This window comes from Riemerella anatipestifer (assembly GCF_009932355.1).
Classification (GTDB): Bacteria; Bacteroidota; Bacteroidia; order Flavobacteriales; family Weeksellaceae; genus Riemerella; species Riemerella anatipestifer_E.
On record NZ_LEKU01000008.1, the window covers coordinates 57672 to 100755 of the forward strand.

Annotated in this window: 35 protein-coding genes, 1 tRNA gene and 1 pseudogene (1 of these 37 running past the window's edge); 21 read left to right on the forward strand and 16 right to left on the reverse strand. The window is 34.5% G+C overall.

The features are described 5' to 3' along the window. The 8 genes from clpX to GXW81_RS03450 form a co-directional block, all read left to right on the forward strand. Positions 1–533, forward strand: the final stretch of a protein-coding gene (gene clpX / locus GXW81_RS03415) for an ATP-dependent Clp protease ATP-binding subunit ClpX (RefSeq protein WP_161531192.1). It extends 634 nt beyond the left edge of the window; the window shows 533 of its 1167 coding nt (coding positions 635–1167); its start codon lies off the left edge, out of view; its stop codon occupies positions 531–533. A gap of 68 nt (positions 534–601) precedes the next feature. Further along, a complete protein-coding gene (locus GXW81_RS03420; RefSeq protein WP_161531193.1) occupies positions 602–2539 on the forward strand; it encodes a T9SS type A sorting domain-containing protein in 1938 nt (645 codons plus the stop codon). A 6-nt stretch (positions 2540–2545) separates the two neighbouring features. Beyond that, a complete protein-coding gene (locus GXW81_RS03425) occupies positions 2546–2803 on the forward strand; it encodes a hypothetical protein (protein ID WP_161531194.1) in 258 nt (85 codons plus the stop codon). Between the two features lie 50 nt (positions 2804–2853). Then, positions 2854–4131 carry a peroxiredoxin gene (locus GXW81_RS03430; RefSeq protein WP_161531195.1) on the forward strand — a complete coding sequence of 426 codons (1278 nt, stop codon included), beginning with the start codon at positions 2854–2856 and terminating at the stop codon, positions 4129–4131. 44 nt (positions 4132–4175) lie between these two features. Beyond that, positions 4176–4249: transfer RNA gene (locus GXW81_RS03435), tRNA-Met, on the forward strand. Positions 4250–4341: 92 nt separating this feature from the next. Then, positions 4342–6489, forward strand: a complete 2148-nt coding sequence (locus GXW81_RS03440; protein ID WP_161531196.1) for an endonuclease MutS2 — start codon at positions 4342–4344, stop codon at positions 6487–6489. A gap of 65 nt (positions 6490–6554) precedes the next feature. Then, positions 6555–8681: a Tex family protein gene (locus GXW81_RS03445; protein ID WP_161531197.1), complete on the forward strand. Its 2127-nt coding sequence runs from the start codon at positions 6555–6557 to the stop codon at positions 8679–8681. Positions 8682–8748: 67 nt separating this feature from the next. Next, positions 8749–9732, forward strand: a complete 984-nt coding sequence (locus GXW81_RS03450) for a pyruvate dehydrogenase complex E1 component subunit beta (RefSeq protein ID WP_013446847.1) — start codon at positions 8749–8751, stop codon at positions 9730–9732. Positions 9733–9807: 75 nt separating this feature from the next. On the opposite strand, the gene GXW81_RS03455 is transcribed toward GXW81_RS03450, so the two are convergent. The 5 genes from GXW81_RS03455 to GXW81_RS03475 all read right to left on the reverse strand — a co-directional run bounded on the left by GXW81_RS03455 (position 9808) and on the right by GXW81_RS03475 (position 14297). Next, entirely contained in the window at positions 9808–10146 is a 339-nt protein-coding gene (locus GXW81_RS03455; protein WP_064971209.1) for a zinc ribbon domain-containing protein YjdM, read from the reverse strand. A gap of 128 nt (positions 10147–10274) precedes the next feature. Further along, positions 10275–11546, reverse strand: a complete 1272-nt coding sequence (locus GXW81_RS03460; protein ID WP_161531198.1) for an aminotransferase class I/II-fold pyridoxal phosphate-dependent enzyme — start codon at positions 11544–11546, stop codon at positions 10275–10277. A gap of 244 nt (positions 11547–11790) precedes the next feature. Further along, on the reverse strand, positions 11791–12282 hold the full coding sequence (locus tag GXW81_RS03465; RefSeq protein WP_161531199.1) for a hypothetical protein: 492 nt from the start codon (positions 12280–12282) through the stop codon (positions 11791–11793). 115 nt (positions 12283–12397) lie between these two features. After that, complete coding sequence (locus tag GXW81_RS03470; RefSeq protein ID WP_161531200.1) at positions 12398–13375, reverse strand: polyprenyl synthetase family protein; 978 nt, start codon at positions 13373–13375, stop codon at positions 12398–12400. 40 nt (positions 13376–13415) lie between these two features. Beyond that, on the reverse strand, positions 13416–14297 hold the full coding sequence (locus GXW81_RS03475; protein WP_161531201.1) for a hypothetical protein: 882 nt from the start codon (positions 14295–14297) through the stop codon (positions 13416–13418). Between the two features lie 49 nt (positions 14298–14346). On the opposite strand from GXW81_RS03475, the gene GXW81_RS03480 reads away from it, so the two are divergent. Continuing rightward, a complete protein-coding gene (locus tag GXW81_RS03480) occupies positions 14347–14766 on the forward strand; it encodes an NUDIX hydrolase (RefSeq protein WP_161531202.1) in 420 nt (139 codons plus the stop codon). Between the two features lie 5 nt (positions 14767–14771). On the opposite strand, the gene GXW81_RS03485 is transcribed toward GXW81_RS03480, so the two are convergent. Beyond that, complete coding sequence (locus tag GXW81_RS03485; RefSeq protein ID WP_161531203.1) at positions 14772–16415, reverse strand: peptide MFS transporter; 1644 nt, start codon at positions 16413–16415, stop codon at positions 14772–14774. A 138-nt stretch (positions 16416–16553) separates the two neighbouring features. Beyond that, positions 16554–17114 (reverse strand): hypothetical protein, encoded by a 561-nt coding sequence (locus GXW81_RS03490; protein ID WP_161531204.1) that lies wholly within the window; start codon positions 17112–17114, stop codon positions 16554–16556. Positions 17115–17399: 285 nt separating this feature from the next. Here GXW81_RS03490 and GXW81_RS03495 point away from each other — a divergent pair, with 285 nt between their 5' ends. Both GXW81_RS03495 and lipA read left to right on the forward strand, forming a co-directional pair. Beyond that, positions 17400–17957, forward strand: coding sequence for an RNA polymerase sigma factor (locus GXW81_RS03495; RefSeq protein WP_161531205.1), 558 nt, complete (start codon positions 17400–17402; stop codon positions 17955–17957). Beyond that, positions 17947–18819: a lipoyl synthase gene (lipA, locus tag GXW81_RS03500; RefSeq protein ID WP_154138066.1), complete on the forward strand. Its 873-nt coding sequence runs from the start codon at positions 17947–17949 to the stop codon at positions 18817–18819. The genes GXW81_RS03495 and lipA overlap by 11 nt, the downstream gene beginning before the upstream one ends. 67 nt (positions 18820–18886) lie before the next feature. Here the strand turns inward: lipA and gap are convergent, their stop codons facing one another. After that, positions 18887–19891: a type I glyceraldehyde-3-phosphate dehydrogenase gene (gene gap, locus GXW81_RS03505; protein WP_004916927.1), complete on the reverse strand. Its 1005-nt coding sequence runs from the start codon at positions 19889–19891 to the stop codon at positions 18887–18889. A 91-nt stretch (positions 19892–19982) separates the two neighbouring features. Further along, on the reverse strand, positions 19983–20969 hold the full coding sequence (pfkA, locus tag GXW81_RS03510) for a 6-phosphofructokinase (protein ID WP_153929335.1): 987 nt from the start codon (positions 20967–20969) through the stop codon (positions 19983–19985). A gap of 142 nt (positions 20970–21111) precedes the next feature. Between pfkA and GXW81_RS03515 the strand changes: the two genes are divergently transcribed. The 5 genes from GXW81_RS03515 to GXW81_RS03535 all read left to right on the forward strand — a co-directional run bounded on the left by GXW81_RS03515 (position 21112) and on the right by GXW81_RS03535 (position 26733). Further along, entirely contained in the window at positions 21112–21453 is a 342-nt protein-coding gene (locus GXW81_RS03515) for a hypothetical protein (RefSeq protein ID WP_161531206.1), read from the forward strand. A gap of 99 nt (positions 21454–21552) precedes the next feature. Then, entirely contained in the window at positions 21553–23904 is a 2352-nt protein-coding gene (locus GXW81_RS03520; protein WP_161531218.1) for a TonB-dependent receptor, read from the forward strand. A 37-nt stretch (positions 23905–23941) separates the two neighbouring features. Further along, complete coding sequence (locus GXW81_RS03525) at positions 23942–24508, forward strand: hypothetical protein (RefSeq protein WP_161531207.1); 567 nt, start codon at positions 23942–23944, stop codon at positions 24506–24508. A 204-nt stretch (positions 24509–24712) separates the two neighbouring features. Further along, positions 24713–26047: a trigger factor gene (locus GXW81_RS03530; RefSeq protein WP_161531208.1), complete on the forward strand. Its 1335-nt coding sequence runs from the start codon at positions 24713–24715 to the stop codon at positions 26045–26047. A gap of 305 nt (positions 26048–26352) precedes the next feature. Next, positions 26353–26733 carry a septal ring lytic transglycosylase RlpA family protein gene (locus GXW81_RS03535; protein ID WP_154138060.1) on the forward strand — a complete coding sequence of 127 codons (381 nt, stop codon included), beginning with the start codon at positions 26353–26355 and terminating at the stop codon, positions 26731–26733. 117 nt (positions 26734–26850) lie between these two features. Here GXW81_RS03535 and GXW81_RS03540 read toward each other — a convergent pair whose 3' ends face one another. The 6 genes from GXW81_RS03540 to GXW81_RS03565 all read right to left on the reverse strand — a co-directional run bounded on the left by GXW81_RS03540 (position 26851) and on the right by GXW81_RS03565 (position 33975). Beyond that, on the reverse strand, positions 26851–27603 hold the full coding sequence (locus tag GXW81_RS03540; protein ID WP_161531209.1) for a hypothetical protein: 753 nt from the start codon (positions 27601–27603) through the stop codon (positions 26851–26853). 23 nt (positions 27604–27626) lie between these two features. After that, positions 27627–28358, reverse strand: a complete 732-nt coding sequence (locus GXW81_RS03545) for an MIP/aquaporin family protein (RefSeq protein WP_161531210.1) — start codon at positions 28356–28358, stop codon at positions 27627–27629. Positions 28359–28377: 19 nt separating this feature from the next. Continuing rightward, the gene (gene glpK, locus GXW81_RS03550; protein WP_154138057.1) at positions 28378–29874 is read right to left on the reverse strand and encodes a glycerol kinase GlpK; all 1497 of its coding nucleotides are present in this window, start codon (positions 29872–29874) and stop codon (positions 28378–28380) included. 55 nt (positions 29875–29929) lie between these two features. Beyond that, a complete protein-coding gene (locus GXW81_RS03555; RefSeq protein WP_161531211.1) occupies positions 29930–31519 on the reverse strand; it encodes a glycerol-3-phosphate dehydrogenase/oxidase in 1590 nt (529 codons plus the stop codon). Between the two features lie 260 nt (positions 31520–31779). Next, positions 31780–32901: a 3,4-dihydroxy-2-butanone-4-phosphate synthase gene (gene ribB, locus GXW81_RS03560; RefSeq protein WP_161531212.1), complete on the reverse strand. Its 1122-nt coding sequence runs from the start codon at positions 32899–32901 to the stop codon at positions 31780–31782. 246 nt (positions 32902–33147) lie between these two features. Further along, a complete protein-coding gene (locus GXW81_RS03565; RefSeq protein WP_154138054.1) occupies positions 33148–33975 on the reverse strand; it encodes a TerC family protein in 828 nt (275 codons plus the stop codon). 236 nt (positions 33976–34211) lie between these two features. On the opposite strand from GXW81_RS03565, the gene GXW81_RS03570 reads away from it, so the two are divergent. The 5 genes from GXW81_RS03570 to GXW81_RS03590 all read left to right on the forward strand — a co-directional run bounded on the left by GXW81_RS03570 (position 34212) and on the right by GXW81_RS03590 (position 42894). Next, positions 34212–36671, forward strand: coding sequence for a DUF748 domain-containing protein (locus GXW81_RS03570; protein WP_161531213.1), 2460 nt, complete (start codon positions 34212–34214; stop codon positions 36669–36671). A 54-nt stretch (positions 36672–36725) separates the two neighbouring features. Next, positions 36726–39860 (forward strand): exodeoxyribonuclease V subunit beta, encoded by a 3135-nt coding sequence (locus GXW81_RS03575; RefSeq protein ID WP_161531214.1) that lies wholly within the window; start codon positions 36726–36728, stop codon positions 39858–39860. A 108-nt stretch (positions 39861–39968) separates the two neighbouring features. After that, positions 39969–41003, forward strand: coding sequence for a PASTA domain-containing protein (locus GXW81_RS03580; protein ID WP_161531215.1), 1035 nt, complete (start codon positions 39969–39971; stop codon positions 41001–41003). 61 nt (positions 41004–41064) lie between these two features. Next, positions 41065–42123, forward strand: coding sequence for an RluA family pseudouridine synthase (locus GXW81_RS03585; protein WP_161531219.1), 1059 nt, complete (start codon positions 41065–41067; stop codon positions 42121–42123). Positions 42124–42162: 39 nt separating this feature from the next. Further along, on the forward strand, positions 42163–42894 hold the full coding sequence (locus tag GXW81_RS03590) for an energy transducer TonB (protein ID WP_161531216.1): 732 nt from the start codon (positions 42163–42165) through the stop codon (positions 42892–42894). A gap of 55 nt (positions 42895–42949) precedes the next feature. Here GXW81_RS03590 and GXW81_RS10475 read toward each other — a convergent pair. Next, a pseudogene (locus GXW81_RS10475) lies at positions 42950–43084 on the reverse strand (IS256 family transposase); the annotation flags it as partial.

A 43084-nucleotide genomic window follows, 5' to 3' on the forward strand; every position in this document is an offset into this window, starting at 1 on the left:
GAAGCATTGTAAATGTACCGCCTCAAGGAGGAAGAAAACACCCTGACCAAAAATATATACAGGTAAACACTCAGAATATATTATTCATTGCTGGAGGGGCTTTTGATGGTATAAAAGAGATTATAGAAAGGAGACTAAACAAGCAAGCCATAGGATTTAGCAAAGAAAAGTTAGACTCCGAAAAAGATTTGGCACAAATATTGCCACAAGTAAACTCAACGGATTTGAGAAAGTTCGGATTAATTCCAGAACTTTTAGGTAGATTCCCTGTAATTACTTATTTAGACCAACTAACCAAAGAGACCATGGTAAGAATAATGAAAGAGCCAAAAAACTCTATTGTTAATCAGTTCAAAGCTCTTTTCAAAATGGATGGTATAGATTTAGAATTCACAGACGAAACCTTAGAGAAAATTGTAGACGAAACTTTTGAAAAAGGATTAGGTGCAAGAGGACTTAGAGGCACTACAGAAAAGGTTTTAGAGAATTATATGTTTGACATAGATACTATTAACAATAATATTTTATTGTAAAAAATATTGGTTTATACTATATTTTTGTATCTTTGCTTAATTATTTATAGATAACAAAAAACTCATATATGAAAAAAAGTGTATTCTCTGCAGGGTTGTTAGCTCTAGGATTAATGTCCATCAAAGCTCAATCCTTGACTTATGTAGCAGCAACGGCGAATTTATATGTAAAACCCGGAACATTAATGTACAATGGGGGTACTGTAGAGGTTAAAAATACAGGATTAATAGAAAATCAAGGTAATATACAAATAGATAAAGGAGGTCTTCTTACTGATGATAGTACGGGTAGTAGCTTTGTAATAAAGCAAAATACACCTACTGTTACTGGTGACCCTTATGGCAACTACGGACAGCTATGGATAAACAATGACAGCCAAAGTAATATAACGGGTGTTGTTAAGAAAGAATTCCAAACAACAGATAATGGGCACTATCAACAGTTAGCTCTTCCTTTTGAGAATAAAGTTTTTAACGATTTATCTTCAGGATTAGGAAAAAACTTTTCTACTTCAAGATGGAGTAAGAATGAAATTTTAGTATATAATAATACTTTAGTAAGGTCTGAGCATGTTACGGATTTATCAAGTCAGAATAGTGGCATGAATGCAACCTCTGGAAATTATAGATCCGCTTATTATATGCTAGGTGCTGATGGTACTAGTTTTACTTCCGTAAGAACAGTAACAGGCACACCTTTCGCTTCTGCTACGAGTATGCACACTGTTTCATTACAAAATGCAGGTAATGGCATTAACTTCGGAGCAGGAGGGAATGGTTTAAATATTTATAGAGAAAAATATAATACCTATATGTATGATTCTTTCTATAGCTATCCTACTGCATGGGAAGGAACCTATGGTAGAAATATTTATCAATTTGGAAACCCTTTCTTAACCAATTTAGACTTAACAAAGATACCTACTGATTTACAAAGCAAAATTCAAGCTATTAGAGTTGAGGTTAAATCTGTGGCTTATAATAGTACTTCAGGTACAAGTTATTCTGGATATAAGTATATTTCTTTTACAGGAGGAGGAGTAATTGTAGGAGATATTGATTTAGCTATTGTAAGACCTATGGGAACTTTCGTTATCAAAATGAAAGACGGAGAAACAGGAAGTCTTGATTTGGCAACACTTAGAACTTTTGACAACAGAGCGTCTGTTCTTAACACTGAACAAGGAGAGGGGACTATGTCATCAGCTACAAATGCAGGTAATTTAAGGGTACAAAATAATGGCTTCAAAAGTTTAACAGCTAGTACTTCTAACTCTGTAAAACAGTTAGGTGTTATAGCTTTAGATAATGAAGGTAATGAGATAGGAAGAACTTATTATGCTGTTTACCCTAATGCTCGTACTGGAACAGGAGTTACTTCATCTACTCAAGTTACAGCAACTTCTTCTGATGTCATAGGAACATTTGAGGAAAGCCCTGCAGGTGGATATGACCAAGAAGCAGCAAATGCTTATTGGTTATATATTAATGAAGCTAACGAAACTGATTACAAAGGAAAAGATATTTTACTAGGACTCTATAGTGATAAAATAAAGAAAGTTAAATTTGAGATTAGAGAGAATACTGAGTTTCTTCCAAAAAACACAGAAACTCTTTCTAATGGAGAAAGTTTCTACATCAGTTCTGGTGAAGGCAATTTAGTTGCTTTGCAACAAGGAACAGAATATCCTGTATCTCAGCAATACTATAATCTGTACTACGGAAAACCTGAAAATAAAACTCTAGCTGTAGCTGATGTTCAGAAACCTTCTGACTGTATGGTGGTTTATGACAAAAATATTAAAGCTCATAGATTAATATTTGACTCTAAATGGGTAGAAGCTGATGTAAAAGTTTATGATGTAAGTGGTAGATTGATAATTTCGGAATCTACTGTGAAAACAGATTCTGATTTTGTGATTAATCTCCCTGAAACGCAAGCTACTTATATAGTTACAGCTGTGTCTAAGGATGGACAAAAATTCTCTCAAAAAATAGTAAAGTAATAGATTATGTACAACAATATCAAACTAAGATTATTATTTCTAATCATAGCTTTTCTTAATACAGATTTAGTTTTTGGTGCTGGTGTTGCTGGCCCTGGTGCTCCTCCTGCTGGTGGAGCACCAGGCGGTGGAGGTGTCGCTGGTCCTGGTGCTCCACCACAAACTCCAATAGATTTATACTCTATAGAGCTTGCTTTATTAGCAATAGGTTTTATATTGGTTACTTCTTATTATTTAAGAAAAAAACAATTAAAAAGTTTATAATATCCAAAAACTCATAGAAAATTCTATGAGTTTTTTTTATTTTTGTTCTTATGAAAAAAATAATTTTATTAGGAGGTATATTTCTATATGGGATAACCTCTGCTCAATTTAAAGTAAATATAGAAGCACCTGATACTTTCAGCAATCAAGAAATTGTTTTGTACACCCTAAACGGTTCAAAAGATTATATAGCAGGAAAGACTAAGAAATCTAATGGTAAATGGAGTTATACTATTCCTAATAGTTATATAGGTATGATGCGTGCCTATTTTCCTGAGAATGGTAAATCATTCAGTTTTATTTCTGAAAACAAGGACGTAAGTGTAAAACTAGACACCGATAACAGCACCATCAACAAAATCAATTTCTTAGATGAAGCCAATAGTACCATGCAATATCTCATCAAAGAAAAACAAAAAAAAGAGAAAGTATTACCTGTATTGGTACAGATTAGAGATATTTACAATGATAACTCACCATTTAATGAAGCTCTAAAGTTAGAAATAAAAAAGCTAGAGCAAAGTGATCTTAAGAACTACTCTAAACACCCTTTTATAAGCTACTACTGGGATAATGTAAAATATACCAATCGTGAAATACCTAAAACCACAGATGATTATATCAATTTTTTAGCTAATACGGGAGAGTTGTTAGAAACCTCCTCTTTACTCAAATCTACACTAATTAACTTTATTTCTTCCGTTCCTAGGAATCAAGTTGTTTCTCAGACAGACGCTCTGTTAGATAAGGTAAATATAGAATCGCCTAGAGGACAAACTATTTTATCTGAACTGTTAAATATATTTGATGCCTATGGTCTAGACGCTGAAAAGGATAAATATTACCAACAAGCCTCTAATTTAAAATGTTCTATAAACAAAAATTTAGAGGGCAGACTAGAGGCAATGAAAAGCACTATGGTGGGGAGTAGCTTTAAAGATTATATCTTCTCCAAAAGTGTAATAAATACTAAATCAAAGAAACTAAGCGATATTAAATCAAACAAAAAACTCATCTTGTTTTGGTCTTCAGAGTGTCCTCACTGCGTTGCAGAATTGCCTCTAATTTTAGAAAATTACAACAAATTGAAAAGCAATAATATAGAAATTATAGGTTTATCATTGGATACCAACGCAGAGTCTTATCAGGAGACTGTAAAAAATCTCCCATGGATTAACGATTCTGAACTAAAAGGTTGGAACTCTAGCTATACAGATACTTACAATATCAATGCAACACCGTCTTATTTCCTATTAGATAGCAATAATAAAATATTGAGTAAACCGAATAGTTTTGGTGCATTTTTGCACGAAAATAATTTAAAATAATTTTGTAGTTATTGTAATTATTTCTATATTTGCACCACTCTAATGGCGAGGTAGCTCAGATGGTTAGAGCGCAGGATTCATAACCCTGAGGTCACGGGTTCAATTCCCGTCTTCGCTACTAAAAACACTCCTTTTTTAAGGAGTGTTTTTTATTTTCTATTCAAAAATTACTCTATCTATTGAAAGCCTAATTTTTCTTATTTTTGTGCCGTGCATATTACTAAAGACAGTTTACAAGAATTAGAGTTTCCGCAACTATTAGCGGAAATTGCTCCATACGCCTATTCCTCAAAAATAGCTCAAAAAATTTCGGATTTAAAACCTCTTAAAAAAGAGGAAGCCTTAATTTCATTAAAAAAAACTTCTGAATTTTTAAGCAGTTTTGAAAGTGAAAATATTATTCCTTTCAATGAATATGAAGATGTGGAAACAGAGCTAAAACTAATGCTTATTGAAAATTTCCGATTAGAAAATAGGGCTTTTATAAAGATTAAAAATATCACTTCCCAAATCGGAAAACTCCAAAAGTTCTTTACACAGTATTCGGAGATTTTTCCTGAATTATTGAAAGGTATAGAAACTCTTGATTTCAAAAAAGAAATTATTGAGAAAATAGACCACGTCTTTAACCGATTTGAAGAGGTTAAAAGTGATGCCTCCCCTACTTTAAAAGAACTCCGAGATGAAATCCAAAAAGCTAAAAAAGCCATAGATGAAAATTTTAATAGAGCTTTAGGGCTCTATTCTCAAAGTGATTTTTTAGACGAAATCAGAGAAACAATTATAGAAGACCAAAGGGTATTAGCTGTAAAATCAGGCTTCAAAAAAAGGGTGCAAGGTAGAGTTTTAGGCGTTTCAAAGACAGGTTCCATTACCTACATTCAACCAGAAACCGTAGTAAAACATTATTTTAAACTAAAAGAAAATTTAGAAGAAGAAAAAAAGGAAATAGACCGTATTTTAAGAAAGCTAACTGCTGAAATAGCTGTATTTCAACCTGAAATAGCGTCTTATCAAAACTATATTTTTGACCTAGACCTCACGAGAGCTAAGGCTAAGTTTGCGGAAAAAGTAAATGCGGTGCTTCCTAAAATTAATGACCACCAAACACTAAAACTAAGAGATGCCTATCATCCTCTATTATGGTTACAAAACAAGGCGGAGAACAAAGAAATTTTCCCACAAACCCTTGCCCTTACCGAACATAATAGAATCATTTGTATTTCTGGTCCAAATGCTGGTGGTAAATCAATTACATTAAAAACCGTAGGGCTATTACAACTTATGCTCCAATCAGGAATTTTAGTTCCTGTACACCCAAAATCCGAAATGTTTTTCTTTGATAAAGTAATGACGGACATTGGTGATAATCAATCTATTGAAAACCATCTTTCTACCTATTCGTCTAGACTTAAGAAAATGTCGCACATTATCAGAAAAGCGGATAAAAATACATTACTACTCATAGACGAATTTGGAACTGGCTCCGACCCCGAACTTGGTGGTGCGTTGGCGGAAAGTTTTTTGGAGTTTTTCTACGAAAAAAAATCCTTTGCTATTATTACTACTCACTACACCAACATTAAGCTAGTAGTAGAACAACTCCCTAATACCCAAAATGCAGCGATGCTTTTTGATGAAAACAGCCTAGAACCCCTCTATAAATTAGAAATAGGACAGGCAGGAAGTTCGTTTACTTTTGAAGTGGCAGAAAAAAATAAAATTCCACCTTTCATCATTCGCTCGGCGAAAAGAAAAGTAGAGAAAGATGTGGTTAATTTAGATAAAACCATCGTAAAACTTCAACAAGAAAAATTTGAGGTAGAAAAACTAAAAACAGATTTATCTCAGAAAAAAGAATCGGTAGAAGATAAACGAGACAATCTGCAAAAGCTTAACGAGCAACTACAGCAGAAACTTTTTAACTTCCAAAAACTTTATGAAGAAGAACACCGAAAATTGCAGTTCGGGAACAAAGTAGAAAATTTTATTAAAGACTACATCAATGGGCGTTCTAGAAAGGAATTAGTCAAAGACTTTGTAAAAATATTAGAACAGGAGAAATACCGAAAGTTAGGCTCTGATAAAGATGAGTCTAAAAAATTACAAGTAATCAAACGCAAAATCAATCAACAGCTTAAAAGAAAAGATGTCAAAGAGAAAATAGAAGAAACCACCCAAAAATTGGAAGAAAAAAAACAAAAAGAAAGAGCGGTTTGGTTAAAAGTAGGACAACGAGTAAGAATTATAGGAAGCACTAGCGTAGGAACCATTGAAACTATTTCTAAAAATAAAGTAACCGTAAATTATGGGTTATTTAAAACTCAAATCAATCCTAACGAACTAGAACGCGTATAAAATTCTATCTTTATTTCAACCCAAAAATTGATTCGATTTAGCATCAATTCAAAAAATTAAAAACAATGACTTTAGTACAATACATACAGTCTTTATCGCAACTGCAACCCAAATCTATAGAAAATACACTAGCTCTTCTTGCTGAAGGTGGCACTATTCCCTTTATTTCTCGCTACCGAAAAGATGCAACAGGCAATTTAGACGAGGTTGCCATAGAACAAATTCAGAAACTTCAAAAGCAATACGAGGAAATCGTCAAGAGAAAAGAAAGTATTTTAAAATCAATAGAAGAACAGAATAGCCTTACACCTGAACTTCAACAAAAAATTGAACAATCATTTAGCCTACAAGAATTAGAAGATTTATATCTACCTTACAAAAAGCGAAGAAAAACTAAAGCGGATACCGCTAGAGAAAACGGATTAGAGCCTTTGGCTAAAATCATTATGGCTCAAAATACTAATCACTTAGAGCACTCTGCACAGAAGTATACTTCTGATAAAATACCTACAGTCCAAGAAGCCTTAGATGGTGCTTGCGATATCATCGCAGAATGGATTAACGAAAATCTATTCATAAGAAAACGCCTAAGACAACTGTTTCAACGACAGGCTAAAATCATCAGTAAAATCACAAAAAAAGCCAAAGAAAACGAGGACGGAGCTCAGAAATATCAACAATATTTTGATTGGAGCGAAGTTTTACTCAAAGCTCCTTCCCATAGATTGTTAGCTCTATTAAGAGCAGAAAACGAAGGCTTCATAAAACTTAAAATTGAAATAGATAATGATGAAGCAATTGGTTTTATAGAAAAAAGCATCATTAAAAATAATAACGAAACGGCTCATTATATCAGCATCGCTATAAAAGATGCTTATAAGCGTCTTTTAGAATCTTCTATCGCTAACGAAATTTTACAAGAAGCCAAAAGCAAAGCAGATGATAAGGCCATTAGTATATTTTCGGAAAACCTTAAGCAACTGCTACTTGCCGCTCCACTTGGTGAGAAAAGAATTTTAGCCATAGACCCTGGTTACCGTACAGGTTGTAAAGTGGTGTGTTTAGATGAAAAGGGTGATTTGCTTTACAACGAAACTATTTACCCTCACGCTCCTCAAAATGAGACAGGAGTTGCAATGAAAAAAATCCGCAGTATGGTTAATGCCTACCAAGTAGAAGCCATTGCCATAGGAAACGGAACTGCGAGTAGAGAAACAGAAGCATTCATCAAAAAAATAGCCTTTGATAAAGATTTACAGGTGTTTGTAGTGTCAGAAGCGGGTGCTTCAGTCTATTCGGCAAGCAAAATCGCTAGAGATGAGTTTCCTAACTATGATGTTACCGTTCGTGGAGCTGTATCTATCGGAAGACGACTTTCTGACCCATTAGCAGAACTTGTAAAAATAGACCCAAAAAGTATCGGGGTTGGGCAGTATCAGCACGATGTAGATAGCACCAAACTTAAAGAGGAGCTAGACAGCACAGTAATACATTGTGTAAATGCCGTAGGTGTTAATCTAAATACCGCCAGCCAATCTCTATTAAGCTATGTGTCTGGCATTGGAGAAAAAATGGCTGAGAATATCGTAAAATATCGTTCGGAAAACGGAGCTTTTAGGACAAGAGCAGAACTGAAAAAAGTTCCTCGTTTGGGAGAAAAAGTATTTCAACAAGCGGCGGCTTTTGTACGCATTAAAGACTCGGAAAACCCATTAGACAATTCGGCTGTACACCCAGAATCTTACGCTACCGTAGAAAAAATGGCTAAAGATTTAGGACTAAAAACCAAAGAGCTCATTGCCAACAAAGAACAAATCCAAAAAATAGTTCCAGAGAAATACACCACTCCAGAGGTGGGAATTCTAGGAATTAAAGACATTTTAAAAGAATTAGAAAAACCAGGGTTAGACCCTCGCCAACAAGCTAAAGTATTTGAGTTTAATCCTAACATTAAAACAATTACAGATATAAAAGTAGGCATGTGTTTACCTGGGATTGTAAACAATATTACGGCGTTTGGCTGCTTTGTAGACATTGGTATTAAGGAAAGTGGACTTATACATATCTCCCAACTTACCGATGGTTTTGTATCCGATGTTAATGAGGTGGTAAAACTTCACCAAATTGTAGAAGTACAAGTTTTAGAAGTAGACGAAGCTCGAAAAAGGATTGGGCTAAAACTTATTAAGTAGATAATGTTTACAAAAATTTCCTTATCAAATAAAAATAACTATTTTTGCATATCAATACTTAAAGACAATGAAAGAATATACATTTAGAGAAGTCATCGCACAAGCTATGAGCGAGGAGATGCGTAAAGATGAATCTATCTACCTTATAGGAGAAGAAGTAGCAGAATACAATGGAGCTTATAAAGCATCTAAAGGAATGCTAGATGAGTTTGGTCCTAAAAGGGTAATAGATGCACCTATTGCAGAAGGTGGTTTTGCGGGGATTTCTGTGGGTGCAGCGATGAATGGTAACCGCCCTATTGTAGAATTTATGACTTTCAATTTCTCTTTGGTAGCTATAGACCAAATCATTAGTAACGCCGCTAAAATGTATCAAATGAGCGGTGGACAGTGGAATATACCAATCGTGTTTAGAGGTCCTACAGGTTCTGCAGGACAGCTAGGAGCTACACACTCACAAGCGTTTGAAAGCTGGTATGCTAACTGCCCTGGTCTAAAGGTAGTAGTACCATCTAACCCTTATGATGCTAAAGGATTACTTAAAACTGCTATACAAGATAACGACCCTGTAATTTTTATGGAGTCTGAACAAATGTATGGTGATAAAATGGAGATTCCAGAGGAAGAATACTATATCCCAATAGGTAAAGCTGATATCAAAAAAGAAGGTAAAGATGTTACTTTAGTTTCTTTTGGTAAAATCATGAAATTGGCTTTACAAGCAGCTGAAGAACTAGAAAAAGAAGGCATTTCTGTAGAAGTGATAGACCTAAGAACTGTTCGTCCTTTGGATTATGATACTGTTTTAGCATCTGTTAAAAAGACCAATCGTTTGGTAGTATTAGAAGAGGCTTGGCCATTTGGTTCAGTAGCTTCAGAAATCACTTATATGGTTCAACAAAAAGCGTTTGACTACCTAGATGCTCCTATCAAGAGAATTACAACTCCTGATGCTCCTGCACCATATTCGGCAGCGTTATTCGCAGAGTGGTTCCCTAAATTAGAAAAAGTAAAAGAGGAAATTAAAAAGGCTCTTTACATTAAGAACTAATATATAATTTAGATATAAAAAGAGAGGTAATTTTTTTAAACTACCTCTCTTTTTTTTATTACTAAAAAGTAAAAATTAAGCCTTTCTCACAAACTCTGACTTTAAGCCCATAGCTCCAAATCCGTCTATTTTACAGCTGATATTATGGTCGCTATCATAATTTAGTCTGATATTCTTTACTTTAGTTCCTGCTTTTACTGGCTTTGGTGCACCCTTTACTGGTAAATCTTTTATTACTACCACAGTATCACCATCTTGCAACTCATTACCATTAGAGTCTAATATTTTCTCTCCATCAGAAGCTGAAACCTCCGCTGGATTCCACTCGTGAAAACATTGTGAACACACCATCAAATCATCTTGTGGATAAGTAAACTCTGAACCACATTTAGGACATAAAACTACTTCACTCATAACTCTTTATTTATTTTACTGCAAAGATAATCATTTTTATCCGTTAGAAAATTTAATTCCATTTACAAAAAAACAAAGAGAGACTTTTAACTAAGTCTCTCTTATTAAATATTTATTGTCAACAAGTTTTATATCGGCTTAAATGAAAACCCTTTTTCTTCCAAAAGTTGTTTTTCTTGCTCCTTATAATAACCTTTTACCAACTTATCGTGTATCGCTTCAAATGCTGCAATAGTTTCATTAATTTCAGCATCTGTATGAGAAGCCGTAGGGATAAGTCTTAATAAAATCATTCCTTTAGGAATCACAGGATACACCACCACAGAAGTAAATATACCATAATTTTCTCTTAAATCTTTTACCAATAGGGTAGCTTCCACAGGGCTTCCCTCTATAAATACAGGCGTTACGCAAGTATTGGTATCTCCTAGATTGAAGCCTCTTTCTTTAAGACCGTTTTGTAATTTGTTTACATTCTCCCAAAGTTTAGCTTTAATTTCTGGATGACTTCTAAGTAGCTCTAATCTCTTCAAACCTCCTATAACCATAGGCATAGTAAGAGATTTCGCAAAAATTTGAGAACGCATATTGTACTTTAAATAGCGGATAATCTCCTTATCTCCTGCTACAAACGCTCCAAAACCTGCCATAGATTTCGCAAAAGTAGAGAAATAAACATCTATCTCATCTTGGCACCCTTGCTCCTCTCCTGCTCCTGCTCCTGTTTTACCTAATGTACCAAAACCATGAGCATCGTCCACCAACATTCTAAATTTGTATTTCTTTTTAAGAGCAGCGATTTCTTTAAGTTTACCTTGCTGCCCTCTCATACCGAAAACACCTTCTGTAATCAACAAAATACCGCCCCCTGTTTCTTCTGCTACTTTTGTAGCTCTTTGTAAGTTTTTCTCTACACTTTCTATATCATTATGGCGATAAGTAAATCTCTTACCCATATGAAGACGAACTCCGTCTATAATACAAGCGTGAGAATCTACATCGTAAACAATAACATCATTTTTTGACACCAAAGCGTCTATAATGGACACCATACCTTGATAGCCAAAGTTTAGCAAATAAGAAGCTTCTTTACCTACAAACTCTGCTAACTCTTGCTCTAACTGCTGGTGATAAGGCGTTTCACCAGACATAGCTCTTGCTCCCATAGGATAAAACATACCATACTCTTCCGCTGCTTTAGCATCAGCTTCTTTTACTTCTGGGTGATTACAAAGCCCTAAATAGTCGTTGGCACTCCAGAAAATAACTTCTTTACCCTGAAATTTCATTCTAGGACCTATGGGACCTTCTAATTTTGGGAACACAAAATAACCTTCTCCGTAATCAGCAAACTGACCAAGTGGACCAGGATTTTGTTTTATTCTATCAAAAATATCCATTGATTTATTTTTATAAAAATTTTAAGGTACAAATTTAGCTAAAAAATAAAAAACCTCCATAGTATATAGAAGGTTTTTATTCGTATTTTAACACTTAAATATTCCATTATCTTGTAATCGAAAAAAACTAGATTTTTTTAATTCGTTTTTCATATAAACTAATTTTTCATATAAAAAAGTAGAGTATAAAAGCTATACAAATAAACTCAAGGATATTACAAATAGAAGTTTGTCCCATAGGGTACTATGAGTAAGAATTTTCTAATTCTTTTATCAATTCATAATTATACTTAAATTTCCGTTTCTTTTCAGAATTAAGTAATTGATATTTATACTTATCAACCAAATAGTCTTCAATTTCTAATCGACCGAAGTTAACTTCCATAAACGATACATATAAGTCATTATCAAAATAGTTATCTAATAAAGCTTCTACATTATCATCAAATTTCCCGCCTAATATAGTACCACTAAATCTTTTTTTACCTAGTTGTTTTCTAAATGTATGATTAAAAGTCCTGGTAATATCACTCATCCTCTTAATCAGATTTCCTGTCTCTCCAATGTAAATTAAATCATCCTTTTCAAATAAAGCATAAATTCCAGCAGAATCTATTAAATAATTTTTTCGCCAAGCAATGTCTCTTTCAAATTTAATTTTAGGTAAAGAAAAAAGTGTTTGCTCAGCATCAATTAAAATTCTATAAAGTTCTACTTCAGACAAATTAAACTTCATATTTACACTCCTAAATATATTCCGCTTTAATTATTTTATTAAAACATTCTTCAATAGCTAAAAATACCTTTTATTTGCCTTCCAACACGCATAGATGTATAAACTGCTTTTTATATTAAAACTTCCGTTCTATAACATAGTCTAGCATCAGATTAAGCGAAATTTTGGCTTCAGAATCTGGAAATTCCTCTAGTATATCTTTTGCCTTTTGCTGAAAGTCTTTCATAACCCCTATGGCATAATCTAACCCTCCCGACTGTTTCACAAAATCAATCAGTTCTTTAACTCTCTTTGGATTATGATTGTAGCGTTTTATGGTATCAAAGTAGTATTTACGGTCTTTTTCGTTGGCATTTTTCAAAGTATAGATAAGTGGGAGCGTCATTTTCTGTTCCTTTATATCTATCCCCACAGGTTTTCCTATGATATTTTTAGACAAATAATCAAACAAATCATCTTTAATCTGAAATGCCATTCCTGTATAAGTTCCGAAGTCTCGCATCTTTTTAGCCATAGTTTCATCTACGCCATTGGATAAAACTCCTATCTCGCAACAAGCCGCTATCAGAGTAGCTGTTTTCTGTCTGATGATTTCATAATAAATCTCCTCCGTAATATCTAGTTTTCTAGCTTTTTCTAGCTGAAGTAACTCTCCTTCGGACATTTCTCTAATAGTAGTGGATATTACGGATAGTAAATCAAAATCTTTATTATCAGTAGATAACAACACCGATTTGGACAAAAGGTAATCTCCCACCAAAACGGCTATTTTATTCTTCCACAAAGCATTGATTGAAAAGAAGTTTCGCCTTTTAAAACTTTCGTCCACCACATCATCGTGCACCAGCGTTGCGGTATGGATAAGCTCTATCATAGAAGCTCCTCGGTAAGTTTTCTCATTAACATCGCCCACGAGCTTGGCACACAGAAACACAAACATCGGACGCATCTGCTTACCTTTAGTAGTTACAATAAAGCGAGTTACCTTATCCAATAAAGGTACTTTACTCTGCATAGATTCATAAAACTTCTGTTCAAAAAGTTTCATTTCCGCACCAATCGGTCGCTTTATTTCCTCTACAATATTTGCCACAGATTACTTAGATATTATTAAATTATGCTACAAATATAAGCTATTTCAGTTTATTGTAAGGCACAAAATACAGCGGTTGTTTTACATCTTTTATTTTAGTTTTAAAACGCTCTCCAGAAATGTAAAGACCTTCTTCTGTAGCGGTAATCCCTTCTATTTGACCTAATTTGAAACTCATACCCAAATAATATTTCTGTGGCTTTGCTTCAAAAAATCTGTTTGGAGCTGTTTCTTGAAATACCGCAAGATAAACTTCCGCCTTTTTAGTATAACCTATAATGTAGAGTTTGCCATCTTTGTAAGTAGCATCAGTCGCCAAATAGCCCAATGGATACTCCTCTAAAAGAACCGCAGGTTGTCTTTCTTCCGTATCGGTTTTTATTTCGTAATGCCTTGTATTATAGCTAGCCCACTCTTTAGAAAAGATTTGGATATTGCCTTGATGATAAATCATAGATTCAGCATCAAAGTTATTCTTCCTATTAAGTGGAACAAATTCTTCTTGGTTAGGATAATAGAACCTCATTTTTTTCTCGTACTTAAGAGATGGCTCCCCATCGTGAAACGGAATTTTGTAAACCATTAGATTACTTCTAGTCCCCATATTGTTCCCAAAATCGCCAATGTAAAGGTTTTTACCATCGGTGCTAATGGCTTCCCAATCAAAGTTAGTGGCATTGGTAGCTATTTTTTTAACATCGCCATTCTGTCTGTCAATTTCGTAAATATCTGCCGAGTTCCCACTATCATTAAAGGACAATAACTTTCCTCCTATTTCTGTAAGCCCCGAAGTTTCGTTAAGTTGTTTGTCTAGAGTAGCTACTTTGTATTTTTTAAGTTTTAGAAATTTAAGGTCTTGTGCATTGGCATTATAACCCCAAAAAAATACTAGAATAATAAGAATAACTTGTTTTTTGAACATCGGTAAATAATTTAACTTTGTGGCACAAAATTAAGAAAAAAGCTTCCTAATGAAAATAGACAAAATAAATATTCGAGTTTATGGCATCTGTCTGAATGACGAATCTGAAATTTTAGCTTTAGAGGAGAAATATGCTGGAGAAGACCTTACCAAACTCCCTGGCGGTGGACTAGAATACGGAGAAGGACTGCTAGATTGCCTTCGAAGAGAGTTTTGGGAAGAGCTAAATTTAACTATAAAATCTGTCCAACATTTCTACACACAGGAAGATTTTCTAGTTTCTAAGTTCAGAGATAACGAACAATTACTTACAGTCTATTATTTAGTAGAAATAGAAGATTTAACATCGCTAAAAATAAAAGAGCCTAGTATAGAAAATATCAAATGGGTAGCTCTAAAGAACCAATGCCCTTTTAGACTACCCATTGATAAAAGAGTTTTTGAAAAACTAAAAATTATCTATCTTTAAACATTTTACTCTTTCATTGCTTTATTTAGTTTTTTAAGTATTGATAAACCAAGTAGAGTTGCTAATAAAAGTAATACAAAATTCACCAAAAAGAAGTTGGCTTTGTTATCATAGCTATACCACATACTAGATAATACTCCTGAAAGTTTATTACCTATGGCTGTGGATAAGAAAAACCCGCCCATCATCAGAGCTGTAATTCTAGGAGGTGATAGCTTAGATACCAAAGATAACCCCATAGGAGATAAACATAACTCACCAACCGTAATTACACCGTAAGCTGCCACAAGCCACATAGCAGAAACTTTCACTAAACCATTATCTCCCGCATACACTGCACCTACCATAACTAAACAACTAAGGGCAGAGATGAATAGACCTAAAACTATTTTAGCTGGAGTGGTAGGTTCTTTTCCTTTCTTTCTAAGCATTACAAAAAATCCGACTACTACTGGTGTAAGCAAAATTACCCAAAATGGATTGATGGACTGAAATAACTCTGTATTATAAAGATAAACCTTATCATTAGGATTAGCCTCTAATTTTTGTTTTTGTACCTCATCTATATTTCTAAAATAAATATCCTTCCCTTGTTCTTTAATAGGGTTACCTTCTGCATCTTTTACTGCCTGATATTGCTCGTCATACACAGGTACTTCTTGGGTTTTGTAGTCTTTAGTATCTACTAAATAGATGTCAGCCAAAGGTTTTTCTACAACAGAAGGCACACTTCTATCAGTGTAATATTTTGCCCATCGTGTAAGTGCAGTTCCGTTTTGCTTAAACACAGCCCAAAACATTAGACTTACCGCAAATATCGCTAAAAGCGCACCAATAGGAGCTTTATCCTCCTTATTAGCTTTCACATAAAGAGAAACATAGAAGATAATTACAGGAATACACGCAAAAATAAACGCATCGGTACTATCCGCTCCAAAAATATTACCAGGAATAAACCATCCCAATACTCCTACTAAAATAGCAGGTAGAAATACTTTTGTGAGTATGGCACTAATCTTAGTATCTCCCTCCTGAACAGGTTTAAGAATATTAGCATTTAAAATATGTTTTCTACCCAGACTAAAGATAATAAGTCCCAAAAACATTCCTACCCCTGCGGTAATAAAGGCTTCTCCCCAACCAAATTTATTCCTCATAAACGCCGCAATAATATTGCAGACAAAAGCCCCTATATTTATTCCCATATAGAAAATATTGTATCCCGCATCTTTATTAGCTTTATAAGGTTCTTCCGAATACAAATTCCCAAGTAGTGTAGAAATACTAGGCTTAAAAAAACCATTCCCAACAATAATAAGCCCCAATGAGGTATAAAACATAGGCATATCTTTAAAAACTCCCAAACCTATATAACCTAACCCCATAAGTAATCCCCCTATATAAACCGCCTTAATGTAACCTAGCAATCTATCCGCTAAAAAACCTCCAAGAAATGGTGTGAGATAAGTTAATGCGATAAAAGTTCCAAATATATCATCAGCATTTTTGTCATCAAAAGCGAGACCTCCTGTCTCCGCAGGGTCAATCATATAAAGCACGAAAATCCCCAAAATGAGATAATAGCCAAACCTTTCCCACATTTCGGTGAAGAATAAAAAAGGTAGCCCTTTAGGATGTTTTGTTTTCATAAAATTATCGTTTTGTTTAATGGGTAACAAATATAGTTATTTTCTATAATAAAGTTCAACCTAATAGAAACTACAAAATAAATGCGATGTAGAAGAATCTACACCGCACATACTTACTTTAAAATTAAACTCTAACTTTTACTCTCCTAACGGAATGTTATAAGAGAATCCTGCTCCTATACTTCCTGTATCGAAAGCTTGATTACCAATCTTACCGTTATCTCCTGTAAATACCTTAGTATATTGGATAAAGAAATTCCAATCTCTATTATGGTAACCAATTTCTGGTCTTAAGTAGAAACCACCATCAGGCATTGCTGTTGTATAGTTAGAAGCTACTTTATCATTACCTACGATAAATCCGTAACCTAAATCAGCACCTCCATAAAAACCAGTTTTTTGTGGATACACTCTAAATAGAGCTGCAACAGGAACTACACCAAAATCATTATTTTTGATCCCTCCGTTGTCTTTAGCAAAAAAGTGATTGTACCCTGTAGCTAAACCTAGACCGAAACCTGGAGTTACTAAGTGTTGATAAGAGATGTTACCTCCAAGGTTAGCAGAAGTATTATCTCCTGTAGCTACACCTGCGTTAAGACCTACTTTAATCATGTTCTTCATGCTATTACTTTGAGCACTTGTTACTCCTGCAGCTAAAATACCAGCTAAAAGAAGTGTTTGTTTAATCATTTTCATTGTAAAAAATTTATTTTTGATTTCATGGGTCTGTATGTCAAAAGCGTGCCAAACTTTTTTCACTAAACACACCTAAAATTAACATTTCAATAATAAAATGAATATAAAATATATTATTTATCATTTTTAATAGCCTTTTTTTGAAATAACAAAATCAAACAAGTGTTTAACCACCCAAAATAATTAATTTTATTTTTTTCAACTATTCGTTTAAATGCTTCAAAATAATAGGTTGCTTTTTTATTGAGTTTTTGTTCTTTATATTTGTACGATATTTTCAGTATTGTGGAAGACAAGTTTTTATTAGACCTCATAGAAAAAGCAAAGAATAAGGACCAAAAATCCCAGACCAAACTTATCAATAAGTTTTGGGTAAGCGTTTTTTCTTTTGTGATGAAAAAGGTAAAAAATGAGACAGAAGCAGACGAAATCACAGTAAATGTATTCTCTAAAGTACTATCAAAAATAGACCTTTACGACCCTAATTTCCAATTTAAAACTTGGGTGCTTACCATAGCCCAAAATACTATAATAGACTATTGGAGAAAAAAAAGTAGAGATAGTGAAACATCAATAGAATACATGGAAGAGTTTAGAAACACTTTGGTAAAATCTCCTGAAGAGTTACTAATTTCCGAAGAAGAGGACAAAGAAATCATCAAAGTTATAGAATCTTTAGAGGCTAATTATCAAGAAATTATCAATCTAAGATTTTTTGAAGAAAAAAGTATTAAAGAAATTTCGGATATATTGAATATTTCGGTTTCTAATACTAAAGTAAGAATAATGAGAGCTAAAAAAGTATTAAAAGAACTACTCAAAAACAATATCAATGGAAAATAATATACAAGAAAACAATACCGTAACACAAAAACCAAAATGGATAAGAGTAAAGCTTCCCACAGGTAAAAACTACCGCGAGTTAAGAACCCTTGTGGACAAATACAAACTCAATACTATTTGCCAAAGTGGTTCTTGCCCTAATATGGGCGAATGTTGGGGAGAAGGCACTGCCACTTTTATGATTTTAGGTAATATTTGCACTAGAAGCTGTGGTTTTTGTGGAGTAAAAACAGGAAAACCACTAGATGTTAATTGGGACGAGCCAGAGAAAGTAGCTCGTTCTATCAAACTAATGAAAATAAAACACGCCGTGCTTACTTCAGTCGATAGAGATGATTTGAAAGACATGGGTTCTATTTTATGGGCTGAGACGGTAAATGCCGTTCGTAGGATTTCACCAACTACTACAATGGAAACTCTTATCCCAGACTTCCAAGGAATTACAAAACATATCGACCGTATAGTAGAAGTGGCTCCAGAAGTGGTTTCACACAATATGGAAACGGTAAAAAGACTTACCAGAGAAGTAAGGATACAGGCAAAATATGAAAGAAGCCTAGAAGTTTTAAGATATCTAAAAGAAGCAGGACAACGCCGTACCAAAACAGGAATAATGCTAGGTTTAGGGGAAGAGAAAGATGAAGTATTCCAAACTATTGAGGATATTAGAAATGCTAATGTAGATGTTATCACACTTGGACAGTATTTACAACCCACAAAAAAACATTTACCTGTAAAAAGATTTATCACTCCAGAAGAATTTGAAGAGTATGGGGCATTTGCAAAAAGCCTAGGATTTCGCCATGTTGAGAGTTCTCCGCTTGTAAGAAGTTCTTACCATGCAGAAAAGCATATCCATTAAGATTAAAAAAGACTGACATTTTAATAATGTCAGCCTTTTTACTTTATTTCTTTTTATCCTTTAATTCTTATAAAGAAGCAGAGTGTACTAATAAGTCTGTTAATTTATTAGAATACCCTGTTTCGTTATCGTACCAAGATACTAATTTAACAAAGTTAGGAGAAAGCATAATACCTGCATCTTTATCAAAGATAGAAGTTCTCTTATCTCCAATAAAGTCTTGAGACACTACTAAGTCTTCTGTATAACCAAGGATACCTTTAAGTTCTCCTTCTGAAGCTGCTTTAATAGCTGCACAAATTTCATCATAAGAAGCACCTTTCTCTAGTCTCACTGTTAAATCCACTACAGAAACATCAGCCGTTGGCACACGGAAAGACATACCTGTAAGTTTACCATTAAGCGAAGGAATTACCTTACCTACCGCTTTAGCAGCACCTGTAGAAGATGGGATAATATTAAGAAGTGCTGAACGACCACCTCTCCAATCTTTCATAGAAGGACCGTCTACCGTTCTTTGCGTTGCAGTAGTAGCGTGTACCGTAGTCATTAACCCTTCTACGATACCAAAGTTATCGTGAACTACCTTTGCTAAAGGTGCAAGACAGTTAGTAGTACAAGAAGCGTTAGAGAATATTTTTTGGTCAGCAGTTAAATCTTTATGGTTAACTCCCATTACAAACATTGGTGTATCATCTTTAGAAGGAGCTGAAAGAACTACTTTTTTAGCACCTGCATTGATGTGAGCCTGAGCTGTTTCTTTAGTTAAGAACAATCCTGTAGATTCTACGATGTAGTCAGCACCTACTTCATTCCATTTTAGATTGTTTGGGTCTTTTTCTGCAGTTACTCTTATTCTTTTACCATTTACCACTAAATCATTCCCTTCTACAGAAACTTCTCCATCAAATTTCCCGTGAACAGAGTCGTATTTCAACATATACGCCATATATTCCGCATTGATAAGGTCATTGATACCCACCACTTCGATGTTATCTCTTTCCATCATTGCGTTAAACACTAAACTTCCGATTCTTCCGAAACCGTTAATTCCTACTTTGATTGTTGACATTGTTTTTTATTTTTAAAATTAAATTTTCGTATTTACTTCTTTCTAAGTTTATTGGGTATAAAGGTACATTTTTTTAACCGTATCCCAAAAATTACATCGCCAAAATTTCTGATATCTTCAGTAAATCTTGATTGATTTCGTTGTGCTTTTTAATAGCATCTTCTATTGGAGTAAAAACTAGCTGATTAGCTCTTATACCTGCCATCACATTAGTAAGACCTTTCCTAAGCCCTTCTACCGCACCATATCCTAATCTACTCGCCAATACTCTATCAGCACAGCTAGGCATTCCGCCTCTTTGTATGTGCCCTAGAATAGCCACTCTGATATCATAATCAGGGAACTCTTTTTGAGTTTTCTCGGCTAACTCATAGGTAGAAGCCAACTGCTCACCCTCTGCTACCACTACAATAGACGATGTTTTACCTCGTTTTTGAGCATTATGGAAGTTCTCAAACATTTCCTCTAGGCTATCCTTTTTTTCTGGTATCAAAATATCTATAGCTCCTGAAGCAATACCGCTATTAAGTGCTATAAAACCTGCATCTCTCCCCATCACTTCCACAAAAAACACTCTGTTATGAGAAGTTGCCGTATCTCTTATTTTGTCTATAGCCTCCACCGCCGTGTTAAGAGCCGTGTCATAGCCTATTGTAAAATCTGTACCGAAGATATCATTATCAATAGTTCCAGGTACACCCACAACCTTGATACCATGCTCTTCGTTGAAAACTTTTGCTCCTGTAAAAGTACCATCTCCACCGATACAAACCAAAGCTCCAATTTCATGCTTTTGGCATTGTTCAAAAGCCTTTAATCTCCCCTCTACTGTTCTAAACTCTTTAGACCTTGCTGATTTTAGAATTGTACCACCTTGGTTAATAATATTCTTAACAGACCTAGGTCCCATTTTAATCATGTTCCCTTCTATAAGCCCATTATATCCTTCTCTAATCCCCATACATTCTATACCATAATAATGAGCTGTTCTTACCACTGCCCTTATCGCCGCATTCATACCTGGAGAATCCCCTCCAGAAGTAAGAACTCCTATCCTTTTCAACTTTGATTCTGACATAATTAAATACTTTTTAGCCTAGCAAATATAAGAAATTTTAACTACATTATTTTAAGATTTATATCATATTATTACTCCTACATCTATTCATTACAGCTGATTTATACCCTAACTAAATAAAAGTTTTTTTTACCTTTGCAAAATGTTTTCAGGGAAGCCTTTTTTTAGAAAAGTTACAAGTGTAAGCCTTGCATGGGTTTACGCATTGGCTTTACTGATGGCTAGTGTATTCCACTCGCATCAAGAGACTTTTAATAGTAATTATAATTCTTCCCAAAAACAGAATCACAAGATAATCAGTTTAAAGGGAGATGATTGTTCTATCTGTCATTTTTTCATTTCAGGACATTCTCTACTTCCCGAAAAGGTAAATTTTGAGGTTTTAGTATCAGTAGCTACTGCACTTATAATAGGCTACAAGACACTGGACACACTTCAAAACCAGACTATTTATTTCTTACTTAGAGGACCTCCTTCTATTTAACAAAATAATATCGTTTTTTCCAGGTGTTCTACCATGTGTTAGGACACGGTTTTAACCTCTTAATTTTCATATCTTTAAATGAAATCAATTTGGATTGGAATGATGTTGTTTTTCAGCACCGTTCTAAACGCACAGCTTTACTTCATAGAAGGACAGGTAAGAGATTTGCACGACAATACACCTTTGGCTAATGCCAAAATAAGTATTAACGGAAAATTCATCATCACTTCTGATACTCAAGGAAATTTTAGTTTTTCTTACAAAAAAGGCACTCATCATCTTTTGGTAACTCACTTAGATTGTGAACCTTTCACTAAAAAGATAATACTTGATAAAAATATTAAAATCAATATTTTCCTTGAACATCATACTAATGAAATAGAAACCGTAGTAGTATATGGCATTCATAAAAAGTCAGGGACGGCGGTTATCAAAACATTAGAACAGTCTTTTTTAGAACAAAAAACTACCGAAAATTTAGGCAATATATTGTCTGAAATTTCTGGGGTAAATAGTATCAAAACAGGGAATAACATTTCTAAACCTGTTATACAAGGTCTTTACGGCAGTAGAGTATTAGTGATGAACAACGGCATCAAAATGGCAGAACAAGAATGGGGCATAGAACACGCTCCTAGCGTGGACCCCAACGCTTTTGACCATATAGATGTTGTAAAGGGAGCATCTGCACTAAAGTACGGTGGAGATGCCATAGGTGGCGTTATACTATTAGAAAGTCCTAAATACCCTAAAAAAGACACCCTTATGGGTAAAGTAGCTTTATCAGGCATCAGCAATGGTAAGGGCTTGGCTCTGAATACGGACATTACAAAGACTTGGCAAAACGGTTGGGCTTTGCGGACGCAAGGTTCTGCCAAAAAGCTAGGAGATTTGGAAACACCCAATTATAGTTTACAAAATACGGGTGCAGATGAAAACGCCTTCCATTTTTCTCTACAAAAAAGGGAATACGAATACGGAATCACGGCTAAATATTCTTTCATCAACCAAAATTTTGGAATTTATAAAGGAGCTCATATCAGTAATGCACGAAACTTTGCTGATGCCATCAATAACGGACAATCCTACTTTACAGGTAATTTTGGTTATAAAATAGAGAATCCTAAACAAGAAGTCAGCCATCACATTGCTAAATTGGAGGCTTACAAAAGGTTAGGAAGGCTAGGGAAATTTACTTTAGAGTATGCCTTTCAGCAAAATCATAGATTTGAATATGATATTCGTAGAGGAGCGTACAATGATAAACCTGCTACTGACCTACTACTAACCACCCAAAGTTTGGCTCTTTATCATCTATTAGAAAGACCCAACTGGCAGTGGGAAACAGGTCTATCAGGAAATTATCAAATTAATTTTCCCGACCCAAAAACGGAGCGTTCTCGTTTAATACCAGATTACCACAGGTATGATGCTGGTGCTTTTTCTATTTTCAAATATCAAAAAAATCTTTGGAAATGGGAAGCAGCTTTGCGGTACGATATGAATTTCTACGATGTTTATAAATATTACCTTAATAAAGATTGGGCAGCTTACAGCCAAGCGTTTCATCAATTTGTAATTGAAAGTAAAGGAGTAAAAACATTGGTGCGTCCAAAACTTTATTACCATAATATATCAGCATCGTTGGGTATGGAATATCAGCCCACTCGCTTTCTTACTACCAAATTTAATTTGATAAGAAACAGCCGAAGTCCTAATGTTGCAGAATTATTCGCTGATGGGCTACACCACGCCGCTGCCATTATTGAAAAGGGAGATATGACTATCAAAAACGAGGAAACCTACCAAGCCCACCTAAGCATTGGTATAAAAGCCTCCGTTCTTAATGGTTTTAAACTTAATCTTAATCCGTATTATTTCACTTCCGGTAGTTTTATTAACCAAACACCTAACGGAGTGGAAAGCACCATTCGTGGGAATTTTCCTGTATGGCAATATCAACAGATTAAAGCCAAAATGTATGGGATAGACATAGATTCAGAACTTAATATCACTCCAAAATTACAATGGAATGGAGCGATGAGCTATGTATACGGACAAGATTTAACCCATAAAGAACCTCTGATACTTATGCCTCCAATACAGATTAAAAACGCCCTAAGATATGATAACAAAGGTAAAAAACCGTGGCATATACAAATAGAAAACCTAGTGGTATTTAAGCAGAAAAGATTTCCTATGAGGCTTTTATCCTACGATGTATATGAGAACAATACAATAACCAAAGAGTGGCTAGACATTAGTACACCACCCGCAGGTTATCAAATTTGGAATCTCAATGCTGGAGCAAAGCTCACTAGAAACATTCAGCTTAATTTGAGTGTTAATAATATATTCAATACAACTTATAGAGAATATCTTAATCGTTTAAGATTTTTCTCTGATGCTTTGGGACGAAATATTATTTTCACTTGTCAATTTAATTTTTAACTATTAACATTTTTAATTAAAACAATTTTAAAACATTATGAAAAATTCATTCTTAAAAACCGTAGTATTATCCATAGTAAGTATTTTAGCACTCAACTCTTGCAGAAGCAATGATGAAATCCCTGCTGATGTGCACAACCACGACGAAGTACAATACCTTACCGTTACACTTACCAATACTGCTGATAACAGCACCCAAACCGCTACATTTAATGCAGAAGGAGCTGATAAAGAGTTAATTTTAAAAGAAAACAACACTTATGATGTTCAGTTATCATTAGTAGCACCTCATGACGACCATACCCACGATGTTACTGATGAAATCATCAAACTAAAAGAGGAACATTTTTTCACTTATAATTTCTCTAATGTAGATGTTAAAGTTACGAGAAAAGATGACGCTGAAAGCACTAGAAAAGATGGCTCTAAAATAGGTCTAAAAACACAATGGCAAGTAACATCTGCTCCAAAAACAGGAGCTAAAGCCAATATTAGACTTTATCACCTCCCTACTTCTGTAAAAATGAGCGGTGCTAACGGAGATGAAGCAGGAACTGTAACAGGTGGTGAAGAGGACATTGATGCTACTTTTAATGTTAAATAAAACCACATAATCGTAAGTGATTATTGATGTTTTTCGACTTTCGTTTACCAAAATTGCACTTTACAATATTATAGAAGGTCGTTATTCATCATCAAACACAAAGAATGAAATCAGCTCTAAAAATTTAGGGCTGATTTTTTCATACTAATATTGCCCAAAAGCCAGTTATTTTTATTATTTTTGCCATCATAAAAATTTCAATTAATGAAGGTTACGAGTAAAAATCACGATGAAGTAAGCGCTTTGCTTACAGTAACTTTGGATAAAAAAGATTACAAAGACAAAGTTGAAAAACAGTTAATTAACTACGCTAAAAACGCTACTATTCCTGGTTTTAGAAAAGGTAAAGCTCCACTAGGAATGATTAAAAGACAGTACGAAGCTGGATTAACTTACGAGGAAATCAACAAGCAAGTTTCAGAAGGTCTTAATAACTATATCAACGAAAATAAACTAAGACTATTAGGACAGCCTGTACCAGTTCCTGTAGAGGAGTTAGACACTAATCAGGAACAATTAGAACTTTCTTTTGAGGTAGGTTTTGAACCAAGTTTCAATATTGATTTAGCAAAATACGAAGCTCCTCACTACAAAATAGAAGCTTCTGACAAAGAAGTAGGGCAAAGCATAGAGAATATGCAAAAGAGATTTGCAGAAAGAGAAGCTCAAGAAAAAATAACTAAAGATTCTTACATCTCTCTAGAAGTTTCTCAAGTGGTAGAAGAAGATGCAGAAGGTGAGCACAACCACGCTCCTAAGCATGTTGTCATCAACGCAGAGAATAAAGCTGCTTTTGAATTAGTTAAAAAACTTAAAAAAGATGAATCTGTAAAAGTTTCTAAAGAAGAGCTTACGAAAGACGAAGATTTAGCTAAGTTTTTAGGATTTGCTAAAGAAGAAGCAGAACATCTACATCACAATGAGGTTGAAGTAACTGTAAAGGATATTTATAAACTTAACTTAGCTGAACTAAACCAAGAATTATTTGACTCTGTTTACGGTAAAGATACTGTAAAATCAGAAGAAGAACTTAAAGCTAAGGTAAAATCTGAATTAGATGAATATTTCCAGCAAAATGCAGATGTACACTTTGTAAATAAGGTATTGGAGCAAATTACAGAGAAAGAAGAAGTAAAACTTCCAGAGGCTTTCTTAGTTAAGTGGTTAATGTTCTCTAATCCAAACATTGCAACAGAAGAGCAAGCTAAGGAGATATTTGAAGCGGAAAAGAACCAAATTAAATATCAAGTTATTGAAGGTAAGCTAATGTCTGACAATGATGTTAAGATAGATTATGCAGATGTTTTAGCTCAAGCTGAACAATTAGTGAGAAATCAGTTAGCTATTTACGGTATCCACCATCTTTCTGATGAGGAAATCCAAAAGTACGCTGTAGAAATGCTTAAAAACCAAGAGCAAGTAAGACAAATATCTTCAGAAGTAGCTATGGCTAAACTAAAAGATGTTATCTTAGAGAAAGCTTCTAAAAAGGAAAGCAAAATCTCTCATGATGATTTCTTAAAAGAAATCCAAGGTTAATATTCCCCTTGAATTTGATATAATTTTCAAAACCTCGCTTTTATTGAAGCGAGGTTTTTTGTACCTTATAATCAAATACTTAAACAAACATATTATAAATTTTATTCAATGCATTATTAAAATAATTAACATTGAATACTCTTTTTTAACATTTTTTAACAATCTTTCAAAATTGCTTTATATAAAGGTTTTCAGAAATAATTTAACATTTTATTAACATATAGTTAACTATTATTAACATATAAATATGGTGAGTAGGGAGACTAAGTATAAATTTGCCCCCGTAAAACAAATAAAAATTCAAAATGATGAAAAGAACAATTCTCGTAATCATAATGATTATTTCTTTTGTGGGAGTTTATTCGTTTAAAAGTAATAATGATGAAACAGGCAGTAGCTACGCTTCTTATTACCACGATAAATTTAATGGAAGAAAAACAGCAAGTGGCGAAATTTTCAACAATAACGAACTCACTGCCGCTCATAAGAGATTACCATTCGGAACATTGGTAGAAATAACTAACCTTAGAACGGGGAAAAGTGTAGTAGTTAGGGTAAATGATAGAGGACCTTATGTTAAAGGACGCTCTTTTGACCTCAGCAAGGCTGCTTATAACGCTATAGGAGACCACAGAAGAGGTACAATGCCTATTACTTATAAAGTTCTAAGTGAAGACGAAATTTAATTAAACTTAAAAGAAAAGAAAAGAAAAAACTCATCTTACTAAACATAAGATGAGTTTTTTTGTTTTAGTAAAATCCTTGACGTTTTTCTATAGAGAAAAGGTAAGGATTGACTAATTTTAGAATACAGTAGCTGCTAACTGTACCCTAGCATGCTTTAATGAAGGATTCCACATACTAGTTACAGATACTGGGATACTGTAGCTTTCTGACAGCTTGAAAGTCTTTTTAGTAGTGAAACCTACATTTACTAAATCAAATTTATTTTTCCCATAAATATGAGTTTCCCCATTAAGAGAGAATCCTACCCCTACAAATGGAGACACCGTAACCTCTCTACCTGCATCTATATCGTAAGCCGCTTGCACATAAGTTGAGTAACGCTGTTTGGTATTATCATTTTCTCTATCTACCATACCAAACAAGAAAACATCTGCTTCTAAGGTTAGAGGTAATTCTTTACCTAAATAGTAGGAAGTCCTCAAATCTAATATATGTCCAGACTGCCTTGCATTATAGTTCCAAATCCCTTTGCCATAACGGTCATTAACATCATTAAATAAATCCCACAAAGCAACCGTTAGCCCATTCTTAGAATACTGTACAAAATAATCTATCTCCTTATACTGGGTCTGTCCGCCTTCTCTATTTGCCATTGCCATTCCGCCCCAAGTACCTACTTTAAACACACCTTCTTTATCCAAATTAATTGCTGTATAAACTGCTGTAATTGGTTTATCAGAAATTACTAATCCTCTCCATAGATGGTTAGTTTGAAGGTTAGCTGTAAAATCAACTCTTGGCTTTTCTTTCTCTTGTGCTGACATACCTAAAGAAAGAAAAGAGGTAAGTATTAATACTATCTTTTTCATCTTAATTTAAAATTTAAGTATTTTTACGATAATGCTGTATAACACAATGCTGCCAATGCACAACCAATAATAGGTCCTAACACTGGTATCCACGCATAGCCCCAATCACTACTTCCCTTAATAGGTAATATTGCGTGCATGATACGAGGTCCTAAATCACGAGCTGGATTTATTGCATATCCTGTAGTTCCTCCTAAAGAAAGACCTATCACCCAAACAATAATAGAAACAGGTAATGCACCTATTGAGCCTAAACCAATAGTAGCACTTCCCATAGTATCAGAATTAAAAGTAGGGTTTGCTAAGTAAAATATTAAAAATATCAATAAGAAAGTTCCTATAATCTCAGATAATAAATTACTTAAAGGCTTTCTAATCGCTGGTCCTGTACTAAAACAAGCCAACTTACCACCCTCATCTTCTGTAATATCAAAATGGTCTTTGTAGAATACCCAAACCAAAAATGCTCCCAACATAGCACCTAACATTTCTCCAGCTATATAAGTAGGCACCTCTTGCCAAGCGAATTTACCCGCAATAGCCAGCCCTAGTGTTACCGCTGGGTTAAGGTGAGCTCCACTTATGGGACCTGCAATAGTTACCCCTGCAAATACAGCAAATGCCCACGCTGTGGTAATAACCATCCAACCTGAGCTATTACCTTTAGTTCCGTTAAGAACTACATTTGCCACTACACCGTTTCCTAATAAAATTAGAACGGCTGTTCCTATAATTTCAGCTATAAATGGTGTCATAATTTTAAAGTTTTAAAGATTAATCTTCTTCCCAATTCTGAACTCTTTTTACTGCTTTATGCCAATAGTGAAGCATTTTATCAGCTTTTTCTCTTTCCATTTTTGGTTCAAATTCTCTATCTACAATCCATTGAGATTTAATATCCTCTATACTATCCCAATAACCTACCGCTAATCCAGCCAAATAAGCCGCTCCCAGAGCCGTAGTTTCTAAAGTTTTAGGACGAATGATTTTAAACCCAAATAGGTCAGCCTGTATTTGCATCAACAAATTACTCGCTGTAGCACCACCATCTACTCTTAATTCTTTTGATTTTTCACCTGCATCTGCCTCCATTGCTTTCACAATATCATATACTTGGTAAGCAATACCTTCAAGTGTTGCTCTAGCAATATGCCCATCAGTAGTACCTCTAGTAATTCCTAAGATACCTCCTCTAGCATACTGATCCCAGTACGGTGCACCTAAACCTGTAAGTGCTGGTACAAAGTAAACACCACCATTATCCTCTACTGTTTCTGCTAAACTATTGATAGCAGGAGCTGTACGCACTAGCATCAATCCATCACGAATCCATTGTATTGCAGCACCACCTACAAACACACTACCCTCTAAAGCATAAGTTGTTTGCCCGTTAATCTTCCAAGCAACTGTAGTAAGTAGATTATTTTTAGACATTACGGCTTTATCTCCTGTATTCATTAACAAGAAACACCCTGTACCATAAGTATTTTTTACCATACCAGGTTCTGTACACATCTGCCCAAATAGAGCCGCCTGTTGGTCTCCCGCAATACCTGCAATAGGTATTTTAGTAGAGAATAGCGTAGTAGATGTTTCGCCATATACCTCACTACTTTGTTTTACTTCTGGAAGGATTTCTTTAGGAATATCAAATAATGCCAATAATTCATCATCCCATTTCATATCTCGGATATTGAACAGAAGCGTTCTACTAGCATTAGATACATCGGTAATGAACATTTTACCTCTAGTCAGTTTAAACACCAACCAAGTATCTACCGTACCAAAACAAAGTTTACCCTGCTTTGCTTTTTCTCTTGCACCTTCTACATTATCTAATATCCATTTCAGTTTTGTTCCAGAGAAATAAGCATCTAGCACCAACCCTGTTTTTTCTTTTATCATTTCTGCATGACCTTGCTCTTTAAGTTGGTCGCAGTATTTAGAAGTTCTCCTATCTTGCCAAACAATAGCATTGTAGATAGGCTCTCCTGTTTCTCTATCCCAAACGATGGTAGTTTCTCTTTGGTTTGTAATTCCTATAGCTGCTACTTCTCGCCCAGTAATACCTGCTTGAGCAATAACTTCTGCTGCTACAGAAATCTGCGAAGACCATATCTCGTTAGCGTTGTGCTCTACCCAACCTGGTTTTGGGAAAATCTGTTCAAATGGTTTCTGAGAAATCTTTACAATTTCTCCATTGTGATTGAATAAAATCGCTCTCGAAGAGGTGGTCCCTTGGTCAAGAGCTAAAATTAACTTGTCTTTCATAATTCACTTAATATTTGGATTACACTTTTATTAAATTCTTTATTAAGAAGGTATTTTATTTTTGAGCCGTATACGGAACTAATAGATATCCCTCCGCTAAAGTTACAAAATTTTTCACTTGGTCATCTATCCATTGTTGATTTTTTCCTAACTCTTGTGCCATAAACTGTGCTACTTTCTCAGCTACATCTATCGCTGCACGAGCGTCTAAAAATAGTAATCTTACTCTTCTTGCAAGTACATCTTCTACCGTTTGTGCCATTTCTTGGTGCACAGCCCAATAGACCTCAGCTAAAGTATAAGGATAGTCTTTGTGTAATTTTTCAGAAAGTCTTCCATCTTCATTCATTAGCTTTTGAATATAAGGAATATCCGAACCATAAACATAAAGGTGATTAGACATATCCACCTTTTCTGCAGGAATGTTACCATGTATAGAAAGATGTTCTGTATTACAAGGTTTCTTTTCTATACCACTATGTACCTTAAGAGCTTCGTCTATGGTATCTTCTGCCATTTTTCTATAAGTAGTCCATTTACCTCCTGTAATAGTGACTAGTCCTGTTTCTGATACTATTACTTTATGGCTTCTAGAGACTTCTTTTGTACTTCCACCTTCTTTGTCTGGAGCAGCAAGAGGACGAAGTCCTGCAAATACAGATTTCACATCTTCACGAGCAGGTTTTTTCACTAAGAATCTTCTAGCTGTTTCTAGCACAAATTCTATTTCTTTCTCCAAAGCCTTTGGTTCAAAACTAGGTTCTTCTATAAGTGTATCTGTAGTACCTACCACTACCTTATCATGCCAAGGTACGGCAAATAACACTCTACCATCTGAAGTTTTAGGTATCATTAACGCATCATTTGAAGGTAAGAAAGATTTATCTAAAACCAAATGAATACCCTGACTAGGCACTACAAATTTTTTGTGTTTAGGGTTATTCATATTAAGAATATCATTGGTAAATACTCCCGTTGCGTTTACTACAACTTTAGCCGAAAGTTCATACTCTTCCCCTGAGAGTTCATCTCGCATTTTTACACCAGAGATTTTACCTTTCTCATCTTTAAGCAAACCTATCACTCTAGCATAGTTTAACACAGTCCCTCCTTTTTCAACGATTGTCTGTGCTATATTAAGGGCTAACCTCGCATCATCAAACTGTCCATCTTGATAAACTACCCCACTAGACAAACTTTTAGGCTCTACCGTTGGCAGTTTTTTAATAGTTTCGTTTTTATTGATATACTTTGTTTTACCTAAACTTAAACTTCCTGCTAGAAAATCATAGATAGAAAGTCCTATCTTGTAGTAAGGTCCTCCCCACCAAGTATAATTAGGAATAACAAAAGACTGATTTTTAAACAAATGAGCCGCATTTTTCGCTAAAAGCCCTCTTTCTCTAAGAGCCTCCTTTACTAGACCTACATCTCCCTGTGCTAAATATCTAACACCGCCATGCACTAGCTTTGTACTCCTACTAGAAGTCCCCTTAGAAAAATCATGAGATTCTAGCAATAGCGTTTTATACCCTCTACTAGTGGCATCAAGTGCTGCTCCTAGACCACTTGCTCCTCCACCAATCACAATAAAGTCCCACTGAGAAACTTTGTTTAACTCTGAGATAAAACTATTTCGATTCATTTTGAAAGTATTTTTGTTTAACTTCATTTTAATTCACTAACAAATATAAAAGAAAAAAATCGAAACTAAAAGAAATAAATTTTAAAAACTGTTAAATATCATCATCTTAAAAAAAGAAATACATACTTACACAAAGTAAACAAACTATACTTTTAAAAACTCAATAAAACATTCAAACCACAAAAAAGCCGAAAGGCAAATGCACTTTCGGCTTTCAATTAACCATTAAAATCTTATTATGAAAACTTTGTTACAATAATCTAAAGCTGTACCATTTCGGTAACTTCTACATCATAACCTGAAATCACAGGTTTCTGATCTGGATTTTGAGTGATTACTCTAAATTTAGTTATCCCCAAGTGTTTTAAAATTTGTGTACCTACGCCGTACTCCATATAGTTAGCAGAGAGTGTAGGACGCTGTACTTGCCCATCTTGATAATCTAAAAACTGCTGGAGTTTTCTCATTGTATTTTCTGCATTAGAAACATTATTGATGAATATAATTGCTCCTTTACCTTCCTCATGTATCATTTTGGTAACTTTTTCCAAAAGATTTTGCTCTCCAGAAATAAACCTGCTTAACACATCAAAATATGAGCTAGAACTCTGTACTCTTACTAAAATTGGTTCATCTTCCGTCCACTCTCCTTTTGTGAATGCAAAATGGATTTGCTCAGTATGTTTTTCTTGAAACGCATGGAATTTAAACTCTCCGTAAAGCGTCTTTACCGTTCTTTCTTCTATTTTATTTACTAAATCTCCTTTTCTAAGACGGTATTCTATCAAATCTTCTATAGAAACTATTTTAAGGTCGTGTTTTTTTGCCAACTCTACCAATTGTGGCAATCTTGCCATCGTCCCATCATCATTCATAATTTCGCAGATAACGCCACCTTCTTTCAGTCCTGCTAGTTTGGTAAGGTCTATTGCAGCTTCGGTGTGTCCTGCTCTTTTTAGAACTCCTCCTTTTTTAGCTCTAAGCGGAAATATATGTCCTGGACGCATAAAGTCGGTTGGTTTAGTAGAGCTATCCATAAGTGCTTGAATAGTTTTGGCTCTATCACTCGCAGAAATACCTGTAGAAACTCCCTCTCCCAACAAGTCTATGGATACTGTAAAAGCAGTTTCTTTAGGGTCGCTGGTGCGGGATACCATAATATCTAGTCCTAGCTCATCACACCTTTCCTCTGGCAGAGGTGTACATATAAGCCCACGACCATAGATAGTCATAAAATTGATGATTTCTGGTGTTGTAAGTTCCGCCGCAGAAAGAAAATCACCCTCGTTTTCTCTGTTTTCGTCATCTACAACAATGATGATTTTTCCATTTCTAAGATCCTCCAATGCTTCTGGAATGGTATTGAGTTTTATATCTGACATCTCTTATTTTTAATCGGAAACAAAGATAATAGGATTAAAGGGTTCTAGCAAATTTTTGGAACAGATACTGAATATATACAACACCTACGGTATATCCAACGCATTGCGTGAGGACGAAGGGCATTGTTGGAGCTCATAATAAAACCCCAAGAGAAATACTTCTTGGGGTTTTATTATAGCGACTGCCCGAAGACCGACCCTAGCGGAGGGACTAAGCCTAGGCAAGGGGCACGCCCACATAAAAAATTACAATTGGTCTATTTTTTCGGAGTTGTGCAGTTCTACTGGTTTACCTTTTTTACGGAGCTTCATATTGATGAATTCTACCGCTAATGAGAAGAAAATAGCAAAGTATAAATACCCTTTAGGAATTACACCCACCTCTTGGTCAAACAAGGAGAAATGCCCTAAATGAGAAGCTTCGGCAAGTAACATTACCCCTATCAAAATAAGGAACGAAAGCCCCAAAATCTGAATAGTAGGATGCTGATTAACAAAATTACTTACAGGGCCTGCAAATGCCATCATAATCACTACTGAAATCACTACTGCCAAAATCATTATCGTTAACGCTCCAGCCTCCCCATACTGATTAAAACTTACCAAACCTACCGCTGTAAGGATACTATCAAAAGAAAACACCAAGTTAAGTGCAGCTATCTGTGCGATAGCAGAGCCTAAAGAGGTTTTACCTGTGCCTGAAACTTTAAGTTCTTCCTCCCCTTCTAGTTTATGGTGAATTTCTGATACGGATTTGTAAAGCAAAAACAATCCTCCTATAAATATAATTAAACTTTGCCCCGTAACACTACCATGGAACCAAGACAAATGAACCCCAAACAGCTCACTATTAAGGCTAACCACCCACTTGATACCAAACAAAAGAGCAATTCTAAAAACCATTGCCAATACAAGTCCTATATTTCTTGCTTTTCTTTGATCTTTCGGTTCTATTTTATTAGATACTATAGAGATGAAAACAATGTTATCTATCCCCAATACTATTTCTAAAAAGGTCAGCGTTAAGAGTGCTATCCAAGCATCGGCTGATGAAAATACTTCTAAAAATTCCATTATTTATTTCATTTGAATTAAGGGCGTAAAATTAGAAAAGTTTTTGAGACTTACACAAAAAATAATACTTAGATATTTTGCCGTAAGGTAAAAGCTTGATATTAAATATCGAAATATAGCTATTCAAGCACTAAAATGATTTAGTTAGATTCTCTAACATTGATTTTCAAAGTGAAAAATATAAAAATTTATTCTATTATTTTATTTTTACATTAAATTTGCTTCTTTTTGCCATCATGAATAAAATTCTCAAAAAAACATTGATAGGGTTAGGCATTTTTATTGCCATTATTTTATTAGCTAATTTAGTCTTAAACTTAGCCTTAAACTACTACCTTCCAAAATATATCAAAGATAACACTGATTACAAGGTCAGTTATAAATCTATAGATGTAGACATCAGTACCGGAAATATACGCTCCACAGGCATTAAAATATCTAACCTAAACCCTAAAAATCAAGACATTATAGGACTATCTGGTGACATAGGCACTTTACAGATTAGTAGACTGGGAATGTACGATGCCTTGTTTAATAAAAAAATAAGTTCAGATGAACTCTTACTAGAACACCCCAACCTTAAAATAACCCTTGCTAAACCTGTAGATAAAAAATCTAATAAAGAGAAAAAGCCTATTTTACTAAAAAACATAACTATTAAAAATGGAAATATATCCATAGTAAAACATACACAAAAACCTTTCCTATCTGTAAATGAGTTAAATCTTACAGTATCTAACCTTAGAATGACCAAAGAAAGCATTGAGAAAAAATTACCCGTGGTTTTTGACCAATATTCTATCAGCGGAAAAAACTTCTTTATAAGACCCGATGAAATTTATGATCTGAAAGCCAAACAGATAAAAACAGAAAACGGAGAAATAAACATTCTTGATTTTCAGCTGAAGCCATTACTTACTTACGCTCAGTTTATCAAAAAATTCCCTAAAAAAAGAAACCTTTTCGATTTTGAAACTAGGGAAATGAGCTTCAAAGACATTAAGATAAACGACGAAAAAATAAGCTTATCAGAAGTACGATTTGAACAACCTTTCTTAAAAATGTACACCACATCTGCTCAACCAGAGAAAAAAGAAAAATCTTTCACTTATGAAGTAATGCTGCAGAATGTGCTCATGAATCAATCAAAAATATTGATAATAAAACCCAATGGAAGAAAACTTTTTTCAGGAGAACAACTTGACATGAACCTTAGCAAGCTCGCAATGAACGAAGAAACAGCGAAAGGTAACATTCCTTTTAAGTATGAAAAATTTTATATAAAAGGGTCTAAACTCAATTATATTTCGGAAACACAGGAAGTGAAAGTAGAACACATAACTCTAGATACCAAATCTGCTCAACTTGAAAATGTGTTATTAAAACCAACAGTTACCAATTCTTATAAGACTTTAATAAATGCTAATGCTAAATTAATATCACTAAAACTAAATGACTGGAGTCTTGAAAAAAATAAATTGAAACTAGATGCACAGAGCCTACACATCCTAGGTTTCAATGGTACAATTGACCTTCCAAAACAAAAATATAAATCAAAGCCTTTAGGATTTGGTGGTATACAATTTCCCATAAAACTTAACAATTTTATACTAGAAAAAGCCAATATTAACTTCAATAAAGGAGAACAAAATCAAGCACTTAATACACTTAATATAAAAGCTCAAAATATAGAGTTAAATGAACAGACTATAAAAAATAGAATCCCCTGCAAAATAGGTAATTATAGCATTACTGCAAAAAGTTTTAGTTCTAAAATCAACCAATATTATGAACTAAATACAGGTCTTATAAAAGCAAATAATCAGAGCCTACAAGTCAATCAATTTGCTCTAAAGCCAAGAGTATCTCGTTCACAATTCATTCGAATGATACCTGTAGAAAGAGACATGTACACTATTAGTGTAAACCAAATAGCTGCACAAGGAAACCTAAACCCTGAAACATTCGGTAAATCTTTGGATATTGACCAACTTAATATTTCTAACATTGACGCTAACATTTTTCGTAGTACGATACCTAAAGATGATAACTCTGAAAAACCGTTATATTCTACGTTATTAAGATCCATTAAAATTCCTTTAGTAGTAAGAAACACAAATATTAAAAATTCTGTGCTAGTATACGAGGAAGATACAGAAAAAAGCAAAGGACCAGGAAAATTAACTTTCACTAATTTTAATCTAAATATTAAAAACATTAACTCTGGTAAAACCAAAAATACCAAAATACCCGTTCAAGCAAATGCTCTTTTTATGGGAGTCTCACCTCTACAAGCTCATTGGACTTTAGATACTGCAAGTCTCCAAGATGCATTTACCATAAAGGGAAGTCTAAGCAACTTACCTGCCCCAGAAATCAATCCTTTCTTAGAACCTTATCTAAAAATAAAAACAGAAGGAAAAATAGAGCATCTTATGTTCGATTTTCGAGGTAACAAGAATGGTATTAATGGTAATTTTAAGATTGCTCACAAAGATTTAAAAGTAAATATATTAAATGATGATGGAGAAAAAAGAAAATTATTAACAGCCATAGCCAATATCATTATAAAAAAAGACTCAAAGCCTAGACCCTCTGATGTAGAAATAGGAGAGGTAAAACATGCAAAACATAGCTCATTCTTTAATTTATTTTGGAAAGGAATTTTAGAAGGCTTAAAAAAAACATTGATATAGAGATAAATTTACCCACATCAAATTATAATATTAATCTAAGATAAAGCATCACATATGCATCCATACAACGCTATAAGTGCTTCGGCAGGTTCGGGAAAAACCTATACCCTCGTTATCAGAATACTCTCTCTGTGCCTTAGAACACCAGACGAAAAAGCCATACGCTACATTCTTGCTCTTACCTTTACCAACAAAGCCGCCAACGAAATGAAAGAGCGTATCTTGCAATGGCTAGAAGCATTTACCAAAGAGGACTATCTACAGAACAACGAGCTAAAAGCTATACAATCTTACTTGGAGACACAAGGGATAAAGCTCACCATTGAAGACCTTCACTACCGTTCCAAAAAAGTTTTAGACTACATCCTGCATCACTATTCTATTTTAAACATTGGGACAATAGATAAATTTAATGCAAAACTGGTAAGGAGTTTTTCCTACGAATTGGGATTGGCACAGAATTTCAACCTAGAAATCAATAACGAGCCCTACCTCATAGAAGCAGTTGACCAACTATTAGATAAAATAGGAGAAGACCCAAAAGTTTCGGAAGCGTTTATGGATTTCGTTAATTACAACCTAGAAAATGAGGAACGAATCAATGTAAATAAAACACTGTACGACCGAGCCAAAACCTTCGTAAACGATGTACACTACGAAGAATTGCAAAAAAATAAAGCCTTTGATTGGGAGGCTTATGATAACCTTAAACTAAAACTTAGAACGCAGCTTACACAACACCACAACGAGGCCTTGCAATATGCCAAAAAGGCTTTAGCTCTCATTAGCGAAAATAATTTAGAAATTAAAGATTTCCAAGGCGGAGCGAGTTCTGGGCTAGGAAAGTTTTTTGAAGAAGCTCTAAAGTTTTATACTGGGCAGAGAGATAAATTCCCCTTTCCGTCCGATGAAGAAAAAGCTTTAGAACGCTTCCGAAAAGGCACGGCGTCTAAAGACAATACCATTATAAGTGCTGTATTTTCCATTTTGGATACCCTTATAGAATGGAGAACACTCATCATCACAAACTATGTAACTTCGGAAAAGAAAGCCAAAATTCTTAAAGAATTGCTACCACTCAAAATCAATAAAGAAATCCGTGAGCAGCTAGAAATCATAGAAGATGAAGACGATTTGGTACTTCTTTCCAAGTTCAATATTCTAATCAAAGAAAATTTACGAGAGGAGCCATCGGCTTTTATTTATGAGAAAATAGGCACGAGATATCAGCATTATTTTTTTGATGAATTCCAAGACACTTCCAAACTACAGTGGGAAAATATTATTCCACTTAGAGACCACACCATCAGCTCCGAAGACCACAGCTTTACCCTCGTAGGCGACCCTAAACAAAGTATCTACAGATTTAGAGGTGGTGATGCAGAGCAGATGCTAGACATCATCAATGGTAAAGAAGCAACAGGCGTGGACATCAACCTTGAAAATCTTGAAAATAACTGGAGAAGTGCCCAAAATATTGTTCGTTTTAATAATGAACTTTATGCCTTTATGGCAAAAGATTTGGAACAGGAAGAACACAGACACCTTTTTGCAGAACAAGGGCAACAAATAGCTAAAAGAGAAGGTCTACTAGGGCGAGTAAGAGTAAATCTAGTAGAATACGACCGAAAAGATGAAGTTTTCTTTGACGAGGTAGCCAACCAAATGTTTGAAGATATTAAAACTTGCCTAAACAACGGCTTCCAATTTTCGGACATCTGCATTATGTGCCGAACAAAAGGAGAAATAAAACAGTTATCTCAAAGACTAGGACTACTAAAAGTCAATTATAAAAATACCGAAACCTACATTAAAACCATTTCTGAAAAAGGCTTAAGTTTAGATTTATCCAAAACCCTTTTGGCAACCATAGAATACCTTAAATGGGAAAACGACACTTCTAACTACGACAGCCTTATGAGAGCTTTGTATCACCTCAATAGTTTAGGAAGAATTAACATAAATTTGTTCTCCGAAGAAATCACAAGCCTTCTGGAACTTAAAACTTCCGATGCGATTTTGGAAGAATTGAATAAACAATATGGCATTGAACTTAATCATCAGCACTACCTACATCTCAATCTTTATAATAGGATAGAGTATTTGGTAAAACAATTTGCCGTACCTCAACAAGAGACCGATTTTATACTAAATTTCTTAGAGGAAGTCTATGCCTTTAACCAAAATCCAGGAAAAACTTTAAAAGATTTTATTAAATACTGGGACGAAGAAGCCTCGGAAAAATCCATACAATCCTCCGAAAATATAGACGCCATCAAAATGATGACCATACACGCTACCAAAGGTTTAGAGTATCCTGTGGTATTTCTCCCAATGAAAAACAGCCACAAAGATAGCTCTTTTAATGATTGGCTATCGGTAGATTTAGAAAATTTAAAATCGGTTAATCTTAGTCAGTTCAAAAAAGAACTTTTGGTGTATGATGACACTTTGAAATCATTTTCAGAAGAAAACACCTATAAAAATAAAATCGACCGCTATTGTGTGCAATATGTTGCCACGACCAGACCTGTGGAGCAACTTTTCCTATATCTCCAAAAGCCTAGTCAGTCAGGAGAAAACAAACTAGAAATATTGGACTTTGTACAGCAGTTTAACGCTTCCGAACAGCAATTTGACCTTTATCCAGAAGAAAATAATTCTTATCAAAAACAAAATCGTAAGAAAAAACCAACCGAAATCAACAAACAAAACGTAGAAATCACACCTAACACTTGTATTTCTAACAATATCCAAATCGCAACACCTTCTAAAAACTATCAAGAGCGAAACGAAAAAGTGCGTACAGGGATTTTCACTCACGAAATTCTATCCAAAATCAAGACTAAAAACGACATTACACCTGTCCTATCCAGCTATCTGATAGACGGCATTATAACCGAACAAGAAAAAACGGAGATAGAAAAAACCATTCTTTCGGTAGTGGAGCATCACTCCTATTCCTTTTATTTTGAAGAGATTGAAGAAGTTTACAACGAAAGAGATTTTATGCTAAATGGAGAGATTTTTCGCCCAGATAGAGTGGTAAAGAAAAACGGTGGCTATTACATTTTAGATTTTAAAACAGGAGCTCCTAACGATAAACATCAAAACCAAATATTAGCATATAAAACAGCTTTGGAACAATTAGACTTTAATGTACTAGGGACAGAGATTGTTTACATCTAACCTCTAAACCTAAATATAAGCATAATTCAACCACGAAAATAACCTTGTTTTTTAGCCGTTGTTGATGAGAAAATATTATCTTTGCTCAAAAGTTTTAATTATAGAATTATGTTTAAATCACTTTTCCATTGGAAAGTAGGTCTTAATGCTGTTGCAGCAATAGGCGTGTTGGTAGGGTTAGTATGGCTTACCTTCCGTTGGCTAGAACTACACACCAATCACGGTAAAGAAATCCCTGTACCCAATGTCGTAAATATGAGTATGCACGAAGCCATAAAAGCACTAGATGATGCAGGACTTGAATACGAAATAGACAGCGGAAAATACGACCCAAAATACAAATCTTTTCAGGTATTACAAATCTACCCTTCCCCAGGTTCTAGAGTGAAGGAAAGTAGAGCTATTCGGCTAAGAGTAAACCCTAGAACTTGGGCTAAAGTAACTGTACCTGATGTTCTTAACCGATACAAAAACACGGTGTTTACCCAACTAGAAAGAATCGGACTAAAAGTGGGAGATACCATCTACGAACCTAGCATTCAGCCAGATGCTGTTATAGGAATGAGATATAATGGTACGACTCTAGCTCCAGGTACTTTATTACCTAGATTTTCTACGATTGATTTAATCATTGGTAGTGGACCTAGAAGAAACATTGCCGTACCTAATGTAGTGGGAATGACGGTAAAACAAGCTAAAATGATTATAGAGCAAAATTATTTTACTCTAGGATTAGCAGAATATGAAGACGGAAGAAGCGACGACAGCGATATTGTTTATTACCAAGACCCTGCACCAGGAAGCCTTAGAGATCAAGGTATGCAAATAGATATTTGGGCAAGTAAGAAAACTTTAGCGGAGATGCAAGGTAAAATCAATGCTTTAGACCAAGTTTATAGAGTAAGGATAGACCCTGTAACTACACCTGATTTTGGGGAAGACATAACCTACGAACCTGAGCCTGTAAGACCAGAGCCCACTCCTCAGCCCAAACCAAAACCCGAGGTAAAAACAGAAGTAAAACCTACTCCTAAACCTGAGGCGGCTAAACCAAAACCAACAGAACAAAAAAAGCCGGAGCCTAAACCTACTCCAAAACCAGTAGAGGAAAAACCAAAGGTTAAAAAAGTAGTAATAGAATAACTTATAATAAAAATACAAAAGGCTTTGGCGATATGCTAAAGCCTTTGTTTATAATATGATAATGGAAGATTATACAGATTTTGAAGAAGAATACCTAGAAAAATCTCAACAAGATATAGATGAGACCGAAGAACTCTACGAGCATCTCAACTTAGTAGTAGATAAAAATCAAGAGCCTTTAAGGATTGATAAATATTTACTCATATTTAGACAAAACTCATCAAGAAATAAGATTTCTCAAACTTGTAGAGCAGGGAATGTAGTTGTAAACGGCACTCCTGTAAAACAAAATTATAGAGTAAAACCTGGAGATAAAGTTTCGGTACTCCTTACCCACCCTCCTAGAGAGAATGTAATTGTACCTCAAGACATTCCTATCAACATTGTTTATGAAGATGATGATTTATTAGTGGTAGATAAAGAAGCAGGAATGGTAGTCCACCCTGGTTTCGGAAACTGGGACGGCACATTGGTAAATGCCTTAGCCTATCACTTTGAGAAAAACGGACTCAAAACCGATTTAGACCGTGTGGGTTTAGTTCATCGTATTGATAAAGATACTTCTGGTCTTTTAGTGATCGCCAAAAATGAATATGCAATGAGTTTTCTCGCTAAACAATTTTTTGAGAGGACTACCAAAAGGCTTTACTGGGCATTTGTGTGGGGCAATTTAGCGGAAGACACTGGCACTATTAAGGGACACATCGGTCGTGATTTAAAAAACAGAATGCAAATGGCAGTTTATGAAGACGGCAGTATAGGAAAACACGCCGTTACCCACTACAAAGTTTTAGAACGCTTTAAATATATGACTTGGGTAGAGTGCAAGCTAGAAACAGGAAGAACCCACCAAATAAGGGCTCATTTCAGACATATTGGGCATACTTTGTTTAATGATGAACGCTACGAGGGACATCAAATTTTGAGAGGGATTAACCTACCAAAATACAAACAGTTTGTAAAAAATGTGTTTGAAGTTTTGCCTAGACACGCCTTACACGCTCATACCTTAGGTTTTACCCACCCTACCACAAAAAAAGAAATGTATTTTGAAAGCCCAATGCCACAAGATATGCAACAGGCGGTAGAAAAATGGAGAAATTATTTGAGTGTTAATTAAATTACTAAAAATAAAATCATTATCTAATTTAAAAGTACTATGAAAACAAAAAACTTACTTACCATTACTGCCCTGTTAAGTTGTCTCTTCGTACAAAGTCAAACAATATACACAGAATATCCTAAGGGGCAATATCCATACATAGGAGGACAAAAAGAGTTTTATAAAGACTTCCATGATATTCTAATGGAGCAAAAATTGTTACCATGTGAAAATAAAAAAGAATTTTATACCATAAATCTTGTAGTCTATCCTGACAAAAGTATAAATTATATAAAACCAGAAGATATAGATATTGTAAAAGCAAATAAGTGCACCTTTGAACTTACAAAAGAGGTTTTAAAATATATGGATAAATGGAAACCTGCTATTATAGATAGTAAAGAGGTTGCTGCCATAACTAGTATAACCGTTATTCCAAATGATTTATTTGATAGATATACCTATGGATATACAATAGACTCTGCCATAAAAGAAGCTGAATATGAAGGAGGTATTCAAGCATTTAGAAATAAAATGGTTGAAAACATTGATATATTTGACTTTAAATCTAATGGCAAAACCCCTATAGAATTACTCATAAAGTTTACAATAGAAAAAGACGGAAAATTATCCAATGTTAGAATAGAAAATAGCTCTGGCTCTAAAGAATTTGATAAAAGAATTCTAGATGGAATTAAGGGAATAAAAAAGAAATGGAGCCCTAAAACTTTACACGGAGAACCTATAGAATCAGAATTTAATCTACCTATAAAAATAGAAATTGATTGATAATGACACTATCCCGTAAAGTGTGTAAGTTAAAATTACCGAGGGTTTAACTTTTTTAAAGTTGAACCCTTTGTTCAAAAATAGTTAAAAATTGATTTAAAATCAAGCCCCAATTATGAATAGGTTTCGACCATTTCTTAGTAGCTTCTCTTAAAGCCAAGAAAGTTGATTTCATAACCGCCTCATCTGT

Coding starts and splice junctions, on each gene's coding strand:
- GXW81_RS03540 (WP_161531209.1), bottom strand. CDS start 27,603: ATGAAAAAGATAGTATTAATACTTACCTCTTTTCTTTCTTTAGGTATG.
- GXW81_RS03575 (WP_161531214.1), top strand. CDS start 36,726: ATGCATCCATACAACGCTATAAGTGCTTCGGCAGGTTCGGGAAAAACC.
- GXW81_RS03590 (WP_161531216.1), top strand. CDS start 42,163: ATGAAAACAAAAAACTTACTTACCATTACTGCCCTGTTAAGTTGTCTC.
- GXW81_RS03570 (WP_161531213.1), top strand. CDS start 34,212: ATGAATAAAATTCTCAAAAAAACATTGATAGGGTTAGGCATTTTTATT.
- GXW81_RS03465 (WP_161531199.1), bottom strand. CDS start 12,282: ATGAAGTTTAATTTGTCTGAAGTAGAACTTTATAGAATTTTAATTGAT.
- GXW81_RS03535 (WP_154138060.1), top strand. CDS start 26,353: ATGATGAAAAGAACAATTCTCGTAATCATAATGATTATTTCTTTTGTG.
- GXW81_RS03475 (WP_161531201.1), bottom strand. CDS start 14,297: ATGTTCAAAAAACAAGTTATTCTTATTATTCTAGTATTTTTTTGGGGT.
- GXW81_RS03460 (WP_161531198.1), bottom strand. CDS start 11,546: ATGGATATTTTTGATAGAATAAAACAAAATCCTGGTCCACTTGGTCAG.
- GXW81_RS03525 (WP_161531207.1), top strand. CDS start 23,942: ATGAAAAATTCATTCTTAAAAACCGTAGTATTATCCATAGTAAGTATT.
- GXW81_RS03445 (WP_161531197.1), top strand. CDS start 6,555: ATGACTTTAGTACAATACATACAGTCTTTATCGCAACTGCAACCCAAA.
- lipA (WP_154138066.1), top strand. CDS start 17,947: ATGGAAAATAATATACAAGAAAACAATACCGTAACACAAAAACCAAAA.
- GXW81_RS03545 (WP_161531210.1), bottom strand. CDS start 28,358: ATGACACCATTTATAGCTGAAATTATAGGAACAGCCGTTCTAATTTTA.
- GXW81_RS03520 (WP_161531218.1), top strand. CDS start 21,553: ATGATGTTGTTTTTCAGCACCGTTCTAAACGCACAGCTTTACTTCATA.
- ribB (WP_161531212.1), bottom strand. CDS start 32,901: ATGTCAGATATAAAACTCAATACCATTCCAGAAGCATTGGAGGATCTT.
- GXW81_RS03485 (WP_161531203.1), bottom strand. CDS start 16,415: ATGAAAACAAAACATCCTAAAGGGCTACCTTTTTTATTCTTCACCGAA.
- GXW81_RS03555 (WP_161531211.1), bottom strand. CDS start 31,519: ATGAATCGAAATAGTTTTATCTCAGAGTTAAACAAAGTTTCTCAGTGG.
- glpK (WP_154138057.1), bottom strand. CDS start 29,874: ATGAAAGACAAGTTAATTTTAGCTCTTGACCAAGGGACCACCTCTTCG.
- gap (WP_004916927.1), bottom strand. CDS start 19,891: ATGTCAACAATCAAAGTAGGAATTAACGGTTTCGGAAGAATCGGAAGT.
- GXW81_RS03490 (WP_161531204.1), bottom strand. CDS start 17,114: ATGAAAATGATTAAACAAACACTTCTTTTAGCTGGTATTTTAGCTGCA.
- GXW81_RS03420 (WP_161531193.1), top strand. CDS start 602: ATGAAAAAAAGTGTATTCTCTGCAGGGTTGTTAGCTCTAGGATTAATG.
- GXW81_RS03585 (WP_161531219.1), top strand. CDS start 41,065: ATGGAAGATTATACAGATTTTGAAGAAGAATACCTAGAAAAATCTCAA.
- GXW81_RS03480 (WP_161531202.1), top strand. CDS start 14,347: ATGAAAATAGACAAAATAAATATTCGAGTTTATGGCATCTGTCTGAAT.
- pfkA (WP_153929335.1), bottom strand. CDS start 20,969: ATGTCAGAATCAAAGTTGAAAAGGATAGGAGTTCTTACTTCTGGAGGG.
- GXW81_RS03430 (WP_161531195.1), top strand. CDS start 2,854: ATGAAAAAAATAATTTTATTAGGAGGTATATTTCTATATGGGATAACC.
- GXW81_RS03530 (WP_161531208.1), top strand. CDS start 24,713: ATGAAGGTTACGAGTAAAAATCACGATGAAGTAAGCGCTTTGCTTACA.
- GXW81_RS03580 (WP_161531215.1), top strand. CDS start 39,969: ATGTTTAAATCACTTTTCCATTGGAAAGTAGGTCTTAATGCTGTTGCA.
- GXW81_RS03450 (WP_013446847.1), top strand. CDS start 8,749: ATGAAAGAATATACATTTAGAGAAGTCATCGCACAAGCTATGAGCGAG.
- GXW81_RS03425 (WP_161531194.1), top strand. CDS start 2,546: ATGTACAACAATATCAAACTAAGATTATTATTTCTAATCATAGCTTTT.
- GXW81_RS03565 (WP_154138054.1), bottom strand. CDS start 33,975: ATGGAATTTTTAGAAGTATTTTCATCAGCCGATGCTTGGATAGCACTC.
- GXW81_RS03455 (WP_064971209.1), bottom strand. CDS start 10,146: ATGAGTGAAGTAGTTTTATGTCCTAAATGTGGTTCAGAGTTTACTTAT.
- GXW81_RS03515 (WP_161531206.1), top strand. CDS start 21,112: ATGTTTTCAGGGAAGCCTTTTTTTAGAAAAGTTACAAGTGTAAGCCTT.